Genomic DNA, 53,937 nt, shown 5'->3' with positions numbered 1-53,937 from the left:
GACCGTCGGGCGCCCCTCCGCCGCGACCGCCTTGCACACCAGGCTGAAGGGCGCGAGCCGGTCCTCGGGCGCGAGCCCGCGGAAATCGTTGGTCAGGAGCGTGCCCCAGCCGAAGGACAGCCGCACCCGGCCCGAGAACTGCTCGGCGAGCGACCGGATGCGCTCCTCGTCGAGCCCGTCCGAGAAGATGATGAGCTTCTCGCGGGGGTCCTCGCCCCGCTCGCGCCACCATCGGATCGCCGCCTCGGCGCCCTTCGCCGGATCGCCCGAATCGATGCGGATGCCGGTCCAGCCCACCAGCCAGTCCGGCGCCCGCGACAGGAACCCTTCGGTGCCGTAGGTGTCCGGCAGGATGATGCGCAGGTTGCCCTCGTGTTCCTCGTGCCAGTCGGCCAGCACGTCGTAGGGCGCCCGGGCGAGCGCCTCGTCGTCCGCCGCGAGCGCGGCGTAGACCATGGGCAGCTCGTGGGCGTTCGTGCCGATCGCCTCGAGGTCGCGGTTCTTCGCGATCAGGCAGTTCGACGTGCCGGTGAACCGCGCCCCCAAGCCCTCGATCATCGCCTGCACGCACCAGTCCTGCCAGAGGAAGGAATGCCGTCTCCGGGTGCCGAAGTCGGCGATCCTGAGGTCCGGCACCTCGCGCAGGCGCTCGATCTTCTGCCAGAGCTTGGTCATCGCGCGGGCATAGAGAACCTGCAGCTCGAACCGGCCCATGTCGTGCAGGACCGCGCGCCCGCGCAGCTCCATCAGCACGGCGAGCGCGGGGATCTCCCACAGCATCACCTCCGGCCAGGCCCCCTCGAAGGTCAGCTCGTACTGGTCGCCCACGCGCTCGAGGTGGTAGGGCGGCAGCCGCAGCCCCTCGAACCATTCCATGAAGTCCGACCGGAACATCTGCCGCTTGCCGTAGAACGTGTTGCCCCGCAGCCAGGTGGATTCCCCGCGGCTCAAGGACAGCGACCGGATGTGGTCGAGCTGCTCGCGCAGTTCGCCCTCGTCGATGAGCCGCGCCAGCGGCACGTGCGCCGAGCGGTTGATCAGGCTGAAGGTGACCTTGGTGGCGGGCCGCTTGCGGAACACCGACTGGCACATCAGCAGCTTGTAGAAATCCGTGTCGATGAGCGACCGCACGATGGGGTCGATCTTCCACTTGTGGTTCCAGACGCGCGTCGCGATGTCCAAGGCGGCTCCTCCGTGCCAACCGTGCCGGTTAAATCAACCGCGTCGCCGCTTGGCAAGCGCGTCAGGCCAGCGTGACGCCCGCCCCCCGCATCGCCTCGCGCGCCGCGGCCACCGACCCGTCGAGGTCGATTCCCCGGCAGAGCGCCTCGCGCACGGTGACCGCGAAGCCGAGCCGCGCGGCATCCTCGGCCGAGAAGCGCACGCAGAAATCGGTGGCGAGCCCCGCGAGCAGCAGCCGCTCGATGCCGCGGCTGCGCAGGTAGCCCTCGAGGCCTGTGGGCGTCGCGTGGTCGTTCTCGAAGAAGGCCGAATAGCTGTCGATGCCGGGCCGGAAGCCCTTGCGGATCACGAGGTCGGCGCGGTCGGTGTCGAGCGCGGGATGGAAGGCCGCGCCCTCGGACCCCTGCACGCAATGGTCGGGCCAGAGCACCTGCGGACCGTAGGCCATCCGGACCGTGTCGAAGGGCGCGCGGCCCTCGTGTTCCGAGGCGAAGGACGAATGTCCCGCCGGGTGCCAGTCCTGCGTCAGCACCACCGCCTGCACCTCGTCCATCAGCGCGTTGATGCCCGCGACCACGCGGTCGCCCTGCGGCACGGCCAGCGCGCCGCCGGGGCAGAAATCGTTCTGCACGTCGATCACGATCAGCGCCTGCATCCGTCCCTCGCGTCCTGTCCCGGTCTTCCGAGCGGGCAGCCTAGCGGGCGCGCGCCCCGTGTCCACCCCCCGCCCCTTGATCGCGCCCGCCGGCAGTCGTATCTCGCCAGCCATGTTCGAGGTCGCCGCGCTCTACCGTTTCACCCGCTTCGACGATCCCGCGGCACTCGTGCCGGGGCTCGAGGCGGCGGCGCGCGAGGGCCGGGTGACCGGCACGCTCCTCCTCGCCCACGAGGGGATCAACGGCACCGTGGCCGGTCCCGCCGACGGGCTCGCGGCGCTCCTCGACCACGTGAGGGCCCTGCCCGGCTGCGCCGGCATCGACGTCAAGCGGTCCACCGCGGCGGACCGGCCCTTCGCCCGGCTCAAGGTGCGGGTGAAGCCCGAGATCGTGACCCTGGGACAGCCGGGCGTCGACCCCGCGGCGCGCGCCGGCCGCTACGTGGCGCCCGCCGCGTGGAACGAGCTGATCCGCAGTCCCGACGTGGCGGTCATCGACACGCGCAATGCCTACGAGGTCGCGATCGGCACCTTCGAGGGCGCGGTCGATCCCGGCACCCGCAGCTTCCGCGACTTCCCCGCCTGGTGGGAGGCCAACCGCGACCGCTTCGAGGGCAAGCGCATCGCGATGTTCTGCACCGGCGGCATCCGCTGCGAGAAGTCGACCAACTGGCTGATCGCGCAGGGCGTGGAGGACGTCTACCACCTCGAGGGCGGCATCCTGCGCTATCTCGAGGAGGTCCCGGAGGAGGACAGCGCCTGGCAGGGCGAATGCTTCGTCTTCGACGGCCGCGTGTCGGTGGGCCACGGCCTGCGCGAGGGCCCGCACCTGCTCTGCCATGCCTGCCGCCGGCCGATCCTGCCCGAGGACCGCGCCCATCCCGACCACGAGGACGGCGTCGCCTGCCGCCATTGCGCCCACGAGACGGATGCGCGGGACAAGGCGCGGTTCCGCGAACGCCAGCGCCAGATCGCGCTCGCCCGCGCCCGCGGCGCGCGCCACCTCGCGGGCGACGGCGAGGCCTGAGCGCCCCGCCCCCTCTTCTTCTTGGCGGAAATATCCCGGGAGCGCGAGGGCAGCGCCCTCGCATCTCCGCCCCCCGGCGGGGCTGCGGCCGGGATCAGGCCCGGAACGGCACCACCTTCGACGTCCGCCCGAGCGCCGCGAGCGCCGCGGCGGCGATGTGCCGGGCGCCGAGTCCCGCCGCCTCGTACATCTGCTCCGGGCTCGCCTGGTCGATGAAGCGGTCGGGCAGGGTCAGCGTGCGCACCGCGAGCCCACGGTCGAGCAGCCCCTCCGCCGCCATCGCCTCGAGCACCGCCGCGCCGAAGCCGCCGCGCGCCCCCTGCTCGAGGGTCAGCAGCACCGCGTGGTTCCGCGCGAGCTGCCGCACGAGGTCCATGTCGAGCGGCTTGGCGAACCGCGCGTCGGCGAGCGTCACGCCCACCCCCTCGGCCTCGAGCTGGTCGGCAGCGTCGAGCGCGCGGTCGAGATGCGCGCCGAAGGACAGGATCGCCACGTCCTCGCCCTCGAGCACGAGCCGGCCGCGGCCGATCGGCAGCGCCTCGGCGCGCGCGGGCAAGGTCGCGCCGGTCCCGGTGCCGCGCGGGTAGCGCAGCGCGATCGGACCCTCGTCGTGCGCGCGCAGGGTCTCGACCATGTGCACGAGCTCGGCCTCGTCGGCCGCCGCCATGACCGTGAACCCCGGAAGGCAGGACAGGTAGGCCACGTCGAAGGCGCCCGCATGGGTCGCCCCGTCGGCACCCACCAGTCCCGCGCGGTCGATGGCGAAGCGCACCGGCAGGCGCTGGATCGCCACGTCGTGCACCACCTGGTCGTAGCCGCGCTGCAGGAAGGTCGAGTAGATCGCGCAGACCGGCTTCAGCCCCGAGGCGGCCATGCCGGCGGCGAAGGTCACCGCGTGCTGTTCGGCGATGCCCACGTCGAAGACCCGGTCGGGAAAGCGCTTCGCCATGAGGTCGACGCCGGTGCCGTTCGGCATCGCGGCGGTGATCGCGACCAGATCGGGATCGCGCGCCGCGGCCTCGGTCAGCGCCTGCCCGAACACCTTGGTGTAGGCGGGCGCGCCCGCGGCAGAGGATTTCTGGGTGCCCGTCGCCACGTCGAAGGTGCCGACGCCGTGATACTTGTCGGCGCTCGCCTCGGCGGGCGCGTAGCCGCGGCCCTTGACGGTGCAACAATGGATCAGCACGGGTCCGGTGGCCCGCGCCCGCGCCGCGCGCAGCACCGTCAGGAGCTGACCCATGTCGTGCCCGTCGATCGGCCCCACGTAGTCGAAGCCCAGTTCCTCGAACAGCGTGCCGGTCCCGCGCAGCCCGCCCGTCACCAGCTGGCGGGCCCGGCGCGCGCCCTCGCGCATGGGGGCCGGCAACGCGGCCTCCATGCCCTCGGCGAAGGTGCGCATGCGCTGGAAGGGCTCGGCGGCATAGAGCCCCGACAGGTAGGCGGACATGGCGCCCACCGGGGGCGCGATCGACATCTCGTTGTCGTTCAGGATCACGAAGAGCCGCCGGCCCTCGGCGCCCGCGTTGTTCATGGCCTCGTAGGCCATCCCGGCGCTGATCGCACCGTCGCCGATCACCGCGATGGCATCGCCCGTGGCCTTGCCCATGTCGCGGCCCACGGCAAAGCCCAGCGCGGCCGAGATCGAGGTCGAGGAATGCGCGGCACCGAACGGGTCGAACTCGGATTCCGCCCGCTTTGTGAAGCCCGACAGCCCGTCCTTCTGGCGCAGCGTCCGGATGCGGTCGCGCCGCCCGGTCAGGATCTTGTGCGGGTAGCACTGGTGGCCCACGTCCCAGATCAGCTTGTCCATGGGCGTGTTGAAGACAGCGTGGATCGCGACCGTCAGTTCGACCACGCCCAGCGAGGACCCGAGGTGACCGCCGGTCTCGCTCACCGCCGAGACCACCTCGGCGCGCAGCTCGTCGGCGAGCGTCGAAAGCGTTCGGTCGTCCATCCGGCGCAGGTCGGCCGGTCCGGCGACGCGGTCGAGGGTCGGTGTCTCGGGTCGGGATGTCATGATCAGTCCTCCGGCAGAGAGGGAAATTGGCGCCGCACGGACACGAGCGGGGGGCTTGAGCCCGTGCGACGCCCAGCTCCTGTAGCCAACAGGAAAAGACCGGAGGATGAATTCTCCGGCCATCCGCGGCGCCCTGGGAAGGCGGGGCCGCGGATCCGGCACCGGACCCGGGCGGGCGGCGCTGCAGGGCCGCCCGTCCGGGTCCGAGGTCAGTCCGTCGCGTAGACGGGGTCGCCCGTGGTGGCGAGCTCGGGCCAGTCGGCGATGACGTTCATGCCCTGGAGCGGCCGCTGGTAGCCCTTGTGGCAGGTCTTGCAGGCGGCCTTGGGCGCGTCGGCGTAGACCGGTCCCAGCCGGTTCTCGGGATAGATGTCCTTGAGCGGCACGAGGTAGTCGTTGTTCAGCTCGAGGACCATCGCGATGCCGAGCGACGCGGTCGCCCATTGCGGCGTGACCTGCGAGCCGTCGTTGAACGCCCGGCTGTTGTGGCAGAACACGCAGTTCACGCCCTGGGCGTTCGACATGTAGTTCATGAGCGAATAGGTCCGCTCGGCGTTCTGCCAGGTCGCGGTCTCGGGATCCGACGGATCGGAGTCCACGTGGCTCTCGAAGTCGTGCACGCCGATGACCTCGCCGTCGAGCAGGTAGGTCTCGAGGGCGTCCGAGGGCAGCGAGGTGTACTGCGACTGCATGGTCACGCGGTTCTGCACCGCACCCCAGCCCTCCATCGTGTCACCGAGCGGGGTGATCCGGAACCAGATGTCCGAGGGCACGTTCTCGCCGCGGTGGCAGGTGAAGCAGTTCACTCCCACCTCCTCGTTGGCGTTCACGTGACCCGACCAGTTCTCGTTGATGTTCTGGGTCATCTGGATCATGCGCCGCGACACGACCTTGGCGTAGTTGTCGTCCGAGCCGTAGGTCTCGGGCCCGCCCGCGCCGTGGCAGTAGGCGCAGCCCTGGTCCGGCGCGACCCACTGGGTCATCGCCAGCATCACCCGGTTGAAGTTGTCCTCGGTCAGCCCGCCCAGCACCTGCACGTTCTCGTAGACGTCCCGTGCAAGCGGCGCATCCTCGGCCACCTCGTAGGGCGCCTCGCTGTAGTAGAGCTCGACCGTGGGATCGGGCGAGGTGCGCACCGAGTTGAACTCCGGCACCGACATCCCCGTGCCGCGCGGGCCGGTCTGCAGGCTCGTCGTGGCAAAGGGCTGGCCCCATGTCACGAGGAGGGTGACCACGAGCACCGCCCCGCCGAGCGTCCCGATCAGGATCGCCGGGCGGTAGATGTCGGCGGGCTTCTCGCTGTTCCAGTCGTTGAACCACTTGGGTAGCATGGCTCAGTTCCCTCCCTCTGCGGCGACGCCTTGGCCGATGAACTCCTGGTACGTCGTCCCGAAGGCCTCGTAGCCGTAGGACCCGTCATAGGCCGGGGCGAAGTGATGTTCCTGGGCCCAGACGAACCAGTTGTCGACGACGGTGCCGGTCAGCAGGATGCCGATGCCGCCGGTGATCGGGGTCAACACCGCGAACCACCATGCCCAGCGGTGGATGCCTTCCATCGTGGCGTTGAAGCCCATGGTCCAGCGCCAGAACAGGGCGGCGCGTTCGCTGGCCGTGCCGCGGTCGACGATCTGCTCGAGCTCGCGGTCGCCGCCGTAGCGGGTGACGGCGAGGATCGTCGCGCCGTGCATCGCGAAGAGCAGCACGGAGCCGTAGAGGAAGACGATCGAGAGGCAGTGGAACGGGTTGTAGTAGAGGTTGCCGTAGCGGATCGAGAACGCCGTGGTCCAGTCGAGATGCGGGAAGATGCCGTAGGGCACCGCCTCGGACCACGAGCCCATGAGGATCGGCCGGAAGAGGCCGAGGACCAGGAACAGCCAGATGGCGCTGCCGAACGCCCAGAAGACGTGCTTGCCCATCTTGTGCTCGGCCGCGAGCAGCCAGGACCGCGCCCACCACGTCATCACCGAGATCAGCAGGAAGAAGCTCGCGATGATGTACCAGCCGCCGTCGTAGAGCGGCGGGATGGTCAGGCCGTATTCCGGCGAGGGCGGCTCGAGCGCCAGCCAGAAGCCCTGCCGGATGAATTCCGGGATGGACCAGTTGACCTGCGCCAGCATGTTGAAGCCGACGATGAAGAGCGCGATCAGGAACGTCGCCGCCGACACGAGGCCGGTCCAGCCGAGGTAGATCGGGCCGATCTGCGCGTTGCCGAGCCAGCCCACCAGGGGCGAGAAGAACGGTTTGCCGCCGCGCTCCTCCATCATCCGGCCGTTGTCGTTCACCCCCCATTCCGGTGCGCCCTGCACCTGGGTCTGGGTGAACACGTTCTGATATTCGGGTTTCCAGATCATCGCTTACATCCCCCCTGCCGCGAGCGGACCCCAGATCGGCAGCTCGAGCCACCAGTTCCACCATTCGGGCCAGCCCTTGGTCCAGACGGGGCCGGAGATGATGATGCAGACCGCCGAGAAGAAGACCGCGTTGATCGCCAGCAGGAAGCCCACGCGGTGGATGCCGAGGGTGCCCACCGAATAGCCGATGAAGTCGCGGAAGAACGTGTCCTCGTGGTCCGGCGTGCGCATGATCTCGCCCTTCTCGGGGTTCGCCGCCGAGAGGATGAGCGCGCCGTGCAGCGACAGCGCCAGCGTGGTGGCGAAGAACAGGCTCACCGCCAGCATGTGCGCCGGGTTGTAGTGGAAGTGCAGGTAGGCGTAGCCGACGTTCGACACCCAGTCGAGGTGGCTGAAGATGCCGTAGGGAAAGCCGTGCCCCCAGGCGCCCATCAGCAGCGGGCGGAAGATCACCAGCGTCACGTAGGCCAGGATCGCGAAGGCGAAGGCGAAGGGCACATGGTAGCCCATGCCGAGCTTGCGGCAGATCTCGACCTCGCGCAGCGCCCAGCTGACGAAGGCGCCCGTGGCGCAGATCGTGATGATCTGCCAGAGCCCGCCCTCCATGAGCGGCGCCATTCCGAGCCCGTAGCTCAGATCCGGCGGGGCGATGTTGATGAGCCAGGGGTTGAACGTGCCCTGATGGGCCGCCCCCCAGAATATGAGGATGGTGCCGAGAAGGGCAAAGAAGGCGGTCGTGACCCCGAAAAAGCCCACGTAGAAGGGGCCCACCCAGAAGTCGAACAGATCACCGCCGACCAGCGTCCCTCCGCGGACGCGATATTTCTTTTCGAAGCTGAGCAATGCCATCTTCCGTCTCCGCGTTGGGCGGCATCGTCCGGGCAAGGGATCTGAAGCCGTCGATACCAGCATCGTTCGCTGCGGGCGGGGTCGCACGGGACGAAGTCCCGCCCGCAGCAATGTCTTTGGTCACCGAGGTGCGGCACGCCCTGCGGCGTGCCGGGCCCATCAGCCGGCGCCGCCGGCTGCTGCGGCCGTCTCGAACCAGTTCACGCCGTTCGACAGAACGACGAGGTGGATCATGACGGCGAGCAGGAAGAGGAAGACGCCCTGCGCCACGAACACGCGGCGCGGATCGAAAATGAGCCAGATCTTGTAGAACTTTGCCATTTTTCGCCCCCTTAGAACCACGGACGCCAGATGAAGGTGGCCAGATGGGCCACCACTGCCACCGCCGAGAACAGCCAGAGGCCGCTCATGTAGACGGAATGCAGTTCTTGCGCCTGCTCGTCGGTGAGACCTGTGAAGGACAGGTCGGTCGGATCAGCCATGAACTTTCCTCCGGAACGTTATGCTGACGCCGCGACACCCTCGCGGCCGGGTCCCGTCGGGGGGCGGTGCCTCCCTCCGGGCTGTCCGCCCCCGACGACAGGGGCGGCCAGTCTCTTTGCCCGGCCCTTTCAGGCCGAGAACAGGATGGGCGTGATCCGGTCCGCTTCGGCCCAAGCCCGGGCGAGCGGCCCGTGCAGGTTGAGCGTCTGCTTCTGGAACACGTCGAGCAGCCAGCTCGCGGTGACGAACGGGATCGCCAGCACGAAGATCAGGCTGAAATAGAACAGGAACTCGGATCCGCGGCGGGTGGTGCGGCGGCGCGGTGCGTTCGAGGTGAAGTCGGTCATGAACGTCCTCCCTGGTTGGTCTCGAGGGCCAGCACGGTCTCGCGCACGACGCGCTCGGCCCCTTGTCTGAGCGCGGACGCCTCGGCGGCGTCGCGCAGCTGTTTCGCGGCGGAAATCCGGGTCAGCACCGGGTGGCGTGCCACGATCCGGTCGAGCTCGGCCTGCGCGTCGGCATCCCACGCCATGTCGCGGCGCAGCGGCGTCGGCGTCGCGTCGCCCGCATCCATCGCGGTGCCGAGCGGCAGGATGTGGAAGAGCGCATCGAAAAGCCCGTTGCACACCTCCTGCAGGAGGTAGGTGGCGCCGGCATAGCCCATGAACGGCGTGCCGGTGTGCCGCCGGATCGCCGCGCCGGGAAAGCTTGCGGGGATGAAGGCGGGCTTCGGCCCGTGCCCCTGCGCGGTCTCGGCGAGGTACATCTTCTCGTTGATCGACCCCATGACGATCAGCGGCCGGCGCTCGGCGATCATCGCGCGGACCGCGTCGTTGTCGGTCTTGGCCCCGGCGACGCGCGCCACCGAAAAGACGCAAGGCAGGCCGAGGTCGGTCTCGAGATAGTTGCGGATGCCGCGCGCATAGGTCTCGTTCGCCACGATCCCGAAGCTCGCCGTGGCAAAGAAATCCTGCGTCACCGACCGCCACAGGTCCCAGACGGGCTTCAGCGTCGAATGCTTCTCGCGCTCGATGAAGGGTTCGGGATCGAGGCCTAGGATCTCGCCCAGCCTGCGCAGGAAAAGCGTCGTGCTCTCCATCCCGATGGGTGCCTGCAGGTAGGGCTTGCCCAGCACCTCGGCGAGCCCGCGGCCGAACTCGCGGTACATGACCACGTTGGCGTCCGCGTTCACGAGGTTGCGCATCTCCGCGAGGTGGGCACCGAGCGGCATCACCATGTTGACCTCGGCGCCGATCCCCTCGACCAGGCGCCGGATCTCGGCCAGGTCCGACGGCATGTTGAAGGTGCCGTACATGGGCCCGAGGATGTTGACGCGCGGCGGCGCCCCCGGTTCCCGCGCCTTCTCGGGCGGCATGCGGCCCTTGGTCTGGCCCCACTCGGTGAAGCACCAGGTCATCGCCCGGTCGGCCGCCTGCCACTGGTCCTCGTCGATGGTGCGCGGCAGGAACCGCTGGATCGAGGTGCCCTCGGGCGTGACCCCGCCGCCGATCATCTCGGCGATGGACCCGGTCACGACCACCGCCGGCAGGGCGGGGTCGAGGCATTCCCAGGCACGCTTCATGGCGCCCTCGGTGCCGTCGCGGCCGAGCTCCTCCTCGCCGAGCCCGGTCACCACGATGGGCAACTCGTGCGGCGGCAGTGCGTCGGTATAGTGCAGGACCGAGGTCACCGGCAGGTTCTCGCAGCCCACGGGGCCGTCGATCACCACCTGCAGGCCCTTCACGGCGCAGAAGGCATAGACCGCCCCCCAGTAGCCGCCGGCCCGGTCATGGTCCTGGATCAGCATTGGGCGCCCTCCCGCATCCCGTCGGGGGCCCTGCCTGCCGGAACCGTCGCGACCGGCGCCGCGCCGTTCCGGGTTTCCGTGATGCCGTCCCGCGCGCCCATCAGATCATCTCCTGCGCCTTGCGGGCCTTGGCGGCCTTGTCGAGCTTCTTCTGGTGCTGCGCGCGGAAATCGGGGCGCAGGTTCGGCGCGCCCTGCCAGATGCCCGCGGTGTCGCCCCGGCCCACGCCCTCGAAGAAGGCGCGCATCCGGTCCATCCGCGCGCGCCCCGCGATCGCGGCATTGACCACCTCGGCGAGCGACCCGGCCCCCGCTGGCCCCATGAGCGGCCGCGCCGAGATCAGGTTCGTGTAGTAGAGCCCCGGGATCCCGCGCTCCTTGGCCGCCTGCACCACCGGGGTCGTGCCGATGGCGAGGTCCGGGGCGTGCAGGTCCATGGCGCCGATGTCGTCCTCGAGCGAGGCCCGGAACCGCACCCGGCAGCCCTGCGCCTCGAGCCAGGCGGCATCCTCCGCCGACCAGGGCGAGCGCGCGCAGGCGGTGCCCACGTAGGGCACGTCCGCGCCGCTCTCGATCAGGAGCCGCGCCACCAGCAGTTCGGATCCCTCGTAGCCCGAGAGCGTGACGCGTCCCGTGACCGGCGCCGCGGCAAGGCCTGCGCGGATCGCCGGCAGCACCGCGTTCTGCGCCGCGGCCAGCCGGGCGGCCGGCAGCCCGAACGCGTCCGCCACCGCGGCGAGCCACGCGGCCGTGCCCTCGGCACCCACCGGGGCCGAGCCGATCACCGGCCGTCCCGCCGCCTCGAAGACGCGCACCGAGGCGGTGTAGAAGGGATGGATCGCCGCCACCGCCCCGCAATCGAGCGCGGCGTAGAGCTCGCGCCACTCGCGCGCCGGCACCACCGGCCCCGCGGCAAGCCCGAGCGGCGCCAGCATCGCGCCGATGGTCATGGGATCGGCCGGGAACATCTCGCCGAGGAGCGTCACCGTCGGGCGGTCCGACACCCGCGTCTCGGGGGCGGCCACCGGGCCCGCCTCGATCTCGGCGCGGGCATAGTCGAGCATGGCGCCCGCCAGCACGTCCTTGGCCTCCGCATGGGTCGGCACGCCGAAGCCCGGCACGTCGATCCCCACCACCCGCACGCCGTCGATCTCCTTCGGCAGCAGCCGCAAGGGCACGCCGGAGGCGGTCGGCACGCAGAGATTCGTCACCACGATGGCGTCGAGCCGCGCCGGGTCGGCGAGCTCGTGCACCGCCTCGCGGATGTCCTCGAAGAGCTTGCCGGTCACCAGCGTCTCCGACGAGAACGGGACGTAGCCGACCGAGCGCCGCGCGCCGTAGAAATGCGACACGAAGGTCAGCCCGTAGACGCAGCAGGCCGATCCCGACAGCACCGTCGCGACCCGCTTCATGCGCAGCCCCACGCGCAGCGACCCGAAGGCCGGGCACATGCTCTGCGGCTTGTCGTGCGGGCCCTTGGGATAGTCCTCGGCATAACGGTCGAGCAGCCCCGACTGGCCCGCCGCGCGCGCCGCCGCCTCGAACTCCGCCCCCGAATGGCAGCCGAGGCCGTCCACCGGCGCAGGCTGCGCGGCCCCGGCCGCTTCGGTCTCGTCGTGTCTCGCGTCCTCGGTCACGTCCGCCCCAGCTTCTTCTTGGTCCAAATATCCCGGGGGTCCGGGGGCGGAGCCCCCGGCCCTCGTCGTCATGCCTCGTCGTAGATCACCTCGAGCGACGGCCGCGCCGCGGCGTGCTTGCCGCGCATGTCCGCGTCCGTCGCGGGCTCCAGGACCACGCCTGCCCCGGTATCCGACCCGTCGAAGAGGTCGAGCAGCTCGTCCTGGCTCAGGGGCGTCGGGCGCACCGGCGGTGCCCCCGCCACGGCCTCTCCGAGCCCGGCGAAGAGCGCGCCCCACGGGCTCGCCCCGGTGCCGACGATCTGGTAGTTTGCCGACTTCTTCCGCAGGTCGTCGTCGGCCGGGATCGAGGCCAGGACCGGGATTCCGGCCGCCTCGGCGAAGGCATGCGCCTCGCCCGATCCGTCGTCCTTGTTCACCACGAGGCCCGCGACGCCGACATTGCCCCCGAGACGGCGGAAATATTCCACCGCCGAACAGACGTTGTTGGCGACGTAGAGCGACTGCAGGTCGTTCGACCCGACGAGGATCACCTTCTGCGCCATGTCGCGGGCGATGGGCAGGCCGAAGCCGCCGCAGACCACGTCGCCCAGGAAGTCGAGCAGCACGTAGTCGAAATCCCAGTCGTGGAAGCCCAGCTTCTCGAGCAGTTCGAAGCCGTGGATGATGCCGCGCCCGCCGCAGCCGCGGCCGACCTCGGGCCCGCCGAGCTCCATCGCGAAGACGCCGCCCCGCTTGAAGCAGACATCGCCGATCTTCACCTCCTCGCCGGCAAGCTTCTTGCGGGTCGAGGTCTCGATGATCGTGGGACAGGCCTTGCCGCCGAACAGCAGCGAGGTCGTGTCGGATTTCGGGTCGCAGCCGATCAGCAGCACGCGCTTGCCCTGCTCGGCCATCATGTGGCTGAGATTGGCCAGCGTGAAGGACTTGCCGATGCCGCCCTTGCCGTAGATCGCGATGATCTGCGTCTTCTTCTTCGGCTCCTCGTCGGCGATCACGTCGGCGAGGTCCTCGTGCGCCTCCTCGCGCAGGCGGCGGTCGAAGTCCTTCAGGTTCGGGACGTCGTCCTTCATGCCATGTCCTTCCAGTCGAGAATCATCTTGAGGCAGGCCGGGTCGCCGAAGGCGGTCCGGTAGGCCTCCGCCGCGCCGGCGGCGGGGCGGTCGTGGGTCACGAGCCCGGCGAGCGACAGCGCCCCGGTCTCGATGAGCGCGCGGGTGGCCGCGAGGTCGGGCTTCGTCCACTCGGCCGCGATCCTGAGGCGCGCCTCCTTCATGAAGGCGGGCGGAAAGGCAAAGCTCAGCGGGCGGGCATAGAATCCCGCGAGCACCAGCTCGCCGCCGCGGGCGAGGCGCCCGATCAGCGTGTCGAGCATGTCGGGCGCACCCGAGGCGTCGTAGATCGCGCGGTAGTCGCGGCGCGGGTCGTCCTCGGGAGCGATCACCTCGTAGCCGTCCGCGCCGTCGCGGCGGACGGGATCGGTTTCCCAGACGGTGGGGGCGTCGCCGCCCGCGGCGATGGTGAGGCGCGCGAGCAGACGGCCCAGCACGCCGTGCCCGACGACGAGGTCGGGCAGCCGCGCGTCGAGGCCCGCCATGGCATGGCGCGCGGTGGCGGCCAGCGCCAGGAGCGCGCCGTCCCGCCCGAGACCCGCATCGACGCGCGCCACCCGGCCCGCCTCGGTCACGAGCCGCCGCGCCGAGCCGCCGAACAGGCCGTAGGCGCCCTGGTAGCAGTTGGCGCCCGGCACGAAGACGCGGTCGCCGGTGCGGAACCCGGTCCCGGCAGCGGCCTCCACCACCTCGCCCACGGCCTCGTAGCCGGGGACGAGCGGGTAGCCCATGCCGGGAAACGGGGGCATCTCGCCGGTCCAGAACAGCTTTTCCGTTCCGGTCGAGATGGCGGAATGCGCGATCTCGACGACGATGTCGCCGGGCCCGGGATCGGACAGGCGCAGGTCGGCGACGCACAGGTCGCCCGGCCCGTTGAGAAGCACCGCGGCTGTCTGCATGTCTCCTCCTCCCTCTCCGGCGTTCGTGGTTTCCCTGCGTCCTGCGGCATCCGAGACCGCAATATGTCTAGCAGGGTTTACACATTGATGTCAGCTTACATGGACATAACGATCTGTCAACGATTCTGGACAGATTTGCGACAGACCGTCAGCGCCGGCGGGCGGTGACGGTGCGGGTCACGAAGCTCCGGCGCGGTTTCGGGGCGCGCACCTGCTCGAACCCGGCCTCGAGCAGCAGGCGGGCGATGCGCTCGGGCGACCGCACGGTGCCGGTGCGCATGGCCATGGTGTAGAAGGCGTAATAGATGTCCCCCGCGCGATCGGGCGTGGCGCCACCCGACATGGGTTCCGAGATCAGGACGAGCCCGCCCGGCGGCAGCGCCGCATGCACCCGCGCGAGAAGCGCGCGCACCGTGCGGTCGTCGTGGTCGTAGAGCACGCGGACCAGCGACACCGCGTCGGCGCCCTCGGGCAGCGCCTCGTCGCGGAAGGAGGCCGCGACCGGCACGATGCGGTGGCCCAGACCCTCGCGCGCGAGCCGCGCGGCGGCGGCGGCGGTGACCGCGGGCAGGTCCACGAGCGTCACCTTGAGCGCGGGCGCGGCGCGCGCCGCCGCGATGGCGAAGGTCCCGGTGCCGCCGCCCACGTCCATCAGGTGCCGGATCTGCGTCAGGGGCACCGCGGCCAGCGTGTCCTCGGCGACGAGCGCCTGGCTGTCCGCCATGAGATCGGAATAGCGGTCCACGACCGCCGTGTCGCGGGCACCCTCTGCGCCGAAGACATAGGGCCAGAAGCCCGCGAGCTCGGTCTCGGCGCTGCCGCGCAGGAGCGCGACCGGGTCGGCAAGGTCGCGGTAGAGGATGCGGTGATGGTCGATCATCGCCTCGAGCCCCGGCACGCCGATCAGCGCCGCGCCGCGCGCGGTGATGCGGAACCGCCCGTCCCGCCGGCGTTTCGCGAGCCCGAGCGCCGCAGCGGCCTGCAGGAGCTGCCCCATGCGCTCGGGCGGCACCTCGGTCGCAGCGCCCAGCGCGTCGACATCGGCGGCGCCGTCCATCAGACGGTGCAGCACCCGGAGCTCGACCAGCGCCATGAGCACCTGGCTGGCCACGAAGCCCTGCACGATCTCGAAAAGCGCCGCGCCGTCGCGCCGCACGCGGCCCTGGGTCAGGGGGAAGCGCGCGGCCCAGGACTGCAGGCCCGGCCGCGCGAGAAGCCGCATGATGCGCGTGCGGATCCCGACGCGATTCCGGGCGATGCCGCGCGGCGGATCCACGGATGCGACCATGGCTCAGGCCCGCGCGCTGTCCGAGGCGAAGACCGGCGTCAGCCGCTCGGCTTGCGCCCGCACCATCTGCGCCAGCTGCGCCTCACCCGGGCAGGACGGGATCGACGCGATGGCGCCCGACAGGATGTCCTTGAGCCGCCGCACCGCGCCGGTCAGGCCGTATTCCGCGACCGCGCTCGGCCGGGCGTGACGGTCGTCCTGGCCCGCGGGCTTGCCCATGCTCTCGGGCGTCTCGAGCGCGTCGCGCAGGTCGTCGGCGACCTGGAACGCCTCGCCGATGCGGGCGCCGAGCTCTGTCCAGGGCTCGGCGTCCTGGCCCGCCGCGGCGGCCCCCATCTGCGTCGCCGCGATGAAGAGCGCCCCGGTCTTGGCCTGGTGGTAGGCCGTGAGGTCGATGCGCTCCTCGCTTTCCCAGCCCTGGCCCGCGCAGATGCCCCCCGGCATGCCGGTGCGGGTGCCGAGGATGTCGATGATCTGGACCGCGCGCGCCGGGTCCTCCGCAGCCGCGCGCGCCAGCGTCTGGAAGGCGAGGATGATGAGCGAATCGCCCGCCAGCACGGCCAGCGGTTCCGAGTAGGCACGGTGCACCGACGGCTTTCCGCGCCGGATCGCCGCGTCGTCGAAACAGGGCAGGTCGTCGTGCACGAGGCTCGCGCAGTGGATGAGCTCGAGCGCGGCGGCGGCCGCGTCGGTCAGCGCCGGGCGGTCCTCGCCGCAGGCCGCGGCAACCGACATCAGGATCGTCGGCCGGATGCGCGCGCCGCCGGGCGTGCAGGCATAGCCCAGGGCCTCGGCAAGGCGGCGCGGCGCCTGCCCGTTGCCCTGTCCGGCCGCGATCGCGCGGCCCATGGCGGTGTCGATGCGCGCGGACATGCTCATGCGGTGCTCTCCGGGATCAGGGCAGGTGTCATTCAATTATTACATCATACTGTAAATCATACTGGACACTCGCCCCCTGCAAGTCAAGAATTCCGAACATGACGCACCCCAAGGGCATCAACGGCCGCGGCGGACCGGTCGTCGTGATCGGCGCGGGCATCGGCGGACTGGCCGCGGCGCTGCGGCTGGCCTCGGCCGGCCTGCCGGTCACCGTGGTCGAGCGCCACGCGACGCCCGGCGGCAAGATGCGGCAAGTCGACGGCGTCGATGCCGGCCCGACCGTTCTGACCATGCGCCCGGTCTTCGACGCGCTGTTCGCGGCCGCGGGCACCACCGTCGACGCGCACCTGAACCTCGTGCCGCAGCCGATCCTCGCGCGGCACTTCTGGACCGATGGCGCCACGCTCGACCTCCATGCCGACCCGGAGCGGAGCGCCGCCGCCGTGCGCGATTTCGCCGGCCCGCGCGGCGAGGCGCAGTTCCGCGCCTTCTCGGCGCGGGCGCGGGCGCTCTTCGAGGGGTTCGAGCCCGGTTTCATGCAGGCACCCGAGCCAAGCCTGACGGCGCTCGCCCGACACGTGGCGGCGCGGCCGCGGCTCGCCCTGCAGATGGCCCCCTGGGCGAGCCTCGCGGGGCTCCTCGGGTGCAGCTTCTCCGACCGGCGGCTCGCGCAGCTCTTCGGGCGCTACGCCACCTATGTGGGCGGACTGCCCGGCGCGACGCCCGCGCTCCTGTCGCTGATCTGGCACGCGGAGGCGTCGGGCGTCTGGGCGATCGAGGGCGGCATGTCGCGGCTCGCCCGCGTGGTCGCCGGGCTGGTGGAGCAGCGCGGCGGGCAGCTCGTGCTCGGCACCGGGGCCGAACGGATCCTCACGGACAGCGACGGCGTTACGGGTGTGCGAGTGTCCGACGGGCGGGTCCTGCCCGCGGCGCAGGTCGTCTTCAACGGCGACCCGCGCGCGCTCGCGCTCGGGCTGCTCGGCCCGGGCCTCGCGCGGGCGGCGCCGGGACCCGCACGCGCCGCCCGCAGCCTCTCGGCCCGGGTCTGGAGCTTCCGCGCGCGCTGGCAGGGGCCCGACATCGTGCACCACAACGTGTTCTTCCGCGACGATCCGGCACCCGAGTTCCGGGCGCTCGGCCGCGGGCGCATCGCGCCAGACCCCACGCTCTACCTCTGCGCCGAGGACCGGACCGGCGCGCCGCAGGCGGACGGCGCGGAGCGCTTCGAGATCATCGTGAACGCCGCGCCCCTCACCCGCGCCCCCCCGCAGCAGGAGACTTTCGAGGCATGTCAGGCACGGACATTTGGAATGCTGGACCGGTTCGGGGCACGGATGGCGCCGATGCCCGGGCCGCGCGCGTTGACGACGCCGGAGGACTTCGAGGCTCTGTTCCCGGGGAGCGCCGGTTCCCTCTACGGGCAGAGCCCGCACGGGACACTGGCGGCCTTCGCCCGCCCGGTGGCCCGGACCAGGGTTCCGGGACTGGTGCTGGCGGGGGGCGGGGTGCACCCGGGCCCGGGGGTGCCGATGGCGGCACTTTCCGGCGCGCACGCGGCCGCGGCGATCTTGCAGGACCGTGCTTCGCGCTCGCCGTCCCGCCGGACGGCTACGCGTGGTGGTACGTCGACGGCATCAGCGACGACGGGTCCCGCGCACTCTCGGTCATCGCCTTCATAGGGTCGGTGTTCTCGCCCTGGTACCGCTGGTCGGGCCGGCGCGACCCCGAGAACCACGTCTGCATCAACGTCGCGACCTACGGCCCCGGCGGCCGCTTCGCCATGACCGACCGCGGCCGGTCGGCGCTGCGCCAGACCGGGACCCGGTTCGAGGTCGGACCGTCACGGCTCGACTGGGACGGGCGGTCGCTCCGGATCGCCATCGACGAGCGCGGCGCGCCGCCGCTCTTCGGCCGGATCCTGGGCGAGATCCGGGTGACGCCTGCCGCGGTGACCGACGTGGAGCTGCCGCTGACCGCGGACGGCGCGCATGTCTGGCGTCCCTTCGCGCCGGTCTCGGGGATCGAGGTGGATCTCGACGCACCGGGCTGGCGCTGGCGCGGGCACGGCTATCTCGACGCCAATTTCGGCCTGCGCGCGCTCGAGGCGGATTTCTCGTACTGGACGTGGGGCCGCTACGCCCTGCCGGGCGGGGGAACCGCGTGCTTCTACGACGCCGACCGGCGCGACGGCACAGGGCTGGCTCACGGCGCGCGGTTCCTGCCCGACGGCAGCGCCGAGGAGATCGCGCTGCCGCCCCGCAGACCCATGGCGCGCTCGCTCTGGCGTGTCAGGCGCGAGACACGCGGCGACGAAGGCAGCCGGCCGCGGCAGGTGCGCGGCATGCTCGACGCGCCGTTCTATGCCCGCGCCATGGTCGAGACGGTGCTCGACGGGCAGAGCGTGACCGGCGTGCACGAGGCGCTCGACCTCGACCGTTTCGCAAGCCCGCTCCTCAAGCCCATGATCGCGCTCCGGGTGCCGCGGCGGCGGCGCTGGCGCTTCGGCGACTGACCCGCGCGGAGGGGTTTCCGCACCGTTTCGCCTTGCACCCGGACGCGGATCGGCACACATCTCGGTCCCGACCGGAACACCGAGGATGCGCGCGATGAGCACAGCAAAGTCGATCCTGACGGGCATCAAGCCCACGGGCCAGGTGCATGTGGGCAACTATGCCGGGATGATCCGCCCGACGCTCGACCTCATGGCGTCGAACCCCGACGGCGAGAACTTCCTCTTCGTGGCGAACTACCACGCGCTGAACTCGATCGGCGATCCCGACCAGGTGCGCCAGTTCACCCACGAGATCGCGGCCTGCTTCCTCGCGCTGGGACTGAACCTCGAGACCACGAGCTTCTACCGTCAATCCGACGTGCCGGAGGTGTTCGAGCTCACGACCGTGCTGGGGTCGGTCACCCCGAAGGGGCTGATGAACCGCGCACATGCCTACAAGGCGGCGGTGGACGCCAACGCGCAGAAACCGAACGCCCTGCCCGACGACGGCGTGAACATGGGGCTCTTCACCTACCCGATCCTGATGTCGGCGGACATCCTGCTGTTCGACGCGCACGTGGTGCCGGTGGGCAAGGACCAGATCCAGCACGTGGAATTCGCCCGCGACATCGCCGGCTACTTCAACCGGCGCTACGAGACCGAGTTCTTCACCCTGCCCGCCCACTCGGTGCAGGAGAACCTCGAGGCGGTGGTCGGCCTCGACGGGCGCAAGATGTCCAAGAGCTACGGCAACACGCTGCCGCTGTTCGGGGACGCCAAGGCGCGGCGCAAGGCGATCAACCGGATCGTCACCGACAGCAAGCAGCCGGAAGAGCCGAAGGATCCCGACACCAACACGGTGTACCAGCTCTATGCCGCGCTGGCGGAACCGGCCGAGATCGCGCATCTGCGCGCGCGCTTCGAGGATGGCGGGCTCGGCTACGGCGAGGCGAAGCGTATCCTCGCGGACAAGCTCGACGAGTTGTTCGAGGCGCCGAAGGCGCGGTTCGAGGAGTACATGTCGGACCGCGGCGAGCTCGAGGCGATGATGGCAAAGGCTTCCGAGCGGGCCCGCGACAAGGCCGCGCGCAAGATCGCCGCCCTGCGCCGCGTCATCGGCACCTGAGCGCGAAGGGCGCTCAGGCTTCCTCGGCCAGCCTTTCGGCGAAATGCGACAGCAGCCGGTGCTTCAGCACCTTGCCCGAGGGTGCCGCCGGCAGCGCGTCGACGATCAGGATCTGCGTCGGCCGCTTGTAGGCCGAGAGCCGCTCGGCCACGAAGGCCCGCAGCACCTCGGGCGTCGTCCGCTCGCGCCCGCACTGGACGAAGGCGAGGATGTCCTCGTTGCCGTTCGCGGTGCGGCCGATCACCGCCGACTGCACCACCGCCGGGTGATCGTTCAGCGCCGCCTCGACCTCGGGAGGATAGACGTTGAAGCCGCCGCGGATGATGAGCTCCTTCGCGCGGCCGACGATGTGCAGGCGGCCCTCCGCGTCGATGCGACCCAGATCCCCGGTCCGGAGCCAGCCGTCCGACAGCGCCGCCGCCGTCGCCTCGGGGTTACGGTAATATCCCTTCATCACGTGCGGGCCGCGGGTCAGCACCTCGCCCGTGCCGGGCTCGTTCCCGAGCGCATCGTCGATGGCGATCTCGACGCCAGGCAGCGGCGGGCCGACGCTCGTGTCGGGCGACCCGATCGGGTTGCGCGTGGCGGTCGATCCCGCGGTGCTCTCGGTCATGCCGTAGCCGTTCTGGAGCGGAAGCCCGTAGAACGCTTCGGCCTTGCGCTTCCATGCCGGATCGAGCGGCGCCGCCCCGGACGAGACGTAGCGCAGCACCGGGCTGTCGAGCCGCGCCTGCCCCTGGTCGGCCGCGTGCGCCATGAGCAGCGCATGCATCTGCGGGACCGCCGGCAGGACCGTCGCGCCGTCCTTCAGCGCTGCGAAGAGCGCGGCGGGCGAAAAGCGCGCGGCCAGCTCGATCGCGGCGCCGGCATGGGCGGCGGCGGTCAGCATCGAGGCCAGCCCGAAGACATGGGTGAGGGGCAGCGCGCCGTAGATGCGGTCGCCCGGCACCATCCCGCGCAGTTCTGCCGACGACTTTCCCGCAAAGAGGAGATTGCCGTGGGTCAGCATCACGCCCTTCGGGTCCCCCGTGGTGCCGGTGGTGTAGAGCAGCACTGCCACCTCGGCGTCGTCCTCGGCGGGACCGTGATCGCGCGGCGCCAGATGCAGCGCCCCACAGCCGGTCGCAAGCGGCGCGGCACCCGCGGCCGCGGCATGCGCGCCCGCATCCGGCGAGACGTGGCCGGTGTAGAGGACCGCCGCGGGATCCGCATGCGCCGTGACGCGCGCGATCTCGGCCGCGGACATCCGCGCGTTGACCGGGATCGCCCAGGCGCCGAGGCGGCTTGCCCCGAAGATCGCGGCGGCCGCCGCGAGGCAGTTCTCGGCCACGATCAGCACGCGGTCGCCGGCGCCGACGCCTGCGGCGCCGAGGTGGACCGCAATCTCGCGGCTCAGGTCGGCATAGCGCGCCCAGGAGGCCGCGCTGCCGTCGGTGTCGATGATCGCGGTCTCGTCGGGGCGCGCCGCGGCGTTCCGGTCGACGAGGTCGTGCAGGCGGGCTGCGTGCATGTCGTATCCTCCCGTTCAGCCGGTGCGCTCGGGCACCCGCTTGAACACGCCGGTCGCGGTGGCGATCAGCGTTCCGTTGTCCGTGGTGAGCTGCCCTGCGATGAACAGGATCGACCGCCCGCCCCCGGTGATGCGGCCCGTCGCCGTGACGCGGTCCCCGGCCCGCGCGGGCGCGAGGAACTGCGTGGTCAGCGACACCGTTAGGAACGGCGCGCGACCCGCCGGATCGACCGTCAGCGACCCGGTCGCGCCCATCGCGCTGTCGAGGAGCAGCGACGCGATGCCGCCGTGCAGGACCGCGTGGCGGTTCGTGTGGTCTTCGGTCACGTCGAGCCAGCAGCGCGCGCTGTCGGGATCGCCCACGTCGATCACGTAGCCGAGCGCGCGCTGGGCGCCGGTCTCTCCGCGGATCTCGGTCATGCGGCGGACAGCCGGATGAACCGCTCGAGATGCCAGTCGGTGTCGCCGAAGCGGTGGTCGACCATGGTCAGCCGCTTGGCGAGATGCCCGAGCGCGTACTCCATGGTCATGCCGATCCCGCCATGCATCTGGATCGATTCCTCGACCACCAGCTTGCTCGCGCGGCCGATCAGGTTCTTGGCGGCGCTCACGTGGCGCTCGCGCTCCGCGCGCGGCGCGTCGAGGTGCCCGGCGAGGTTGATCGTGGCCGAACGCGCCTGCTCGATCTCGATCAGCATGTCGGCCATCCGGTGCTGCAGCGCCTGGAACTTTCCGATGGGCTGGCCGAACTGCTTGCGCGTCTGCAGGTAGCCCACGGTCAGCTCGCGGATCGATTCCATGAGGCCCAGCGCCTCGGCGCATTGCGCGGCGCTGGCGCGGGCATGGGCCGCCTCGAGCGCGTCGAAGGCGCCGCCCTCGGGCCCGATCCGCGCGTCCTCGGCCACGCGGACGTCGGTCAGGGTCAGCTCGGCCGCGCGGCCGCCACCGTTCAGGGGATAGGTGCGCATCTCGATCCCGTCCGCGTCGAGCGGCACGAGGAAGAGCGAGATGCCGTCGCCGTCGCGCACGCCGCCCGACACCCTGGCGCTGACGATGGCCCGGTCCGCGGCGGGGGCCCCGACCACCACGGCCTTGCGGCCGTTCAGGGTGTGGCCGCCGTCGCCGGCGACCGCCTGCGTCTCCACGTGGGCGAGATCGTAGCGGCTGCCCGGTTCGCCATGGGCGAGCGTCAGGATGCTGCCGCCGGCGATCACGTCCTCGAGCAGCGCCTTCTGGTCGCCGGTGCCCAGCGCCGCGATCAGCCCGCCCGCGAGGATGCCCGACTCGATCAGCGGCTCGAAGGCCCCGGCGCGGCCCATTTCCTCGAACACCACGGCCAGGTCGAAACCCGCGCCGCCGAAGCCGCCATCGTCCTCGGAGAAGAGCGCACCGATCACGCCCATCTCCGCGAGCCCCTGCCAGAGGATGTCGGAATGGCCGGAGGCGTCCTCGGTCGCCGCGTCGATCAGCGCCGGCGTGACGGTGTCGCGGAGATAGCGCCGCAGGCCGTCCTGCAGCATCCGGCGTTCCTCGGTCAGTTCGAAATTCATGGTCTTGCCTCTGCCTCTGTCCCGCTCACAGCTCCAGGATCGCCTTGGAGATGATCTGCCGCTGCACCTCGTTCGACCCGCCGTAGATCGACAGCTTGCGGTTGTTGAAATAGCTCTGCACCGCCGGCATGGCGTAATCGGGGCCCGCCGGTTCCGCGTTCGACCCGTCCTCGAGCGCCTCGGACACGAAGGGCAGCGCGTAGGGTCCGACGGCGCGGCGCGTCAGGTGGTTGAGTTCCTGCCGGATCACCGTGCCCTTGATCTTGAGCATGGAGGATTCCGCGCCGGGCGCCTGTCCTGCCGCGGCCGCGGCGACCACGCGCAGGTTGGTCGTGGCCATGGCCATCAGGTCGATCTCGACCTGCGCCACCTTGGCGGCGAAGAGCGCGTTCTCGATCAGCGGCCGGCCGTCCTGCATCTCGAGCCCCGCGATGCGCTTGAGGTTCGCGAGCACCGCCTGCGAGAACCCCACGCCCGCGATGTTGGTGCGCTCGTGGGTCAGCAGGTACTTGGCGTAGGTCCAGCCCTTGTTCTCCTCGCCGACGAGGTTCTCGACCGGCACCCGCACATTGTCGAAGAAGACCTCGTTCACCTCGGCCTCGCCATCGATCAGCACGATGGGCCGCACGGTCACGCCGGGGCTGTCCATGTCGATCAGCAGGAACGAGATCCCCTGCTGCGGCTTGCCCTCCTTCGAGGTCCGCACGAGGCAAAAGATCTTGTCGGCGTACTGGCCGAGCGTCGTCCACGTCTTCTGGCCGTTGACCACGTAATGGTCGCCGTCCCTGTCCGCGGTCGTCTTGAGCGATGCGAGATCGGAGCCCGCGCCGGGCTCGGAATAGCCCTGGCACCACCAGTCGGTGCCGTCGAGGATGCGCGGCAGGTAGTGCGCCTTCTGCGCCTCGCTGCCGAACTTCATCAGCACCGGACCCAGCATGTTGAGCCCGAAGGGCACGATGCGCGGGGCGTTGGCGCGGGTCGTCTCCTCCTCGAAGATGTGGCGCTCGACCGCGTCCCAGCCGGTGCCGCCATGCTCTTTCGGCCATGTGACGCCGAGCCAGCCCTTGTCGTTCAGGATGGCATGCCATTCCTCGTAATCGGCCTTGGTCAGGCGCTTGCCGCCCGCGACCTTGTCGGACAGGCGGCGCGGCAGGCGTTCGTCGAGGAACGCCCGCACCTCGTCGCGGAAGGCCTTCTGCGCGTCGGTATAGGTGAGGTCCATCTGGCGCTCTCCTTTCTCTGGTGTGACCGGGGCGGTCAGAAAATCTCGAACAGGCCCGCGGCGCCCTGGCCGCCGCCGATGCACATGGTGACGACGCCGGTCTTCGCGCCGCGGCGCCGGCCCTCGATCATCAGCTGCCCGGTCATCCGTGCGCCGGTCATGCCGAACGGATGGCCGAGCGCGATGGACCCGCCGTTGACGTTCAGGATGTCGTTGTCGATCCCGAGCCGGTCGCGGCAGTAGAGCGCCTGGCTCGCGAAAGCCTCGTTCAGTTCCCACAGATCGATGTCGGACACCTTGAGGCCCTGCCGTTCGAGGAGACGCGGCACCGCGAAGACCGGGCCGATGCCCATCTCGTCGGGCTCGCACCCGGCGACGGCGAAGCCCCGGAAGCGGCCGAGCGGCGTCAGCCCCTCGCGCGCGGCCATGTCCTCGTGCATGAGCACGAGCGCTGCGGCACCGTCCGAGAGCTGCGAGGCATTGCCCGCGGTGATGTAGTTGCCCGCACCGCGCACGGGCTCGAGCTTGGCCAGCGCCTCGGCCGTGGTGGAGGGGCGGTTGCACTCGTCCTGCGAAACCGTCGCCGTGCCTTCAGACACCTCGCCGGTCTGCTTGTCCTTGACCGCCTTCGTCACCTCGATCGGGGCGATCTCGTCGGACAGGCGCCCGGCCTCCTGCGCGGCGGCGGTGCGCTCCTGCGATTGCAGGCCGAGCGCGTCCTGCGCCTCGCGGCTGATGCCGTAGCGCTCGGCCACGATGTCCGCGGTCTCGATCATCGTCATGTAGAGTTCGGGCTTGTGGGCCTCGATCCACGCCTCGCGGGCATGACGCGGCGTCGGCTGGACGAGGCTGATGCTCTCGACCCCGCCCACGAGCACTGCCGCGGCGCCCTCGCTGTCGATGAGGTGCGCCCCCATCGCGATGGCCTGCAGGCCGCTCGCGCAGAAGCGGTTGACCGTGGTGCCCGCGACCGACACGGGCAGGCCCGCCCGGATCACTGCCTGGCGCGCGATGTTGCCGCCGGTGACGTATTCCGGATAGCCGCAGCCCCAGACCGAATCCTCGATCAGTGCGGGGTCGAGGCCCGCGCGGTCGACGGCGTGACGTGCCGCGTGTCCGGCGAGCGTCGCGCCATGGGTCATGTTGAAGCTGCCGCGCCCGGCCTTGCCGACGGGCGTGCGGGCGGTCGATACGATGACGGCCTTGGTCATGATGGTCCTTCCTCAGCCGTTCAGGCTGTCGAAATTGCGGTTCTCGGCCACGAGCCGCTCGAGAAGCGGCGCGGGCGCCCAGAAGAACGGATCGTCCTTTTCCCAGGAGCGGATGTCGATCAGGAGCGCCTCGAGCCCTTCCATGTCGGCCCATTTCATCGGACCGCCGCGATGGCGCGGAAAGCCGTAGCCGAAGAGCTTGACCGCATCGACGTCCAGCGGACGCTGCGCGATGCCCTCGTCGACCACGCGGGCGCCCTCGTTGACCATCGCCGCCATGTAGCGGCGCACGATCTCGGCATCGGTGAAGTCGCGCGGCGTGACCCCCGCCGCCTCGCGCGCCCTGGATACGAGCGCCTCGACCTCGGGATCGGGTTCGCCCATCCGGCTGCCCTCGGCGTAGAGGTAGTAGCCGCGGCCGGTCTTCTGGCCGAGCCGGCCCATGTGGTAGAGTTCGTCCGCCCAGGTCGGCACCACGTCCCGCGGATCGCGGGTCGCGGCCTTCCGCTCGCGGGTCATGAAGCCGATGTCGAGCCCCGCGAGGTCGGCGACCGCGTAGGGCCCCATGGCGAACCCGAACTCGGTCAGCGCGAGGTCGACCTGGTAGGGCGAGGCGCCGGCCAGCACCAGCCGGTCGGCCGCGCCGCGGTAGTGCGACAGGATCCGGTTGCCGATGAAGCCGTCGCACACGCCGGCGCGGACCGCGATCTTGCGCAGCCTCTTGGCCAGCGCGAAGGCCGTGGCGGTGACCTCGGGCGCCGTCTTGTCGGCGACCACCACCTCGAGCAGCTTCATCACGTGCGCGGGCGAGAAGAAATGCAGCCCGATCACGTCCGCGGGCCGCTTGGTCATCGCCGCGATCTCGTCGATGTCGAGGTAGGAGGTGTTCGTCGCCAGCACCGCGCCGGGCTTCATCACCGCGTCGAGCCGGGCAAAGACGTCCTTCTTCACGTCCATCGATTCGAACACCGCCTCGATGGCGAGATCCGCGTCGGCGAGCGCCCCGTAGTCGGTGACGGTCTTCAGCGCCTCCGACAGGATCGCGTCCCGCTTCGGTTCGGACAGCTTGCCGCGCTTCACCGCGGCGGCGAGGTTCTTGCCGATGGTGCCGCGCGCCGTCTCGGCCGCGGCCGCGTCACGCTCCACCAGCGTCACGGTCAGGCCAGAGAGCAGCGCCGCGGTTGCGATGCCCGCCCCCATCGTGCCGCCGCCGATCACGCCCGCATGGGCGATCTCGCGCGGCGCGACGCCCTTGATCTCGGGCAGGTTCGACACCTTGCGCTCGAGGAAGAAGGCATGGATCAGCCCCTCGCGCTGCGGCGTGCGCATGAGCTCGTCGAAGAGGCGCCGCTCTTCCGCGAGCCCCGCCTCGATGTCGTGCTCGGCCGACGCGGCGACCGCGCGGGCGGCGTGCTGCGGGGCGACGAGTCCCTTCGCGGTCTTGGCGAGCCGCGTCTCGGTCGCGGCGACGGCGTCCGCGTCGGCCGCGGGCCGCGGCAGTTGGCCCACCGGGCGCGGACCGGCGCCGGCCTCCATGAGCTCCGTGGCATAGGCAAGGCCCTCGGCGCGCGCGTCGCCCTCGCCCACCCGGTCGATCAGGCCCATCTCGAGCGCTTCCTCGGGCGTCACCGGCGCGCCGGTCGTGACCATGTCGAGCGCGCGCGCGATGCCGGTCAGGCGCGGCGTGCGCTGCGTGCCGCCCGCCCCCGGCAGGATGCCGAGCGTGACCTCGGGAAGGCCGAGCTTGGTGCCCGGCAGGGCCACGCGGTAATGGCATCCGAGCGCGATCTCGAGCCCGCCGCCGAGCGCCGCGCCGTGGATCGCGGCGACGACCGGCTTCGTGCAGGCCTCGATCCGGTTCACCACCTCGGGCAGCCACGGGTCCCGGGGCGGCTTGCCGAATTCCGAGATGTCGGCGCCCCCGAGGAACAGCCGGCCGTCGCCCAGCACGACGGCGATGCGCGCATCGTCCGCCTCGAAGCGCTCGATGGCGGCGACGAGGCCCGCGCGCACGGCGTGGCCCAGCGCGTTCACCGGCGGGTTGTCGATGGTCAGGAAGGCGACGTCGCCCTCTCGGTCGTAGCGGACGGGATCGGTCATCGGGTCTCCGGTCGGTTCGTTTCGGGAAAGTGGGACACGGCGCTCAGCCCCGCACCGCGATGGCGGAACTCAGGCCCAGCATGCGCTCGAGCTCTCGCACCGCCTCGGCGAGTTTCGGGCCGACCTCGCCGCGCAGGCGGTCGAGCGTCAGGTCGCGGGGCATCGCGCCGCAGGTGAAGATCACCGGCTCGTTCAGGTCGTGCGCCTGGAACGGCTTGGCCGCGGCGTGGATGTTCGGCGTGTAGTACTGGTCGGGCGGCGTCACCACGAAACCCTGGGTGACGAGTTGCGCATAGGCCGCGCGCCGGATCTCGTCGGCGCGGTCGGGCGTCAGGCGGTCGTCCGCGGCCACGACCGCCTCGAAGGCGTCCTGCGGCAACGAGGCCAGCATGGCGTGGCCCGACGACGTTCCGCCGAGCGGCAGCCTGTGCCCGGCCTCGAGCCAGAGCGACGAGACCCCGCGCGGCCGCCACGTCTTGGCGATCAGCAGCTTGTCGCGGTCGCGCACCAGCATCAGCGACAGCGTGCCGGTCTCGTCGGCGAGCCGCTGCATGGTGCCGCCGGCAAGCTCCATGAAGGACAGCGACGACGCCGCCACGTTGCCGAGCGCCAGCAGCGCCGGCCCCGGACGGTAGCGGTCGCGCCGGCGCGCGTGGCTCAGGTATCCGAGCGACTGCAGCGTGAAGGTCAGCCGCGACACCGTCGACTTGGGCAGGCCCGTGCGCTCGGCGATCTCGGCATTGCCGAGACCGTCGTCCGAGGACCGGAACGCGCGCAGCACGGCCAGCCCGCGTGCGAGCGTGGTGGCGAAGCGGCGGTCGGTCTCGGGCAGGCCCGACGTCATGTCACCCTCCATCACATGGATCCCGGGATGAGCAGCGACAGGACGGGGAAGGCCATGATCAGGATCAGCACGATGACGTCCGCCGACAGGAAGCGCAGGATGCCGGAGAAGATGCGGTCGATCGGCACCTCGCGCCCGACCACCCCGGCGATGACGAACACGTTGAGCCCGACGGGCGGCGTGATCAACCCGATCTCGAGCAGCTTGATGACCACGACGCCGAACCAGATCAGATCGAAGCCGTAGGTCTCGACCAGCGGCACCATGAGCGGCAGCGTCAGCACCATGATCCCGATCGGATCGAGGAACATGCCAAGGACGAGGTAGATCGCGGCGATCGCGGCCAGCAGCAGGACCGGCGACAGTTCGGCCGCCTGCACCGCCGACACCACGTCCTGCGCGACGCCGGTCAGGGCGGTGAACGCGACGAAGATCTTGGCCGCCGCCGCGATGAGGAAGATCGCGGTGGTCTGCAGGCAGGTCTCGCGGATCGCGTTCCAGAGCGCGCGGAACGTGAGCTTGCGCTGCGCGAAGCCGATCAGCACCGCGGCGCTGACGCAGACCGCCGCGGCCTCGGTCGCGGTGAAGATGCCGCCGTAGATGCCGCCCACGATGATCACGAAAAGCAGCCCCGCGGGCCATGCCGCCAGCGCCGCCTGCACCTTCTCGCTGCGCGAGATCGTGCCGTCGAACCGCGGCGCGGCTGCGGGGTCGCGCAGCACCCAGACCAGGATCACGAGCACGAAGCCCGCGAGCGACAGGAGCCCCGGCAGGATGCCCGCGAGGAACAGCGCCGAGATCGAAGTCTCGGTGAAGATGCCGTAGATGATGAACAGGACCGAGGGCGGGATCAGCGAACCGAGCGTCCCGCCGGCCGCGACCGACGCGGTGGCCAGCCGCTTGTCGTAGCCCATGCGCAGCATCTCGGGCGAGCAGATGCGCCCCATGGTGGAGGCGCAGGCGATGGACGAGCCGGTGATCGCCGAGAACCCGCCGCAGCCCACGACCGACGCCATGGCGACGCCGCCCGGCACCGGCGCGAGCCAGACCCGCGCGGCGTGGTAGATGCGGGTCGTGATCTCGGCGCGGTAGGCGATGTGCCCGAGCGCCACGAAGAGCGGGATCATCGACAGGTCGTAGGAGTGGATCAGGTCGAACGAGTTCGAGAAGACGAGCGAGGTCGTCGGCCGGATGGCGCGGTCGGGCATGAACTCGCCCGTCCGCAGCGCGAAGATCAGGAAGGTGCCGATGCTGGCGACGCCCGCGAGGGTGAACGCGATGGGCACGCGCAGCGCGAGCAGCAGGATCACCGACGCGAAGGCGCCGTAACCGATGAGCGCGGGATCCATGTCAGGCCTCCTCGACCAGGTGGGCGGGGGTGTCCTGCGGGATGCGCTCGCCGCGGCGCAGGTGGCCCACGTCGCGCACCAGCATCACGAGAAGCCTCAGCCAGCAGAGCGACACGCCGAAGAGGAAGATCACCCGTCCCGGCCAGCGCGGCAGGTTCAGCTCCCCGAAGAAGTAGCCGCCGTCGGCCAGCGCCGACGCCGCCTCGCGCCAGCCGGCATAGATCAGCGGCGCGAGCGCGATCAGGCCGAAGCACGTGCCGAAGACGATGAGCCCGTCCTGCGCGCGCGGCGGCAGGCGGTTCGTCACCACCTCGACGGCGATGTGCGCGCGGTTGGCCGTCACGGCGGCGGCGGGCAGGACGATCGCCGCGACCATCAGTTCGGCGACGATCACGATGGCGTCGGGAACGCCCGAATTGAACAGGGTGCGCAGGAGCACCGTCGCGGTGATGAGCCCGCCGAGCCCGATCACCGCGAGCACGGCGAGATCGAGCAGCAGGCGTTCGAGGCGCAGGAGCATCGCGGATCCTCGGCTGTATGGCGTCACGTACGGAGGGGACGGCCGGGCAGAAACCGGCCGGACCTCGCGGGACAGGAGGACGGGCGCCGCAGTCCGGGCGCCCGTGTTCAGGTCAGCTGTCTTCCCAGGGATAGCCCTGGTCGTCGCGGACCTGCGTGTACTTGTCGATCAGCCCGCGGTACTCGTCGAGAAGCGCCGCGCCGTCGAGCCCGGCGGCATTCGCCCGCTCGACCCATTCGTCGACGAACTGCTTCGAGGTCTCGACGAGCTTGGCGCGCTCCTCGGCCGGCAGCTCGATCACCTCGACGCCCGCGTCCTTCATGGTCTGGATGGCGGCGTCGTTGTCGGCGGTGATGAGCCGGCCGAGCTCGTCGGCCATGCCCTCGCCCGCCTGAAGCAGCGCCTCCTGCACCGCGGGATCGAGACCGTCGAAGACCTGCTTGTTGGCGAAGACGCCCAGCGCGCCCACCTGCCCCCAGTTCAGCAGCGTGTAGCTGTCGATCACCTCCTGCTGCTTCAGCGCGGCGGTGGCGTAGCTGTAGCCCTGCGAGCAGTCGATGAGCCCGGTGTCGAGCCCCTGGTAGGCGTCGTAGATCGACATCGGCACCATGTTGGCACCGTATTCCTGGAAGGTGTCGCCATAGGCGCCGACGCCGCGGACCTTGAGCCCGGCGATGTCCTCGACCGTGCGGATCGCGGCCCCCTTGCAGCCGATATGCACCGCCGAGGTGGTGAAGGTGCCGAGGTAGACGAGATTCTGCTGGGCGAGGTTCTCGGCGATGGCGTCCGAGTTCCGCATCAGCTCGTCGGTGGCCTTCATGCCGACCCAGGCATCCGGGTTCTCGAGCGGCAGGTCTGCGATGTTGTAGGCCACCATCTCCTGCGGGAAGTAGACGGCGATGATCGTGCCGAGATCCGCGACCCCGTCGGCGATCCCCGAGACCGCGGCGTTCGCCTTGAAAAGCGCGCCGCCCCACTGGATGTCGAGCGACAGGGCGCCGTCCGACAGTTCGGTCGCGGTGTCGGCGAACCATTGCAGCGCGTCGGCGCGGGCGCCGCGGTTCGGGCCGGCCTCCCCGACGAACAGGCTCTGGGCGGGCGCTGCCGTGGCAAGCGCCATCGCGGCGCAGGCGCCGAGAATGATGCGTTTCATGTTTCCTCCCTAATTCCAGCATGCGGAATTAAATTCCAACATGCAACTTGACTACCCGAGATTGTACCGAATCGCAACGCTCCGCGTGTGGAGGTCGCGGACCTCTGCCGGCTTGCCATGGCCCGCCGCAGCGATAGCCTGCCCGCGGCGGGAAACGGAGGTGTCCATGATCGCGCACATCGCGCTGCTGTTGGCGTTCCAGTTGGGCGGCGAAACCCTGTCGCGCGGGCTCGGACTGCCGGTGCCGGGGCCGGTCCTCGGGCTCGTAGGCTTCTTCGCGCTGCTCGTGGCGCGGCCCGCGCTTGCCGACCGGATGCGGCCGGCCTGCAGCGGGCTCCTGTCGCACCTGTCGCTGCTCTTCGTGCCGGCGGGCGTGGGCGTGACGGCGCAACTCGGCGTCTTCGGCGCGGACGGGCCCGCACTCGTCACCGCGCTCGTCCTCTCGACGATCCTCGCGATCCTCGCGGGCGTCGGCACCTTTCTCGCCGTGGCGCGGCTGACCGGACGGACGGACGCCGATGGCTGAGCCTGCGACCCTCTGGAGCTACCTCGCCCGCGATCCGCTGCTCTGGCTGACCGCGACGCTGGTGGCCTATCTTGCCGCGGACCGCATCGCGGGAGCGCTGCGCCGGCATCCGCTGGCGAACCCCGTGCTCCTGTCGGTGATCCTGCTCGCCGCGCTGCTCTGGGCAACGGGCACGCCCTACCGCACCTATTTCGAGGGCGCGCAGTTCGTGCACTTCATGCTGGGGCCCGCCACCGTGGCGCTGGCGCTGCCGCTCTACGAGAATCTCGGCCGGGTGCGCGCGGCGCTCCTGCCGATGGCGGCGGCGCTGGTCGCGGGATCGCTGACCGCGATCCTCTCGGCGCTCCTCATCGCGCGGGCGCTCGGGGTCGAGGGGGCGGCGCTCTTGTCGCTCGCACCCAAGTCGGCGACCGCGCCCGTGGCGCTCGGCGTGTCCGAGGCGGTGGGGGGCGAACCCTCGCTGACCGCGGTTCTGGTGATCCTGACGGGCATCATCGGCGCGGTGGTGGCGACGCCGATCCTGAACGCGCTCGGCATCCGCGACTGGCGCGCGCGAGGCTTTGCGGTCGGGGTCGCGGCGCACGGGATCGGCACCGCGCATGCCTTCCGCGTCAACCCGACCGCCGGCGCGTTCTCGGGCATCGGCATGGGGCTGAACGCGATCCTGACCGCCCTGCTGGCGCCGCTGGTGGTGCGGCTCCTGCTCTGAGCGCTACTCTGCCGGGACGAAGGCGCCGGGATGGCGCCGCGCGTCGACGCGCGCGACGAGCAGCACCACGAGACCGGCCGCCGACAAGGCCGCGCCGACCACGCCCGTCGCGCCCCAGCCGTATCCCGCGGCCAGCGCCAGGCCCGCGAAGAACGGGCCGAGGGCGTTGGCGAGGTTGAACGCCGCGTGGTTCAGCGCCGCGGCCAGCGTCTGCGCGTCGCCCGCCACGTCCATGAGCCGCATCTGCAGCGGGATCACGAGACCCGCCGTGGCACCGAGCAGCGCCACGCTCGCGGCCATCATCGGCCAGTTCCCGATGGTCTGGGAATAAAGGAGCGACGTCGCCACCATGCCCGCGAGCAGCAGTCCCGCTCCGCCGAACCGCGACCACGAGGCAAGCCGCCCCGCGAGCACGTTGCCGAGCGTGGCGCCCACCCCGAAACCCGACAGGGCGAGCGGAATGGCCCAGGCGGGCGCCTCTGCGGCGTCGATCATCGCGGCCGAGAGGTAGGAATAGACGGCGAAGACCCCGCCAAAGCCCACCGCCCCCACGAGCAGCGTCAGCCAGACCGCCCGGTTCGCGAGCGCGCCGAGCTCGCGCAGCGGGCTTGCGTCGGGCGCCTGTTGGGGGTTCGGGGCAAGGCGCCAGATCATGACTGCCGAGAGCGTGGCGATGACCGCGACGATGACGAAGAGCGACCGCCAGCCGATGCTCTGGCCGATGGCGCTGGCCGCCGGCACGCCGACCACGTTGGCGATTGTCAGACCCATGAGGACCTGCGCGACACCCGCCGCGCGCCGCCCCTTGGGCAGAAGGTCGGCGGCGAACAGCATGGCGATGCCGAGATAGGCGCCGTGCGGCAGGCCCGACAGGACCCGCGTCGTCGTCAGCAGGCCCATGGAGGGCGCAAGCGCGCCGAGGAGGTTCGCCGCGCCGAAAACGGCGATCAGGAGCGCGAGCACCATCCGCCGCGGCAGGCGCGCGCAGAGCACCGCGAGCACCGGCGCGCCGATCACGACGCCCAGCGCGTAGCCGGAGACCGCATGCCCGGCCGAGGGCTCGGACACCGCGAAGTCGGCGGCGTAATAGGGCAGAAGGCCCATCGCCGCGAACTCGGAGACGCCGATGGCGAAGGCGCCGATGGCGAGGGACAGGATGGTCAGCGAAACGCGCCGCGTGTCCGTGGTCATGACGGTCTCCGAAGGGGCTTTGGGGTTGCGGAGGCAGGAATCGCTGCGGTGCAGCGTTAGCGCCCAAGCTGGCGTGCCGCCCCCTCGAAGACAAGTGCCGTCGCTGCATAGGTGCCTCTACGGCGATGCAACGGTGATGGCGGGACACGGGAGCCGCCCGACCCTTGGGCCGGGCGGCGCCTGCCGGTCAGCGGATGGTGATGTCGACGCGCTGCGCGTCGCCGCTCGATCCCGGAATCCGCAGGAAGTACTGGCCGGGACGGATCGCGATGAACTCGATCTCCATCGTGCCCGCCTGGTCGAACTCGACGCTCTCGAGCCCGAAAGGCCGGATCTCGAGCCCGTTCACCACCACCTCGTTGACCCAGATGTTGCGGAAGAAGCCCGGTCCCTCGAGCGCGAGTTCCGCCGACCCGTCGGACTCGATCTCGAACTCGTAGACCTTGCCGGATTCCAGCGTGATCGGACCGTCGGTCAGCGGCTTGCCGCTTCCCAGCGTGATCGTCGGCAGCTCTTCGCCCTGGTTGGTGTTCGACAGGATGCCGGCAAAGCCGAAATCGTGCGCGTGCGCGACGCTTCCGAAGCCTGCGACGAGGGCTGCGAGGACGAGGTGTTTCATGAGGAGGCTCCGTTTCTGATGAGGTGGGGGGCGAGCGTCGCGGGCGCGCCGCGCAGCTCCAGGATGCGGTCGGCGAGGCGGTCTGCCTCGCTCCGCGCATGGGTGACGAACAGCGTCGCCGGGCGCACCTCGGCGATGAGACGCTCGGTGAGCGACAGCATCGCCTCGGCGGTGGCCGGATCGAGCGACGTGAAGGGTTCGTCCATGATCAGAAGCTCGGGAGCGCCGGCAAAGGCCCGGGCAAGCGCGAGGCGGCGCTGCTGGCCGAGCGACAGCTGCCGCGGGAAAAGCCCGGCCTTGTCGCCGAGACCGACCTTGCCGAGCATCGCGCGCGCGTCGTCGTCGGACAGGCCCGGATGCACCAGCGTCAGGTTGCGCAGCGCGCTCCGCCACGGCAGGAGGGTCGGTTCCTGGAAGACGATCGCAAGGGCGGCGGGACGTTCCACCTCGCCCTCATAGGCGGTGTCGATGCCCGCGACGATGCGCAGGAGCGTCGACTTGCCGATGCCCGAGGGCCCGAGGATCGCGACCGTCTCGCCCGGGTTGATGTCGAACACGACGCGGTCGAGCACGACGCTCGCGCCGAAGGTCTTGCGGATGACGTTGACGCGGATCACGCGGTCCGCCAGCGCCGCACGCGCCGCTCCCACGGTTGCAGGATCGCCCATTCGACCGCCAGCATGACCGCGATGAAGGACAGCGCGTAGACCAGCACCATGGCCACGTCGAAGAGCTGGAAGAACATGTGGATCTTGAAGCCGACACCCGAGGAGCGGCCGAGGAACTCGACCACCAGCACGATCTTCCAGATCACCGCGACGCCCGACCGCGCCGAGGCGGCGATGAACGGGGCAAGCTGCGGCAGCGTCACGTGCACGAGCCGCGTCAGCCGACCCATGCGGTAGACCCGCGCCATGGCGTCGAGCTGCGGATCGAGCGCGCGCGCGCCCTCGCGCACCACCGTCGCGACATTCGGCACCTTGTTGAGCGTGACCGCGACGATGGCCGCCACCTCGTTCAGGCCGATCCAGAGGTAGCAGAGCACGATGAGCACGAGCGCGGGCAGGTTCAGGAACACCACGAGCCAGGGATCGAGCCATCGGTCGACACGCTCGGACCGGCCCATCAGCAGTCCCAGCGCGATCCCGAGCGCCATGGCCAGGCAGAAGGCCCAGGCCACGCGGATCAGCGTCTGCGACAGGTGGTAGGGCAGCTCTCCCGATGCGGCCTCGCGCAGGAAGGGCTGTACCAGCGCCGCCGGCGACGGCAGGATCTGCGGGTCGGCGGTCAGCGCCGCCGCGGCGAACCACAGAAGCAGCAGACCGAAGAGCGACAGGGCCGTGACGGTGCGCTTGTCGGTCATTGCCCCGTCGTCACTCCAGTTCGACGAAGAGACCCTCGGGCAGGGTCGTCGCCTCGCCGACCAGCTCCGCGCCCCCGAGATCGTTCATCACCTTGAGGAAGGCGTCGGCGCTGGCCGTGTCGACGCTGCCGGGAGTGGGCGTGCCGGCCAGCCAGTCGGTCCGCAGCGCCTCGAATTCTGCATCGTTGGCGGCGTTCATCTGCGGGCGCAGCGCCTCCCAGGCCGCGTCTTCCGAGGCGAGAAGCGCCTTCGCCTCGCGGCTCGCGTCGTAGAACGCCTGGGCGAGCCCCGGATGCGCGTCGAGGAAGGACTGCTTGAAGTAGTAGCCGAGCAGCGGCAGGTCGGGATCGAGCCCGAGTTCCACCGCGGCGGTGTCGACGTTGACCAGTTCGCGCATGCCCCCGGCCTTCATCTTGGCGAGGAAGTGCCAGAAGTTGATCGCGCCGTCGAGCTCGCCCGAGAGGCCCGTCTTGAAGATCAGCGGCGGCGCTCCGAACACCTGCTCGGTCTCCGCCTCGAGGTCCATCTCGTGGAGCCGCTGGGCGTAGGCGCGCAGGATCAGCCACGACTTGTCGAGCGGGCCGCCGGCAATGCCGACCTTGCCGCCGGCGAGGTCGCGGAGCGATTGCGCGGTGCTGTCGCCGGGCACGAGCAGCGCGCCCACCGCCTTGGAATAGGGGATGTAGACGTAATCCTTGCCGGCGGCGCGCTGGCGGGCGACCCAGATCCAGTCCGCCACCGCCATGTCGGCCTCGTCACCCTCGACCGCCACGCGGGTCGCGCCGTTGTCGGCATAGGGCTGCATCTCCAGCCGGAAGCCGTGTTTCTCGTCGAGCCCGTTGTCGATGATCGTCGACAGCTCCCAGTTCACGGTGCCGATCTGCAGCACGGCCGCACGCACCAGCGGAAGCTCCTGCGCCCAGGCCGGAGCGGCCAGGACCACCGCGGCGAGCGCCGCGAAAACGCGCGAATGTCTCATCCCCTGTCCTTCCCGGGACGCGGGCCGGAACCGGCGCCGCCCCTGTCGCTGAAAATCTGCGCCGGGCCGGACGGGCGGAGGAGAAACACCCGCCGGGCCCGGCGCCCACTCACTCGAGCCGACGGCTGACTTCGTTGAAATCGGCGTCGAGTTTGATGTCCATCTGGCCCTGATCCTCGCAGATCACGTCGTCGAGGTCGTAGCCGCCCTCGTCCTCGACCTCGATGTCGTCGGGGCTCATCTCGCAGCGCATCTCGGACAGCATGGTCATGATGCGCTCGACAGCCTCGGGCGACGGCGCGTCGTCATCCTGCGCATGGGCGACCTGGGCGAGAAGGCAGAGGGTCGTGGCGGCGGCGAGAAGGGTCTTCATCTTCTGGTTTCCTCGTTGCGGTAAAGGGTAACCCCGGGGCCCGGCCGTCAGTCGGGCTGGACCACGACGCCCCACGGCTGCTCGCCCACCTGGATGGAGCGGATGGCCTCTGCCTCCGCGACGTCGATCACGGTGACGTCGTTGGAGTTGCCGTTGGTCGTGATCAGGTATTTCTGGTCGGGCGTGAAGGCGAGCTGCCAGACCCGCTGGCCGACGACGATGTAATCGAGCACCTCGAGGCTCTCGCCGTCGATCACCGCGACCCGGTTCGCGGGCCCGAGCGCGACGAAGACCCGGCTGCCGTCATCGGTCACCTTGACGCCCACCGGCTGCAGCCATTCCGGCTGGATGCCCGGCACCTCGAAGCTGATCTTTTCGACCAGCGTCGGGCTGCCGTCCTCGGCGATGTCCATCACGCTGACCGTGCCGCCGATCTCGGAGGACACGAAGAGCCGCGTGCCGTCCTTGGTGTACTGGGCGTAGCGTGGGCGCTGGTCGACCAGCACGTTGTGCTCGATCTCGAAGGTCTCGGTGTTGATGAAGTGCGCCATGTTCGTGGTCTCGGAGGTGTTGACCACGTACTTGGTGTCGGCGCTGATCCCCATGCCCTCCGGTTCGACGCCCACCGGCACCTCGGCCAGGATGGTGTGCGTCTCGGTGTCGGTCACGGTGACGAGGTTGTCGTCCTCGTTCGCGATGTAGAGCGGGTTGCCCGAGGGATGGATCACGAACAGCTCCGGGTCGGGGCCCGACGGCAGCGTGTGCAGTTCCTCGTAGGTCTCGGTGTCGAAGACCCGCACGGTGTCGTCGTCCGACGCGCAGACATAGAGCTTGGTGCCGTCGGGCGAGATGGTGATGCCGCGCGGGCGGTTGCCCGCCGGGAATTCCTCCAGCACCTCCCAGGTGTCGCTGTCGATCACGGTGACCGTGTTGCCCCGCTCGTTCGAGACGAAGACCTTGTTGGCGAGCGCGGGCGATCCGGAAAGGGCGGCCAGCGCGGCGGAAGCGAGCAGGGTTTTCAGGGTGGCGTTCATGGCGTCATCCTCGATTGAAGGCGGTACACTGGGATTCGGGTACGTCGAGCCCCAGCGAGTCGAGCGGCGAGCGCTGGTGCAGGAAACCGTCCTGCGGGCTGACGCTCACGGTGATGCGGTCGTCGAACAGGAGCACGGGCTGGCGCAGCTGGCCGTTCCAGTCGCGGAAGGTGACGGGCACGCCCTTGAAGGCCGCAAGCTCGAAGGCGTCGGAGAGCACGTAGTCGCGGATACCGTCGGGCTCTGCGGTCGAGGCGCGGGTGACGGCCTCGCCGACCACGCGCAGGGCGAGCCATGTGTCGTAGTCGGCCTCCTGCACGTAGCGACCCGTCAGCTCCTCGAACCGGGTCTGGAACTGCGTCGCGCCCCAGGCCTCGTGGCTCGGGTGGACGCTGACCGGGCGCAGGCCCGCCGAACCCATGACCGGGCGCGGCGTCCAGAGGTGATAGGGCAGATAGGAAGCGAAGACGTCGGACCGATCGGCGGCGATCACCACGTCGTGCTCGGGCGCGTCCTGCATGAACACCGGCAGCTGCCGCTGAACGAGGACGTGCCCCGAGTCCGTCCGGCGCGATCCGCCGGTGTCCTCGAACACGCGGGTCTCGACGATCTCGGCGCCGAACTTGCGGGCGGCGTTCTCGAACGCCTCGCCCAGCAGGATGTCGGCCGGGTTCGACCCCTCGACCAGCAGGATGTCCGACCATTGCTTCCACACCGCGTACTGCACCACGGCGTCCGCCAGCATGGCATCGGACGGCGTGATGTGCAGGAGGTTCGCGCGGCACTCGCCGCTGCGCAGCGCGGTGTCGTGCGCCATGGCGTTGAAGACGAGCGCGCCCTCCTCCGCGGCGCGGTCGCTGAGGCGCAGCAGGTCCTCGGCGTTCGCCAGCACGACGATCAGGCGGACCCCGTCGGCGAGCAGGGTGTCGAGCGCGGCGTCGGCCTCCTCCGGCGTGACGGCGACGGTGGTCGTCTCGAAGCTGTGCCCCAGGAAGCTGCCGGTGGTGCCGTTGTCCTCGTCGGCGAGCGCCGCGCCGGCAAATCCCAGGTCCTCGGGTTTCAGATCGTAACGCGAAATCGGCAGCAGCGAAGGGTAGTCCACGCGCAGCACCCCGGCACGGACGTCGAGCGCCGCGACCGGTGCGGCAAGCATCATGAAGGCTGCGGCCAGCAGCACGCTGAGACGGTGCATGTCATTCCTCCCTAGCCCGGTCGGCCCGGACCCCGGCGATACCCTGTTGCGGCGTTTTTTGGCAGGAAACCCATACCTTTGGATCAGTTGCCGCATCCCGGTGTTCGCTCGACCATGAAGGCATGCGCAGCCTTCTCGTGCCATTCTTATTTTCTATGACCGCCACACCTTTGGCGGCTCAGCAGGAATGGCCGGACCTCCCCGACAACGCGACGGTGGCCTTCTTCGGCATCACCTATCTCGACGAGTCGCTGCAGACGCAGGAGTTCGGCCGCGACCCCGACGAGGTCGCGCGCATCGCCATGCTCGAGGCGATGGTGCGGGACCGCTTCGCCGAGGAGGGGCTGACGCTCGTCGACACCGATCCCGTCCGCGAGCAGATCGAGCGGGTGGTGAACCCGGCCAAGTGCTATGGCTGCGACACCCGCGCGGCGGCGACGCTCGGCGCGGATTACAGCCTCGTGGGCGAGGTCCAGAAGGTGTCGAACCTGATCCTGTCCATGAACCTGCAGATGCGCGACGCCGAGACCGGCGAGATGGTCCGTGGCCGCGTCGTCGACATCCGCGCGAACACCGACGAGGCGTGGCAGCGCGGCATGCGCTACATCCTAAAGACAACATTCTTTCCGACGGAGGAGGACGGATGAGACGACGCTTGTTCATGGGCGCGGCGGCGCTGGCGGCGCTGCTGCCCGCCGCGGTGCTGGCACACGGGCCCACCCGGCAGAAGGTCACCGTGACCGCCGAGGTCGCGGCCGAGCCCGCCGAGGTCTGGGCGAAGATCGGCGATTTCCAGGACCTGACCTGGCATCCGGCGGTGCATTCGCAGACCGGCGAGGGCGGCAACGAGGTCGGCGCGACGCGTCTCCTCGTGCTGGGAGAGGACGGCGGCCCCACCATCGCCGAGGAACTCTACAAGTACGACGCCGACAAGATGACCTATTCCTACCGGATCACCGAGGTCGACGTCGCCGTGCTCCCGGTCACCAACTACTCGTCGCACCTGACGGTCCTGCCGCGGGACGGCGGCGGATCGACGGTCGAGTGGCGCGGCGCGTTCTACCGCGGGTATCCGAACAACGATCCGCCGGCCGAGCTGAACGACGAGGCGGCGATCGCCGCGGTCACCGGCGTCTACGAGGCCGGCATGCAGACGCTGGTCGAGGAATTCGGTGCGCCGGGGTCGTGACCTCCTGCTGCTGATCCCGTTTCTCGCGGTCACGCAGGCCGCGGGAGACACCGCCTATGTCACGAACCAGAACGGCGGGACGCTGAGCGTCGTCGACCTCGACTCGCGCGAGACCCTGGGCGAGGTGCCGCTGCCCGGCGAACCGGCCGGCATCGCGGTCACCCCCGACGCGCTCTTCACCGTGTCCGCGGGCTCGACAGCGGTCCGAAGGCTCGACCCGGTGACCTTCGCGACGGTCGCGGAGACCCTGCTCGACGGCGGCCCGACCGGCATCGCCGCCGATGCCGCGCGCGGCCGCGTCTTCGTCTCGGACTGGTACAACGCACGCATCTGGGTCCTGTCGGCCGCGGATCTGTCGCCCGTGACCGAGCTTGCCACCGGCGCCGCGCCCGCGGGGCTCGCCCTGTCTCCGGACGGGCGCTGGCTCGCCGCGGCGGTCCGGGACGGCGATGCCGTCGCCCTGTTCGACGCGGCGACGCTGGAGCCCCACGCGACCGCGACGGTGGGCACGCGGCCCTTCGGCCTCCGCTTCGCCCCGGACGGCAGGCTCTTCGTCGGCAATGTCGGCTCGAACGACGTCACGATCGTCGACCCCGTGTCGGCCGAGACGCGCGCCACCGTGCCGGTCGGCGACCGGCCCTACGGCGTGGCGTTCGCCGGGGGCCGCGCCTTCGTCACCAACCAATACGCGAACACGGTCAGCGTCATCGACCTCGACAGGCTCGAGGTCACCGCGACGCTCGACGTCGGCGAATATCCCGAAGGTGTTGACGCTACGTCAGACGGCGCCATGATCGTGGTGGCGAACTGGTTCGACAACAGCGTGAGCCTGATCGATGCCGCGACGCTCGACGTGTCCGGGGCGATCGCGGTCGGTGACGGACCGCGCGCCTTCGGCACATTCGTTCTGGGAGGAGGAACGGAATGACCCGGATACTTGCGACCCTCGCGCTGTGCGCGGCCCCGGTGCTGGCCGGCGCCGCCGACACGCCCACCACGTGGGACAGCATCGCGGGCAGCCTCTACGGCACGCGCCCGCTGCAGGACGGCACGTCGATGATCGCCATCGACGCGCCCTACCGGTCCGAAAACGATTCGCGCACGCAGATCGCCGCGCGGATCGCCGCGCCCGCGGGCCTGCGCATCGGCCGGGTGACGCTCGTCCTCGACGAGAACCCGATGCCCGTCTCGGCCGATTTCGCGCTGAACGACCCGCAGGAGAGGTTCTTCTTCGACGTGACCATGCGGGTGAACGGCCCGACCCCGGTGCACGTGGTGGCCGAGACGACGGACGGGCGGCTCTTCGTGGCCGAGACCTTCGTCAAGACGTCGGGCCAGGGCGCCTGCGCCGCGCCTCCCGGAACCGATCCCGATGCCGCGCTCGCGACGCTCGGCGAGATGATCCTGTCGGTGGCAGCGCCGGGGACGCAGGCCTCGGCCATGGACCGGCTCGCCACGCTCGGCGACCACCAGCGGCGGCTCGACGTGGACATCTCGCATCCCTCGCATTCGGGCATGCAGATGGACCAGATCTCGCTCCTCTTCATCCCGATGCGCTACGTGTCCGACGTGGCGATCGACCTCGACGGGCAGGATTATGTCGACATGACCGGGTCGATCTCGCTGTCCGAGAACCCGCGCGTCGCGCTGTCGGTGCCGGGCGCGGCGCAGATGGTGGACGTGACCATGACCGATACCGACGGGACCGTCAGCAGCGCGGCCCTTTCGCTTTCGGGATATTGAGGCGGAAAGCCCGACCGAAAGACTCGGATTGACATGTCCGAGCGTTATAGTCAGGATTTAAGCAGCCACCCCGGTGCCGCCGGGGAAGCCCGCCTCATTTCCGGACAAGGATCATGCACATGTCACGCAGACCATCCGATTGCGGGCCCCTGACGGAGCGGCCCGGATTCGTCACCGATGCCGAACCGTTCGGCGTGCTCGGCCTCGAGGCCCTTCTGGACCGCCTCGTGTGGCGCGCGGCAGGAGGTGCCCCATGCTGACCCGCAGCTTCGACACGAGCGGCGCGCAGGTGGTGCCCGAACACGACGCCGAGGTCCTGACCGCGGGCGGCCCGCTCGCGCACATCCGCTTGGGCGACCAGATCTACACGCTGCGGATCACGCGGGCCGGAAAGCTCATCCTGACGAAATAGGCGCGCGCGATCTCGCGCGCCGCACACGGACTTGAAGGGACAGGTTCCATGACACGCACGCTCACCGCGGTTGCCGCGATTCTCGCGGCGACGCCCGCGCTTGCCGACCGCGACGCGGTCCTCGCCACCTATGCCGACATCGCGGAGGCCGGGTATTCCGACAGCCTGACGCTGGCACAGGCCCTGCAGGAGGCCGTGGCCGCGCTGGTCGCGGAGCCCTCGGCGGCGACCATGGATGCCGCCCGCGCGGCATGGCTGGCCGCCCGGGTGCCCTACCAGCAGACCGAGGTGTTCCGTTTCGGCAATCCCATCGTCGACGACTGGGAAGGCAAGGTGAACGCCTGGCCGCTCGACGAGGGGCTCATCGACTACGTCGACGCGACCTATGGCGGCGCCACCGACGCGAACCGCTATGCCGCGCTGAACGTCGTCGCGTCCCCGTCCTTCACCCTGTCGGGCACGGAGGTCGACGCGGCCGAGATCACGCCCGCCCTGCTGAGCGAGACGCTGCACGAGGCGGACGGGGTCGAGGCGAACGTCGCCACCGGCTATCACGCGATCGAGTTCCTGCTCTGGGGACAGGACCTGAACGGCACCGATCCGGGCGCGGGCGAGCGCCCGTGGACCGACTATGCCGCGGGGGACGAGTGCACCAACGGCAATTGCGACCGGCGGGGCGCGTATCTCGCGGCGTCGACCGAGCTTCTGGTCAGCGACCTCGAATGGATGGCGGCGCAGTGGGGCCCGGACGGCGCGGCGCGCACGGCGCTGACCGACGATCCCGCCGCCGGGCTCTCGGCGATGCTGACAGGCATGGGGTCGCTGTCCTACGGGGAACAGGCGGGCGAGCGCATGAAGCTCGGCCTGATGCTGAACGACCCCGAGGAGGAGCACGACTGCTTCTCGGACAACACCCACAATTCGCATTTCTACGACGGGCTCGGCATCCACAACGTCTACAACGGGCGCTACGTGCGCATCGACGGCAGCATGGTCGAGGGCGAAAGCCTGTCGGATCTCGTGGCGGAAGCCGATCCCGAGGTCGACGCGGCCCTGTCCTCGGACCTCGACCGGTCGGTGCTGGCGCTCGCGCGGATCAAGACGGCGGCCGAGGCCGGCTTTGCCTACGACCAGATGCTGGCGCGCGGCAGCGACGCGGGCGAGGCCCTGATCATGGGCGCGGTCGACGCGCTGGTGGCACAGACCCGGTCGATCGAGCGGGCGGTGACGGCGCTCGGCCTCGACGGCGTGGGCTTCGAGGGGTCGGACAGCCTCGACAACCCGGACGCCGTGTTCCAGTGAACCGGCATCCTGCGCGGGCCGGCGCGTGTTCCCCGCCGCGCCCGTGCAGGTTCAGAGCGCGGCCATGAGCGCCGCGTGGCGCGACGTGAACTCGGCGCGCACCTCGACCGGCGGCCGCAGGCGGATCGACAGGCCTTCCATGACCGCCGGATCGGGACGCCCGAAGAAGCGATCCGCCTCGGCCTCGGAGAACCCCGCGATCGCCGTCGCCTCCATCCACGCGGACACGCGGTCGGCGCGCTTGATGCGCTGCTTGACCGTCTTGGGCAGGGCCGCGGGCAGACCGAAGCGCAGGCGGATCGCCGTGCCGAGCCGGTCGTCGAGCGCCCCGTAGGACGCCCCCACCGCCGCCTTCACCGGCGAGATCATGTCGCCGATCACGTATTCCGGCGCGTCGTGCAGGAGCGCCGCGAGCCGCCAGCGCACCGGCGCGCCGGGGCACATGCGGGCGTGCAGGTCCTCGACCAGCAGGGAATGCTCGGCCACGGAATAGGCGTAGTCGCCCCGCGTCTGGCCGTTCCAGCGCGCCACGAAGGCCAGGCCATGGGCGATGTCCTCGATCTCGATGTCGACGGGGGTCGGATCGAGCAGGTCGAGCCGCCGTCCCGAGAGCATGCGTTGCCAGGCGCGCGGCTGTTTCGCCATCCCGAAGCCGTCCGTTGACCAGAACTGGCGCTTTCCCTCGCACGACCGGAAGGCGGGTGCAACGCGCCCTGCCGCCACGTTGCCGGTTGCGCCCGGGGATGCTACGGCAGCGCCAAACACGCATTCTGCACCGGAGGGCCTCATGGCCAAGGATTACGTCGTCAAGGACATCGCGCTGGCCGGCTACGGCCGCAAGGAAATGGACATCGCCGAAACCGAGATGCCGGGCCTCATGGCCCTGCGCGAGGAATACGGCGCCGACAAGCCGCTGAGCGGCGCACGCATTGTCGGGTCGCTGCACATGACGATCCAGACCGCCGTGCTGATCGAGACGCTTGTCGCCCTGGGCGCCGACGTGCGCTGGGCCTCGTGCAACATCTTCTCGACCCAGGACCACGCGGCGGCGGCCATCGCCGAGAGCGGCACGCCGGTCTTCGCGATCAAGGGCCAGACGCTGGCCGAGCACTGGGACTACCTCGACCGCTCGTTCATGTTCGAGGACGGCCCGAACCTGATCCTCGACGACGGCGGCGACGCGACGCTCTACGTCCTGATGGGCGCGCGGGCCGAGGCGGGCGAGGACATCATTCCCGTCCCGCAATCCGAGGAGGAAGAGGTCATCAAGGCGCAGATCAAGAAGCGCATGGAGGCCTCGCCCGGCTGGTTCACCAAGGTCCGCGACCAGATCCGCGGTGTCAGCGAGGAGACGACCACCGGCGTCAACCGCCTGTACCAGCTGATGCGGGAGGGCCGCCTGCCCTTCCCTGCGATCAACGTGAACGACAGCGTCACCAAGTCGAAGTTCGACAACAAGTACGGCTGCAAGGAATCGCTCGTGGACGGCATCCGCCGCGCCACCGACGTGATGATGGCCGGCAAGGTGGCCGTGGTCTGCGGCTACGGCGACGTTGGCAAGGGCTCGGCCGCGTCGCTCGCGGGCGCGGGCGCGCGGGTCAAGGTGACCGAGGCCGACCCGATCTGCGCCCTGCAGGCGGCGATGGACGGCTTCGAGGTCGTGCTGCTCGAGGACGTGGTGTCGAGCGCCGACATCTTCATCACGACGACCGGCAACAAGGACGTCATCCGCATCGAGCACATGCGCGAGATGAAGGACATGGCGATCGTCGGCAACATCGGCCACTTCGACAACGAGATCCAGGTCGCGAGCCTCAAGAACCACAAGTGGACCAACATCAAGGACCAGGTGGACATGATCGAGATGCCGGGTGGCAACCGGATCATCCTTCTGTCCGAAGGCCGGCTGCTGAACCTCGGCAACGCCACCGGCCACCCCTCCTTCGTGATGTCGGCGTCCTTCACCAACCAGGTGCTGGCGCAGATGGAGCTCTGGACCAGGGGCGACGACTACGAGAACAAGGTCTACGTCCTGCCCAAGCATCTCGACGAGAAGGTGGCGCGCCTGCATCTCGGCCGGATCGGCGTGAAGCTCACCCAGCTGTCGCCCGAGCAGGCCGCGTATATCGGCGTGACCCCCGAGGGCCCGTTCAAACCCGAACATTATCGCTACTGAGGCCACCGCGGCGGGAACCCGCCGGAAAGCGACCTCCGACATGGCGGTTCGGCGCCGAACCAAGCGAAATCTGCCCCGGCGGGAAACTTCGCCGGGGTCGTGCCTGTTTGCCGGTCACAACATGCCAACGTGACCAAGGAGGCACGACATGAAACTCAAGGCTCTTCTGATGAGCGCCGCGACCGCAGCCCTGTTTGCTGGTGCGGCAACGGCGCAGGACACCGGCACTGGCAGCAACGACACGACCGGCGGCTCGACGATGGAACAGAGCCAGGATTCCGGCATGTCGAACGACACCGGGATGTCGAACGACACCGGCACCGCGACGGGTGACGGCATGGCGACCGGCGAGGCCGAGTTCACCTCGATCGAGGAGATGACGGTCGGCGACGTCGTGGGCCAGAACGTCTATGACCCCGAGGGCAGCAACATCGGCGAGATCGACTACGTGGTCGACCAGGGCAACGGCCCCGAAGCCGTGGTCGGCATCGGCGGCTTCCTCGGCCTCGGCGAATACACCGTGGCACTGCCCGTCAGCGATTTCGAGATGAGCCAGGATCCGCAGGGGTTCATGCTCAACACCGACAAGGAAACGCTGAAAGAGCAGCCCGAGTTCGACGAGAGCGCCGCAGAGGAGCTTCCGGAGGACACCATGATGGCCGACCTCATGCAGGACGGCGCGGCGTCGGGCACGCCCGCAGCGGGCGGCGCGGCCGGCTCAGCAACCGGTAGCGACGCCGGCACCTCTGGCATGAGCTCCGACACCGGTGCGGCCACGGGTGGCGACGCTGCGACCTCCGGCGGATCGGCTGCGGGCGGCGATGCCGGCATGAGCGACGATGCGGCATCGGACGACGCCGGCGACGCCGAGATGCCGGAAGGCGAGGCCGAAGACGGCGAGACGACCGGGAACTGATCCGGTCCCTCGTCAGAGGCAGGAGCGCGCCCCTCGGGGCGCGCTTTTTCTTTGTGAGCCGCGCCTCTCGCGGTATCCCTTGTGGCGCCGGTCGCTGCGGACGGGGATGGCCCGCCCGCGAGACCGGCAGGGAGGGAGCCGAGGGAGGACCCACATGAACAAGCGCGACGCCCTGATTGCCCGCTATGCCGAGGACCTGTCATCGAAGTGCGGGATGGAGCCCGACATGGATCTCCTGCGCAAGGTGACGATCGCCTGCGGGCCGTCGATCTACGACGCCGACGCCGCGACCATCGCCGGGTCGCAGCCGGGCGAGCTCGAGACGGTCAAGAAGAACTTCCTGATGCGCAAGCTGTGCCTGCCCGACGGGCCCGAGCTGATGGAGGCGATCCACTCGGTGATCGACACCTACGGACGGTCCGAGCGCAGCAAGTACCGCGCCGTCGTCTATTACATGCTGGTGAAGCATTTCGGGAAGGAAGGCATGTACGCCTGACCCCGGCCCGGCACCCGCTCAATTCGCGGGATTTCGTTGTGGCGCGACGGCCACACCTTGATTATAAGGGATATCGACCGACAGGATGGCGGTGAAGCGCAGGACGCGGCAGGCACGGATGATTCGTGATGCGGCGCCGACGGACCACGCCATTGCTGCCTCGGCGCATCCCGTCCCTGCCTTCGACCACGTCCGCGGAACCGGATGGCGTGTGGGAGCGTCGCGTCGGGTGGAAGAGGGGACTGCCCTCGCAGGCAGTCCCCGCCGATGCCGCCCGCGCAGCTGCGCGAGAGTCAGGGATCGATCCCGGCCATCCCGCAGACGATGCGCCATTCCTCCGGCGTCACCGGCTGCACGGACAGGCGGGAATTGTTCACCAGGACCATCCCGGACAGCCGTTCCTCGGCCTTGATCGCATCGAGCGTCACGGGCGTGCGCACGGGGTCGAGCGCGCGGATGTCCACGCATTCCCAGCGCTCGTCGTCGGTGGTCGAATCCGGGTGGGCCTCGGCGATCACCTCAACCGTGCCCACGACCGCCTTTTCCGACTGCGAATGGTAGAAGAACCCGCGATCGCCCACCTGCATCTCGCGCATGAAGTTCCGCGCCTGGTAGTTGCGCACGCCGTCCCATTCCTCGCCGTCCGCGCCCCGCTTCACCTGGTCGTCCCACGACCAGGTGGACGGTTCGGACTTGAACAGCCAGTAGCGCATCAGCCGATCACCTTCTTCCACTCGACGAGCTCGACGCCCGCGAAGAGCCCCGCCAGGGCGTAGGGATCGGCCTCCGCCCAGGCGCGGGCGGCATCCAGGTCGGCCACGTCGAGGATGACGAGCGATCCCGCCATCTCGCCGTTCTCGATGAGCGGCCCCGCCATGGCGACGACGCCGGTTTCCTCGATGTAGCGCAGGTGCGCGTCCCGGTTGGCCTTGCGGACCTCGAGTGCGCCCGGCTTGTCCCGGGCGATCAGTGCGACGAGCATGGTCTGTCCTCTCCTTGTTGCCTCTTCACGCCTTGGCCCCCTTGCGCCCCGCCCCGAGAAGCGGAGCGGCGGAGGTGTCGAGCGGCCAGCGCGGCCGGGCGGACAGGCGCATGTCGGCGCGGTGCCCCGCCGCCATCAGTTCCTGCCCCGCATAGGCGATCATTGCCGCGTTGTCGGTGCAGAGGGCGAGCGGCGGCGCGGTGAACCGCGTCCCGGCCGCCGCGCAGACAGCGCGCAGCGCCGCCCGGAGCGGCCCGTTCGCGGCGACGCCCCCGGCCACGGCAAAGGCCGGCTCGGCCGGGCTCTCGGCGGCGTAGAGGGCGAGCGCGCGGCGCGTCTTTTCCGCGAGGACGTCGCGCACCGCGCGCTGGAAGCCCGCGCAGAGGTCGCGCCGGTCCTGCGCCCTGAGCCCGCCCTGCGCGGCCACGAGCGTGTCGCGCGCGCGCATCATCGCGGTCTTGAGCCCCGAGAAAGACAGGTCGCAGCCCGGCCGGTCGAGCAGCGGGCGCGGAAACGCGAAGCGTTCGGGATCGCCCCCGTCCGCCTCGGCCTCGACCGAGGGGCCGCCGGGCTGCGGCAGGCCCAGCAGGCGTGCGGTCTTGTCGAACGCCTCGCCGGGCGCGTCATCGATGGTGCCGCCGAGGCGGGTGAACGCGTCCGGCCCGCGCACGATCAGGAACTGGCAGTGCCCGCCCGAGACGAGCAGCATGAGGTAGGGATAGGCCAGGCCGTCGGTCAGCCGCGGTGTCAGGGCGTGCCCTGCCAGGTGATTGACGCCGACGAGCGGCAGGCCCGACCCCGCCGCAATGCCCTTGGCCATCATCACGCCGGCGAGGACGCCGCCGATCAGCCCCGGGCCCGCCGTCACCGCGATGCCGTCCATGTCGGTCAGCCCGAGGCCTGCCCGCGCCAGAGCCTCGGTCACGGCGATGTCGAGCTTCTCGGCATGGGCGCGCGCGGCGATCTCGGGCACGACGCCGCCATAGGCCGCGTGGAGCGCGTTCTGGCCGAGGACCACCGAGGACAGCACGTCGCGGCCCGACACGACCGCGGCGGCGGTGTCGTCGCAACTGCTTTCGAGGCCGAGAAGCGTCAGGGTCATGCACGGGGTCCGTTGCGGGATGCCGGCGAAGGAGGTAGCACCGGCGGGTGATGCTCACAATGCCGGCGCCGCAGATGGACTCGAGACGCCGCCGCCCGCGCGGGCCGGACGGCTGATGCCGGTGCTGCTGCTGACGCGGCCCGAGGAGGCGTCGCTGCGGTTCCTGGCCGAGCTGTCGGACCTTGCGGGGCTCCCCGCGTTCCGCCCGGTCCTGTCGCCCCTTCTCGAGATCGCGGTGACGGGCCCACTGCCCGACATGAGCGATGCGCCGCTGCCGGTCTTCACCTCGGCGCAGGGCGTGTCGGCCTTCACCGCGCTTGGCGGCCGCGCCGGGGGCCCGTGCTACGCCGTGGGTGACGCGACGGCGCGCGCGGCCGGAAATGCCGGGTTCGCGCCGCGCTCGGCCGGGGGCGACGCGGCGGCGCTGGTCGCGCGGATCCTGGCCGACCGGCCGGACCGGCCGCTCCTGCACCTGCACGGAACCCATGTGCGGGGTGACGTCGCCGGCGCGCTGTCCGCGGCAGGCCTGCCCGCGCGCGCCGCCGCGATCTACGACCAGAGAGAACGCGCGCCCGCCGCCGAGGCCCGCGCGGCGCTCGACGGCAGCGTGCCGGTGGTGGCCCCGCTCTTCTCGCCCCGGACCGCCGCGGCGCTCGCCCGCGCCGCGCCGTTCCGGGCGCCGGTGCTGGTCGCCGCCATGAGCCCGGCGGTCGCCGAAGCGGTCCGACCGGCGCAGCCGGACGCGGTCACGATCTGCAAAGAACCGACAGGCCCTTGCCTGCGGGCCAAGGTGCACGACCTTCTGCTGAGGGCCGCGGCGCTTGAGGGCGGCAGGGGCGCACAGTAAGGTCGGCCAGGACGGTCCGGCGTGCGCGGGGCCGGAGGATTCGAAAAGTTCCGAAAGGGTGAGGGGCCGTGGCAAAGTCTGACAAGTCGAAGGAACGCGCCGAGGCGGATGAAACGCCGTCCGGCGCCGACGACACCACGGCCGGCACGACGGAGGCCGGCGAGCGTATCGAACCGGAGGCCGGCGCGTCCCCTGTCGACGCGGAGGGCGACAGCAGCGGCGATGCGCCCGGGCGCATCGACGATCCCCTGGGCGACGACACGACACCACGCGCGGGCGATCACAGCGTGAACCCGACGCCCGCGGACGATCCGCTCGCCGACCCCGACGCGACACCCGCGGCGGCATCGGCCGAAACCGCGTCGACGGACGAGGCCTCCACGAGCTACGGGCCGGACATGCCGGCGGATGCCGAAACCCCCGCCGCGGACAGCGCCGACGACCGGGACGTGCCGCCGCGGTCCGACCCGCAGACGCGCGCCTCGGCCGCCGCAGCGCCCGCGGTACAGGAGCGCGTGATCGAGCGCCGGGGCGGGTTCCTTCCCATGGTGCTCGGCGGCGTCGTCGCCGCCGCCGCGGGCTTCGGGCTGTCGCAGTATCTGGGGCCGAACGGCTGGCCCTTCTCGAACGACGGTGCCGCCTTCGAACAGGAGACGCGCGCCGCGCTCGAACAGACGCAGAGCGGCGTCGAGGCATTGTCGGGCCGCATCGAGGGCGTCGAGACAGGACTGTCCGGCATCGACCTCGGGTCGGTCGAGACGGCGATCGCGGACCTCACCGACCGCACCGCGGCGCTCGGCACCGACCTTGCAGGGCTTTCGGACCGGGTCGGCGCGCTGTCCTCGGACCTCGAGGCGCTGCGCGGCGACCTCGGATCGGTCGCGGACGGAACCGGCACCCTTGCCGAGCGTGTGACCGCGCTCGAGAAGGCGCCGATGGAAGGGGCCGTGTCTCCCGAAACCGTCGCCGCCTACGAGCGCGAGCTCGCCGCCCTGCAGGAAACACTCAGTTCGCAGCGCGACACGCTCGACCAGGCGGTCGCGGACCAGCGTGCCGCCATGGACGAGGCCTTCGCCGCCCAGCGCGAGGAGATCGCGACGCAGCGGCAGGATCTCGAGACCATGGTCGAGGCCGCGAACGCGTCGCAGGCCGAGGCCGAGCGTCAGGCGCAGCTCGCCACCCTGCGGGCCGCCGCCGCCGACCTGACGACCGCGGTGCGCACGGGCGAACCCTTCGCCGCCGCGCTCGAACCCCTGAGCGGCGCCGACGCTGTGTCGGTCCCCGAGGCGCTGAGCGCGGTCGCGGCCGAAGGCGTGGCGACCCAGGCCGAACTGGTGGACACCTATCCCGAGGCCGCGCGCGACGCGCTTGCCGCCGCGCGGGTCGCCGCGGGCGACGAGGCCGGCGGCAACCGGCTCGCCGGGTTCGTCGCGCGCCAGCTCGGCGCACGGTCCGTGACCCCGCGCGAGGGCGACGGCGCCGACGCGGTCCTCAGCCGGGCCGAGGCCGCGCTGCGCTCGGGCGACCTGCAGGGCACCCTGTCCGAGCTTTCGGCCCTGCCGCAGAGCGCGCAGGAGGCGATGGCCGGCTGGACCGCCCGCGCGCAGGCCCGGGCCGACGCGCTGGCCGCCGCGGACGACCTCGTCCGCGAACTGAACAATCAATAAGGGTCGGAACATGCTCTGGTCACTCATCAAGATTGTCCTCTTCGTCGCGATCGTCGCGGCGCTGACCCTTGGCGCGGGCTACCTGATGGACAGCACGGGCGGCGTCATGGTGACGGTCGCCGGCACCGAATACACTTTCGGGCCGCTGCAATCGGTGCTGGCGGCCATCGTTCTGGTGGTGGTGCTCTACGTCGTCTTCAAGCTCGCCTCGCTTCTCGTGGCGATCCTGCGCTTCATCAACGGGGACGACACGGCGCTGTCGCGCTATTTCGACCGCAACCGCGAGCGCAAGGGCTATGAGGCGCTGGCCGACGGGCTGACCGCGCTCTCGGCGGGCGAGGGACGGCTCGCCATGGCCAAGGCGCAGAAGGCCGAGCGCTACCTGCACCGGCCGGAGCTCACCGACCTCATCACCGCGCAGGCGGCAGAGATGCAGGGCGACCGCCGCAAGGCCGAGGAGACGTACAAGCGCCTGCTCAAGCACGACAAGACGCGCTTCGTCGGCATCCGCGGGATCATGCACCAGCGGCTGGCCGAGGGCGACACCGACACGGCACTGCAGCTGGCCGAGCGTGCCTTTGCGCTGAAGCCCAAGCACGAGGAGGTGCAGGACGTCCTGCTGCGCCTGCAGGCCGGGCATCACGACTGGAAGGGGGCGCGCAACACGCTGAACGCCAAGCTGCGCCACGGCGCCCTGCCCCGCGACGTGCACCGGCGCCGCGACGCCGTTCTCGCCTTGTCCGAGGCGAAGGACGTGCTCGACACCGGAAAGTCGATGGAGGCGCGCGAGGCCGCCATCGCCGCCAACAAGTCGTCCCCCGACCTGATCCCGGCCGCCGCCATGGCCGCGCGCGCACTGATCGCCGACGGGGAAAAGAAGAAGGCCGCGCGCATCCTGCGCAAGGCCTGGGAGGCGCGCCCGCATCCCGACCTCGCCGCGGCCTTCGCCGAGATCGAGCCCGACGAGACGCCGGCCGTGCGCCTGCGCCGCTTCGGCCAGCTGACCTCGATCAACCCCTCGCACCGCGAGACGCGGCTTCTCGACGCCGAACTGCACCTCGCGGCCGAGGATTTTCCCGGGGCGCGCCGCGCCATGGGCGACCTCGCGGAAAAGGAACCGGACGCGCGCGTCCTGTCGATCATGGCCGCCATCGAGCGCGGCGAGGGTGCACCCGACAAGGTGGTGCGCGGCTGGCTTGCCCGGGCCCTGACGGCACCGCGCGGCCCGGCATGGGTCTGCGACAACTGCAACACGATCCACGCCGACTGGGTGCCCATCTGCAGCAATTGCGAGGCCTTCGACTCGCTGAGCTGGAAGACCCCGCCGCAATCCGAGGGCAGCGCGCCCGTGGGTGCCGAGATGCTGCCGCTGCTGGTCGGCGGTCCCGAGGAGGAGGAGAAGGCGCCCGAGCCCGTCGACGTCTCGCCGCCTGCCGCGACCCCTGAGATGGCCGGGACGCCATCCGAGACGCCCACGGCGGAGGAGGATCCGGCCCCCGCGCCCGAGGCTCCCCCGGCACCCGTGCGCCCGGTCCCGACGGGTCCCAACGAGGAGATCCTCAAGACCATCGCGACGCCCTCCTCGGAGCGTCAGAAATCGGGCTGATGGGGAAAAAATGACCCTTTCCCTCGCGGTGCGGCGGTGCTATCAGCCGCCTCACTCCAAGGGCCGGTGTAGCTCAGCTGGTAGAGCACGTCATTCGTAATGATGGGGTCGGGGGTTCGAGTCCCTTCACCGGCACCAGTTTCCCCTAGAGGGATCAAAGAGTTAAAGGCCGCTCGCTGGAGCGGCCTTTGTCGTCTACGTGAGGCGGGGCAGCACCGGGGCAGCATGCCTGACCTGCTCCCCTGAAAAGTC

General features: G+C 70.5%; 56 protein-coding genes and 1 tRNA gene (1 of these 57 only partly in view). 20 read left to right on the top strand and 37 right to left on the bottom strand.

From position 1 onward, the window contains the following. Positions 1-1,182, bottom strand: the 5' portion of a protein-coding gene (gene pncB / locus RISW2_RS06880) for a nicotinate phosphoribosyltransferase (RefSeq protein ID WP_043768392.1). The gene continues 108 nt to the left of window position 1, outside the view; 1,182 of the gene's 1,290 nt are visible here — the first part of the coding sequence; the start codon lies at positions 1,180-1,182; its stop codon lies beyond the left edge, outside the window. Positions 1,183-1,243: 61 nt separating this feature from the next. Next, positions 1,244-1,837, bottom strand: coding sequence for a bifunctional nicotinamidase/pyrazinamidase (gene pncA, locus RISW2_RS06875; protein ID WP_043768389.1), 594 nt, complete (start codon positions 1,835-1,837; stop codon positions 1,244-1,246). Positions 1,838-1,949: 112 nt separating this feature from the next. Between pncA and trhO the strand changes: the two genes are divergently transcribed. Beyond that, complete coding sequence (trhO, locus tag RISW2_RS06870; RefSeq protein WP_043768388.1) at positions 1,950-2,864, top strand: oxygen-dependent tRNA uridine(34) hydroxylase TrhO; 915 nt, start codon at positions 1,950-1,952, stop codon at positions 2,862-2,864. 94 nt (positions 2,865-2,958) lie between these two features. On the opposite strand, the gene dxs is transcribed toward trhO, so the two are convergent. The 13 genes from dxs to RISW2_RS06805 all read right to left on the bottom strand — a co-directional run bounded on the left by dxs (position 2,959) and on the right by RISW2_RS06805 (position 16,185). Next, positions 2,959-4,881 carry a 1-deoxy-D-xylulose-5-phosphate synthase gene (gene dxs, locus RISW2_RS06865; protein WP_043768386.1) on the bottom strand — a complete coding sequence of 641 codons (1,923 nt, stop codon included), beginning with the start codon at positions 4,879-4,881 and terminating at the stop codon, positions 2,959-2,961. Between the two features lie 209 nt (positions 4,882-5,090). Then, entirely contained in the window at positions 5,091-6,212 is a 1,122-nt protein-coding gene (pufC, locus tag RISW2_RS06860; RefSeq protein ID WP_043768383.1) for a photosynthetic reaction center cytochrome PufC, read from the bottom strand. 3 nt (positions 6,213-6,215) lie between these two features. Next, positions 6,216-7,232: a photosynthetic reaction center subunit M gene (gene pufM, locus RISW2_RS06855; protein ID WP_043768381.1), complete on the bottom strand. Its 1,017-nt coding sequence runs from the start codon at positions 7,230-7,232 to the stop codon at positions 6,216-6,218. Positions 7,233-7,235: 3 nt separating this feature from the next. Continuing rightward, a complete protein-coding gene (gene pufL, locus RISW2_RS06850; protein WP_043768378.1) occupies positions 7,236-8,081 on the bottom strand; it encodes a photosynthetic reaction center subunit L in 846 nt (281 codons plus the stop codon). 159 nt (positions 8,082-8,240) lie between these two features. Then, entirely contained in the window at positions 8,241-8,402 is a 162-nt protein-coding gene (gene pufA / locus RISW2_RS06845; protein WP_037259287.1) for a light-harvesting antenna LH1, alpha subunit, read from the bottom strand. 11 nt (positions 8,403-8,413) lie between these two features. Beyond that, positions 8,414-8,563: a light-harvesting antenna LH1, beta subunit gene (pufB, locus tag RISW2_RS06840; RefSeq protein ID WP_037259290.1), complete on the bottom strand. Its 150-nt coding sequence runs from the start codon at positions 8,561-8,563 to the stop codon at positions 8,414-8,416. Positions 8,564-8,692: 129 nt separating this feature from the next. Further along, positions 8,693-8,911: a cytochrome PufQ gene (gene pufQ, locus RISW2_RS06835; RefSeq protein ID WP_043768367.1), complete on the bottom strand. Its 219-nt coding sequence runs from the start codon at positions 8,909-8,911 to the stop codon at positions 8,693-8,695. Further along, positions 8,908-10,371, bottom strand: coding sequence for a chlorophyllide a reductase subunit Z (bchZ, locus tag RISW2_RS06830; RefSeq protein ID WP_043768365.1), 1,464 nt, complete (start codon positions 10,369-10,371; stop codon positions 8,908-8,910). Before bchZ ends, pufQ begins: the two co-directional genes overlap by 4 nt. 100 nt (positions 10,372-10,471) lie before the next feature. Continuing rightward, entirely contained in the window at positions 10,472-12,007 is a 1,536-nt protein-coding gene (bchY, locus tag RISW2_RS06825) for a chlorophyllide a reductase subunit Y (protein WP_043768362.1), read from the bottom strand. A 68-nt stretch (positions 12,008-12,075) separates the two neighbouring features. Further along, positions 12,076-13,080: a chlorophyllide a reductase iron protein subunit X gene (locus tag RISW2_RS06820; RefSeq protein WP_043768359.1), complete on the bottom strand. Its 1,005-nt coding sequence runs from the start codon at positions 13,078-13,080 to the stop codon at positions 12,076-12,078. Beyond that, complete coding sequence (gene bchC / locus RISW2_RS06815; protein WP_043768357.1) at positions 13,077-14,018, bottom strand: chlorophyll synthesis pathway protein BchC; 942 nt, start codon at positions 14,016-14,018, stop codon at positions 13,077-13,079. The genes RISW2_RS06820 and bchC overlap by 4 nt, the downstream gene beginning before the upstream one ends. A 148-nt stretch (positions 14,019-14,166) precedes the next feature. Beyond that, positions 14,167-15,306, bottom strand: coding sequence for a methyltransferase (locus tag RISW2_RS06810; protein WP_051491839.1), 1,140 nt, complete (start codon positions 15,304-15,306; stop codon positions 14,167-14,169). A 3-nt stretch (positions 15,307-15,309) separates the two neighbouring features. Continuing rightward, positions 15,310-16,185 (bottom strand): polyprenyl synthetase family protein, encoded by an 876-nt coding sequence (locus RISW2_RS06805; protein WP_043768354.1) that lies wholly within the window; start codon positions 16,183-16,185, stop codon positions 15,310-15,312. Positions 16,186-16,283: 98 nt separating this feature from the next. Here RISW2_RS06805 and crtD point away from each other — a divergent pair, with 98 nt between their 5' ends. The 3 genes from crtD to trpS all read left to right on the top strand — a co-directional run bounded on the left by crtD (position 16,284) and on the right by trpS (position 19,802). Continuing rightward, complete coding sequence (gene crtD, locus RISW2_RS06800; protein WP_051491838.1) at positions 16,284-17,864, top strand: 1-hydroxycarotenoid 3,4-desaturase CrtD; 1,581 nt, start codon at positions 16,284-16,286, stop codon at positions 17,862-17,864. After that, positions 17,819-18,697, top strand: coding sequence for a carotenoid 1,2-hydratase (gene crtC / locus RISW2_RS06795; protein WP_043768580.1), 879 nt, complete (start codon positions 17,819-17,821; stop codon positions 18,695-18,697). Before crtD ends, crtC begins: the two co-directional genes overlap by 46 nt. Before the next feature lie 94 nt (positions 18,698-18,791). Further along, the gene (gene trpS / locus RISW2_RS06790) at positions 18,792-19,802 is read left to right on the top strand and encodes a tryptophan--tRNA ligase (protein WP_043768577.1); all 1,011 of its coding nucleotides are present in this window, start codon (positions 18,792-18,794) and stop codon (positions 19,800-19,802) included. A 13-nt stretch (positions 19,803-19,815) separates the two neighbouring features. On the opposite strand, the gene RISW2_RS06785 is transcribed toward trpS, so the two are convergent. The 10 genes from RISW2_RS06785 to RISW2_RS06740 all read right to left on the bottom strand — a co-directional run bounded on the left by RISW2_RS06785 (position 19,816) and on the right by RISW2_RS06740 (position 31,261). Next, positions 19,816-21,312 (bottom strand): class I adenylate-forming enzyme family protein, encoded by a 1,497-nt coding sequence (locus RISW2_RS06785; protein ID WP_051491837.1) that lies wholly within the window; start codon positions 21,310-21,312, stop codon positions 19,816-19,818. Positions 21,313-21,327: 15 nt separating this feature from the next. After that, the gene (locus RISW2_RS06780) at positions 21,328-21,732 is read right to left on the bottom strand and encodes a PaaI family thioesterase (protein WP_043768351.1); all 405 of its coding nucleotides are present in this window, start codon (positions 21,730-21,732) and stop codon (positions 21,328-21,330) included. After that, a complete protein-coding gene (locus tag RISW2_RS06775) occupies positions 21,729-22,862 on the bottom strand; it encodes an acyl-CoA dehydrogenase family protein (RefSeq protein WP_043768349.1) in 1,134 nt (377 codons plus the stop codon). Before RISW2_RS06775 ends, RISW2_RS06780 begins: the two co-directional genes overlap by 4 nt. Positions 22,863-22,887: 25 nt before the next feature. Further along, complete coding sequence (locus RISW2_RS06770; RefSeq protein ID WP_043768346.1) at positions 22,888-24,084, bottom strand: acyl-CoA dehydrogenase family protein; 1,197 nt, start codon at positions 24,082-24,084, stop codon at positions 22,888-22,890. Between the two features lie 35 nt (positions 24,085-24,119). Further along, a complete protein-coding gene (locus RISW2_RS06765) occupies positions 24,120-25,295 on the bottom strand; it encodes an acetyl-CoA C-acyltransferase (RefSeq protein ID WP_043768343.1) in 1,176 nt (391 codons plus the stop codon). Between the two features lie 12 nt (positions 25,296-25,307). Further along, complete coding sequence (locus RISW2_RS06760) at positions 25,308-27,395, bottom strand: 3-hydroxyacyl-CoA dehydrogenase NAD-binding domain-containing protein (RefSeq protein ID WP_043768339.1); 2,088 nt, start codon at positions 27,393-27,395, stop codon at positions 25,308-25,310. 43 nt (positions 27,396-27,438) lie between these two features. Further along, a complete protein-coding gene (locus RISW2_RS06755) occupies positions 27,439-28,251 on the bottom strand; it encodes an IclR family transcriptional regulator (RefSeq protein WP_244437521.1) in 813 nt (270 codons plus the stop codon). Beyond that, entirely contained in the window at positions 28,251-29,588 is a 1,338-nt protein-coding gene (locus RISW2_RS06750; protein ID WP_043768336.1) for a TRAP transporter large permease, read from the bottom strand. The genes RISW2_RS06755 and RISW2_RS06750 overlap by 1 nt, the downstream gene beginning before the upstream one ends. Position 29,589: 1 nt before the next feature. Then, entirely contained in the window at positions 29,590-30,108 is a 519-nt protein-coding gene (locus RISW2_RS06745) for a TRAP transporter small permease (RefSeq protein WP_043768333.1), read from the bottom strand. Between the two features lie 112 nt (positions 30,109-30,220). Continuing rightward, positions 30,221-31,261, bottom strand: a complete 1,041-nt coding sequence (locus RISW2_RS06740; RefSeq protein ID WP_043768331.1) for a C4-dicarboxylate TRAP transporter substrate-binding protein — start codon at positions 31,259-31,261, stop codon at positions 30,221-30,223. Between the two features lie 166 nt (positions 31,262-31,427). Here RISW2_RS06740 and RISW2_RS06735 point away from each other — a divergent pair, with 166 nt between their 5' ends. Beyond that, positions 31,428-31,787, top strand: coding sequence for a CidA/LrgA family protein (locus tag RISW2_RS06735; RefSeq protein WP_043768328.1), 360 nt, complete (start codon positions 31,428-31,430; stop codon positions 31,785-31,787). Continuing rightward, positions 31,780-32,496 carry an LrgB family protein gene (locus RISW2_RS06730; RefSeq protein ID WP_043768325.1) on the top strand — a complete coding sequence of 239 codons (717 nt, stop codon included), beginning with the start codon at positions 31,780-31,782 and terminating at the stop codon, positions 32,494-32,496. Before RISW2_RS06735 ends, RISW2_RS06730 begins: the two co-directional genes overlap by 8 nt. Positions 32,497-32,499: 3 nt before the next feature. Here the strand turns inward: RISW2_RS06730 and RISW2_RS06725 are convergent, their stop codons facing one another. From RISW2_RS06725 to RISW2_RS06690, 8 genes are all read right to left on the bottom strand, one after another. Then, positions 32,500-33,687, bottom strand: coding sequence for an MFS transporter (locus tag RISW2_RS06725; protein WP_043768322.1), 1,188 nt, complete (start codon positions 33,685-33,687; stop codon positions 32,500-32,502). A 187-nt stretch (positions 33,688-33,874) separates the two neighbouring features. Further along, the gene (locus tag RISW2_RS06720) at positions 33,875-34,306 is read right to left on the bottom strand and encodes a cupredoxin domain-containing protein (protein ID WP_043768320.1); all 432 of its coding nucleotides are present in this window, start codon (positions 34,304-34,306) and stop codon (positions 33,875-33,877) included. Further along, positions 34,303-34,923 (bottom strand): ABC transporter ATP-binding protein, encoded by a 621-nt coding sequence (locus RISW2_RS06715; RefSeq protein WP_043768569.1) that lies wholly within the window; start codon positions 34,921-34,923, stop codon positions 34,303-34,305. Before RISW2_RS06715 ends, RISW2_RS06720 begins: the two co-directional genes overlap by 4 nt. Then, positions 34,920-35,669 carry an ABC transporter permease gene (locus RISW2_RS06710; RefSeq protein WP_043768318.1) on the bottom strand — a complete coding sequence of 250 codons (750 nt, stop codon included), beginning with the start codon at positions 35,667-35,669 and terminating at the stop codon, positions 34,920-34,922. The genes RISW2_RS06715 and RISW2_RS06710 overlap by 4 nt, the downstream gene beginning before the upstream one ends. Positions 35,670-35,679: 10 nt before the next feature. Next, a complete protein-coding gene (locus tag RISW2_RS06705) occupies positions 35,680-36,648 on the bottom strand; it encodes an ABC transporter substrate-binding protein (protein WP_043768316.1) in 969 nt (322 codons plus the stop codon). A 109-nt stretch (positions 36,649-36,757) separates the two neighbouring features. Beyond that, positions 36,758-37,021: a PepSY domain-containing protein gene (locus tag RISW2_RS06700; protein WP_043768315.1), complete on the bottom strand. Its 264-nt coding sequence runs from the start codon at positions 37,019-37,021 to the stop codon at positions 36,758-36,760. 47 nt (positions 37,022-37,068) lie between these two features. Continuing rightward, the gene (locus tag RISW2_RS06695) at positions 37,069-38,055 is read right to left on the bottom strand and encodes a YVTN family beta-propeller repeat protein (protein WP_244437520.1); all 987 of its coding nucleotides are present in this window, start codon (positions 38,053-38,055) and stop codon (positions 37,069-37,071) included. Positions 38,056-38,059: 4 nt separating this feature from the next. Continuing rightward, entirely contained in the window at positions 38,060-39,247 is a 1,188-nt protein-coding gene (locus RISW2_RS06690) for an ABC transporter substrate-binding protein (protein ID WP_043768313.1), read from the bottom strand. A gap of 155 nt (positions 39,248-39,402) precedes the next feature. Between RISW2_RS06690 and RISW2_RS06685 the strand changes: the two genes are divergently transcribed. The 7 genes from RISW2_RS06685 to RISW2_RS06665 all read left to right on the top strand — a co-directional run bounded on the left by RISW2_RS06685 (position 39,403) and on the right by RISW2_RS06665 (position 43,893). Next, positions 39,403-39,894: a DUF3280 domain-containing protein gene (locus RISW2_RS06685; protein ID WP_244437519.1), complete on the top strand. Its 492-nt coding sequence runs from the start codon at positions 39,403-39,405 to the stop codon at positions 39,892-39,894. Then, the gene (locus RISW2_RS06680) at positions 39,891-40,436 is read left to right on the top strand and encodes an SRPBCC family protein (protein WP_043768309.1); all 546 of its coding nucleotides are present in this window, start codon (positions 39,891-39,893) and stop codon (positions 40,434-40,436) included. The genes RISW2_RS06685 and RISW2_RS06680 overlap by 4 nt, the downstream gene beginning before the upstream one ends. Next, entirely contained in the window at positions 40,420-41,364 is a 945-nt protein-coding gene (locus RISW2_RS06675) for a YVTN family beta-propeller repeat protein (RefSeq protein ID WP_043768308.1), read from the top strand. The genes RISW2_RS06680 and RISW2_RS06675 overlap by 17 nt, the downstream gene beginning before the upstream one ends. Next, positions 41,361-42,179 (top strand): quinoprotein dehydrogenase-associated SoxYZ-like carrier, encoded by an 819-nt coding sequence (locus RISW2_RS06670; protein WP_043768305.1) that lies wholly within the window; start codon positions 41,361-41,363, stop codon positions 42,177-42,179. Before RISW2_RS06675 ends, RISW2_RS06670 begins: the two co-directional genes overlap by 4 nt. Positions 42,180-42,298: 119 nt before the next feature. After that, a complete protein-coding gene (locus tag RISW2_RS24495) occupies positions 42,299-42,439 on the top strand; it encodes a hypothetical protein (protein WP_156943790.1) in 141 nt (46 codons plus the stop codon). Continuing rightward, positions 42,433-42,591: a hemin uptake protein HemP gene (gene hemP / locus RISW2_RS23920; protein WP_084615279.1), complete on the top strand. Its 159-nt coding sequence runs from the start codon at positions 42,433-42,435 to the stop codon at positions 42,589-42,591. Before RISW2_RS24495 ends, hemP begins: the two co-directional genes overlap by 7 nt. 48 nt (positions 42,592-42,639) lie before the next feature. Further along, the gene (locus RISW2_RS06665; RefSeq protein ID WP_043768301.1) at positions 42,640-43,893 is read left to right on the top strand and encodes an imelysin family protein; all 1,254 of its coding nucleotides are present in this window, start codon (positions 42,640-42,642) and stop codon (positions 43,891-43,893) included. A 51-nt stretch (positions 43,894-43,944) separates the two neighbouring features. Here RISW2_RS06665 and RISW2_RS06660 read toward each other — a convergent pair whose 3' ends face one another. After that, entirely contained in the window at positions 43,945-44,538 is a 594-nt protein-coding gene (locus tag RISW2_RS06660) for an HD domain-containing protein (RefSeq protein ID WP_043768298.1), read from the bottom strand. Positions 44,539-44,680: 142 nt separating this feature from the next. Here RISW2_RS06660 and ahcY point away from each other — a divergent pair, with 142 nt between their 5' ends. The 3 genes from ahcY to RISW2_RS06645 all read left to right on the top strand — a co-directional run bounded on the left by ahcY (position 44,681) and on the right by RISW2_RS06645 (position 47,481). After that, on the top strand, positions 44,681-46,069 hold the full coding sequence (ahcY, locus tag RISW2_RS06655) for an adenosylhomocysteinase (protein ID WP_043768295.1): 1,389 nt from the start codon (positions 44,681-44,683) through the stop codon (positions 46,067-46,069). A gap of 148 nt (positions 46,070-46,217) precedes the next feature. Next, positions 46,218-46,985, top strand: a complete 768-nt coding sequence (locus RISW2_RS06650) for a PRC-barrel domain-containing protein (RefSeq protein ID WP_043768293.1) — start codon at positions 46,218-46,220, stop codon at positions 46,983-46,985. 154 nt (positions 46,986-47,139) lie between these two features. Beyond that, positions 47,140-47,481 carry a DUF2853 family protein gene (locus RISW2_RS06645; RefSeq protein WP_043768290.1) on the top strand — a complete coding sequence of 114 codons (342 nt, stop codon included), beginning with the start codon at positions 47,140-47,142 and terminating at the stop codon, positions 47,479-47,481. A gap of 293 nt (positions 47,482-47,774) precedes the next feature. Here the strand turns inward: RISW2_RS06645 and RISW2_RS06640 are convergent, their stop codons facing one another. Genes RISW2_RS06640 through tsaD form a run of 3 tightly spaced genes read right to left on the bottom strand, consistent with a single transcriptional unit; the run spans position 47,775 to position 49,565 of the window. Continuing rightward, entirely contained in the window at positions 47,775-48,194 is a 420-nt protein-coding gene (locus tag RISW2_RS06640) for an EVE domain-containing protein (protein WP_043768288.1), read from the bottom strand. Continuing rightward, positions 48,194-48,463: a YciI family protein gene (locus tag RISW2_RS06635; RefSeq protein WP_043768285.1), complete on the bottom strand. Its 270-nt coding sequence runs from the start codon at positions 48,461-48,463 to the stop codon at positions 48,194-48,196. The genes RISW2_RS06640 and RISW2_RS06635 overlap by 1 nt, the downstream gene beginning before the upstream one ends. A 25-nt stretch (positions 48,464-48,488) precedes the next feature. Further along, positions 48,489-49,565 (bottom strand): tRNA (adenosine(37)-N6)-threonylcarbamoyltransferase complex transferase subunit TsaD, encoded by a 1,077-nt coding sequence (gene tsaD / locus RISW2_RS06630; RefSeq protein ID WP_043768282.1) that lies wholly within the window; start codon positions 49,563-49,565, stop codon positions 48,489-48,491. 115 nt (positions 49,566-49,680) lie between these two features. Here tsaD and RISW2_RS06625 point away from each other — a divergent pair, with 115 nt between their 5' ends. The 4 genes from RISW2_RS06625 (at position 49,681) to RISW2_RS06610 (ending at position 53,823) form a co-directional block, all read left to right on the top strand. Continuing rightward, positions 49,681-50,412 carry a uroporphyrinogen-III synthase gene (locus tag RISW2_RS06625; RefSeq protein ID WP_043768279.1) on the top strand — a complete coding sequence of 244 codons (732 nt, stop codon included), beginning with the start codon at positions 49,681-49,683 and terminating at the stop codon, positions 50,410-50,412. A 68-nt stretch (positions 50,413-50,480) separates the two neighbouring features. Then, the gene (locus RISW2_RS06620) at positions 50,481-52,079 is read left to right on the top strand and encodes a COG4223 family protein (protein WP_051491836.1); all 1,599 of its coding nucleotides are present in this window, start codon (positions 50,481-50,483) and stop codon (positions 52,077-52,079) included. A gap of 10 nt (positions 52,080-52,089) precedes the next feature. Continuing rightward, on the top strand, positions 52,090-53,685 hold the full coding sequence (locus RISW2_RS06615) for a heme biosynthesis protein HemY (RefSeq protein ID WP_084615278.1): 1,596 nt from the start codon (positions 52,090-52,092) through the stop codon (positions 53,683-53,685). Between the two features lie 62 nt (positions 53,686-53,747). Continuing rightward, a tRNA-Thr gene (locus tag RISW2_RS06610) sits at positions 53,748-53,823 on the top strand. Positions 53,824-53,937 lie beyond the last annotated feature (114 nt).

Source organism: Roseivivax isoporae LMG 25204 (assembly GCF_000521865.1).
GTDB classification, from domain to species: domain Bacteria; phylum Pseudomonadota; class Alphaproteobacteria; order Rhodobacterales; family Rhodobacteraceae; genus Roseivivax; species Roseivivax isoporae.
Note: the sequence above shows the minus strand (reverse complement) of the source record. Positions and strands in the feature narration are given on the sequence as shown.

Excerpts from the sequence above, each read along its gene's own strand:
- pncA (WP_043768389.1), bottom strand. The coding sequence starts at position 1,837 with ATGCAGGCGCTGATCGTGATCGACGTGCAGAACGATTTCTGCCCCGGC.
- trhO (WP_043768388.1), top strand. The coding sequence starts at position 1,950 with ATGTTCGAGGTCGCCGCGCTCTACCGTTTCACCCGCTTCGACGATCCC.
- dxs (WP_043768386.1), bottom strand. The coding sequence starts at position 4,881 with ATGACATCCCGACCCGAGACACCGACCCTCGACCGCGTCGCCGGACCG.
- pufC (WP_043768383.1), bottom strand. The coding sequence starts at position 6,212 with ATGCTACCCAAGTGGTTCAACGACTGGAACAGCGAGAAGCCCGCCGAC.
- pufM (WP_043768381.1), bottom strand. The coding sequence starts at position 7,232 with ATGATCTGGAAACCCGAATATCAGAACGTGTTCACCCAGACCCAGGTG.
- pufL (WP_043768378.1), bottom strand. The coding sequence starts at position 8,081 with ATGGCATTGCTCAGCTTCGAAAAGAAATATCGCGTCCGCGGAGGGACG.
- pufA (WP_037259287.1), bottom strand. The coding sequence starts at position 8,402 with ATGGCAAAGTTCTACAAGATCTGGCTCATTTTCGATCCGCGCCGCGTG.
- pufB (WP_037259290.1), bottom strand. The coding sequence starts at position 8,563 with ATGGCTGATCCGACCGACCTGTCCTTCACAGGTCTCACCGACGAGCAG.
- pufQ (WP_043768367.1), bottom strand. The coding sequence starts at position 8,911 with ATGACCGACTTCACCTCGAACGCACCGCGCCGCCGCACCACCCGCCGC.
- bchZ (WP_043768365.1), bottom strand. The coding sequence starts at position 10,371 with ATGCTGATCCAGGACCATGACCGGGCCGGCGGCTACTGGGGGGCGGTC.
- RISW2_RS06820 (WP_043768359.1), bottom strand. The coding sequence starts at position 13,080 with ATGAAGGACGACGTCCCGAACCTGAAGGACTTCGACCGCCGCCTGCGC.
- bchC (WP_043768357.1), bottom strand. The coding sequence starts at position 14,018 with ATGCAGACAGCCGCGGTGCTTCTCAACGGGCCGGGCGACCTGTGCGTC.
- RISW2_RS06810 (WP_051491839.1), bottom strand. The coding sequence starts at position 15,306 with ATGGTCGCATCCGTGGATCCGCCGCGCGGCATCGCCCGGAATCGCGTC.
- RISW2_RS06805 (WP_043768354.1), bottom strand. The coding sequence starts at position 16,185 with ATGAGCATGTCCGCGCGCATCGACACCGCCATGGGCCGCGCGATCGCG.
- crtD (WP_051491838.1), top strand. The coding sequence starts at position 16,284 with ATGACGCACCCCAAGGGCATCAACGGCCGCGGCGGACCGGTCGTCGTG.
- trpS (WP_043768577.1), top strand. The coding sequence starts at position 18,792 with ATGAGCACAGCAAAGTCGATCCTGACGGGCATCAAGCCCACGGGCCAG.
- RISW2_RS06785 (WP_051491837.1), bottom strand. The coding sequence starts at position 21,312 with ATGCACGCAGCCCGCCTGCACGACCTCGTCGACCGGAACGCCGCGGCG.
- RISW2_RS06780 (WP_043768351.1), bottom strand. The coding sequence starts at position 21,732 with ATGACCGAGATCCGCGGAGAGACCGGCGCCCAGCGCGCGCTCGGCTAC.
- RISW2_RS06775 (WP_043768349.1), bottom strand. The coding sequence starts at position 22,862 with ATGAATTTCGAACTGACCGAGGAACGCCGGATGCTGCAGGACGGCCTG.
- RISW2_RS06770 (WP_043768346.1), bottom strand. The coding sequence starts at position 24,084 with ATGGACCTCACCTATACCGACGCGCAGAAGGCCTTCCGCGACGAGGTG.
- RISW2_RS06765 (WP_043768343.1), bottom strand. The coding sequence starts at position 25,295 with ATGACCAAGGCCGTCATCGTATCGACCGCCCGCACGCCCGTCGGCAAG.
- RISW2_RS06760 (WP_043768339.1), bottom strand. The coding sequence starts at position 27,395 with ATGACCGATCCCGTCCGCTACGACCGAGAGGGCGACGTCGCCTTCCTG.
- RISW2_RS06755 (WP_244437521.1), bottom strand. The coding sequence starts at position 28,251 with ATGGAGGGTGACATGACGTCGGGCCTGCCCGAGACCGACCGCCGCTTC.
- RISW2_RS06750 (WP_043768336.1), bottom strand. The coding sequence starts at position 29,588 with ATGGATCCCGCGCTCATCGGTTACGGCGCCTTCGCGTCGGTGATCCTG.
- RISW2_RS06745 (WP_043768333.1), bottom strand. The coding sequence starts at position 30,108 with ATGCTCCTGCGCCTCGAACGCCTGCTGCTCGATCTCGCCGTGCTCGCG.
- RISW2_RS06740 (WP_043768331.1), bottom strand. The coding sequence starts at position 31,261 with ATGAAACGCATCATTCTCGGCGCCTGCGCCGCGATGGCGCTTGCCACG.
- RISW2_RS06735 (WP_043768328.1), top strand. The coding sequence starts at position 31,428 with ATGATCGCGCACATCGCGCTGCTGTTGGCGTTCCAGTTGGGCGGCGAA.
- RISW2_RS06730 (WP_043768325.1), top strand. The coding sequence starts at position 31,780 with ATGGCTGAGCCTGCGACCCTCTGGAGCTACCTCGCCCGCGATCCGCTG.
- RISW2_RS06725 (WP_043768322.1), bottom strand. The coding sequence starts at position 33,687 with ATGACCACGGACACGCGGCGCGTTTCGCTGACCATCCTGTCCCTCGCC.
- RISW2_RS06720 (WP_043768320.1), bottom strand. The coding sequence starts at position 34,306 with ATGAAACACCTCGTCCTCGCAGCCCTCGTCGCAGGCTTCGGAAGCGTC.
- RISW2_RS06710 (WP_043768318.1), bottom strand. The coding sequence starts at position 35,669 with ATGACCGACAAGCGCACCGTCACGGCCCTGTCGCTCTTCGGTCTGCTG.
- RISW2_RS06705 (WP_043768316.1), bottom strand. The coding sequence starts at position 36,648 with ATGAGACATTCGCGCGTTTTCGCGGCGCTCGCCGCGGTGGTCCTGGCC.
- RISW2_RS06700 (WP_043768315.1), bottom strand. The coding sequence starts at position 37,021 with ATGAAGACCCTTCTCGCCGCCGCCACGACCCTCTGCCTTCTCGCCCAG.
- RISW2_RS06695 (WP_244437520.1), bottom strand. The coding sequence starts at position 38,055 with ATGAACGCCACCCTGAAAACCCTGCTCGCTTCCGCCGCGCTGGCCGCC.
- RISW2_RS06690 (WP_043768313.1), bottom strand. The coding sequence starts at position 39,247 with ATGCACCGTCTCAGCGTGCTGCTGGCCGCAGCCTTCATGATGCTTGCC.
- RISW2_RS06685 (WP_244437519.1), top strand. The coding sequence starts at position 39,403 with ATGACCGCCACACCTTTGGCGGCTCAGCAGGAATGGCCGGACCTCCCC.
- RISW2_RS06680 (WP_043768309.1), top strand. The coding sequence starts at position 39,891 with ATGAGACGACGCTTGTTCATGGGCGCGGCGGCGCTGGCGGCGCTGCTG.
- RISW2_RS06670 (WP_043768305.1), top strand. The coding sequence starts at position 41,361 with ATGACCCGGATACTTGCGACCCTCGCGCTGTGCGCGGCCCCGGTGCTG.
- RISW2_RS24495 (WP_156943790.1), top strand. The coding sequence starts at position 42,299 with ATGTCACGCAGACCATCCGATTGCGGGCCCCTGACGGAGCGGCCCGGA.
- hemP (WP_084615279.1), top strand. The coding sequence starts at position 42,433 with ATGCTGACCCGCAGCTTCGACACGAGCGGCGCGCAGGTGGTGCCCGAA.
- RISW2_RS06665 (WP_043768301.1), top strand. The coding sequence starts at position 42,640 with ATGACACGCACGCTCACCGCGGTTGCCGCGATTCTCGCGGCGACGCCC.
- RISW2_RS06660 (WP_043768298.1), bottom strand. The coding sequence starts at position 44,538 with ATGGCGAAACAGCCGCGCGCCTGGCAACGCATGCTCTCGGGACGGCGG.
- ahcY (WP_043768295.1), top strand. The coding sequence starts at position 44,681 with ATGGCCAAGGATTACGTCGTCAAGGACATCGCGCTGGCCGGCTACGGC.
- RISW2_RS06650 (WP_043768293.1), top strand. The coding sequence starts at position 46,218 with ATGAAACTCAAGGCTCTTCTGATGAGCGCCGCGACCGCAGCCCTGTTT.
- RISW2_RS06645 (WP_043768290.1), top strand. The coding sequence starts at position 47,140 with ATGAACAAGCGCGACGCCCTGATTGCCCGCTATGCCGAGGACCTGTCA.
- RISW2_RS06640 (WP_043768288.1), bottom strand. The coding sequence starts at position 48,194 with ATGCGCTACTGGCTGTTCAAGTCCGAACCGTCCACCTGGTCGTGGGAC.
- RISW2_RS06635 (WP_043768285.1), bottom strand. The coding sequence starts at position 48,463 with ATGCTCGTCGCACTGATCGCCCGGGACAAGCCGGGCGCACTCGAGGTC.
- tsaD (WP_043768282.1), bottom strand. The coding sequence starts at position 49,565 with ATGACCCTGACGCTTCTCGGCCTCGAAAGCAGTTGCGACGACACCGCC.
- RISW2_RS06625 (WP_043768279.1), top strand. The coding sequence starts at position 49,681 with ATGCCGGTGCTGCTGCTGACGCGGCCCGAGGAGGCGTCGCTGCGGTTC.
- RISW2_RS06615 (WP_084615278.1), top strand. The coding sequence starts at position 52,090 with ATGCTCTGGTCACTCATCAAGATTGTCCTCTTCGTCGCGATCGTCGCG.